Source organism: Aidingimonas lacisalsi (assembly GCF_008079445.1).
Classification (GTDB): domain Bacteria; phylum Pseudomonadota; class Gammaproteobacteria; order Pseudomonadales; family Halomonadaceae; genus Aidingimonas; species Aidingimonas lacisalsi.
Window position 1 is genome coordinate 575,221 of record NZ_VRYH01000001.1, and the last position, 55,612, is coordinate 630,832.

Below are 55,612 nucleotides of genomic sequence, written 5' to 3' on the forward strand. Positions count from 1 at the left end.
CAGTTGGTCGGGCGCCCCAACATGACGCTGGTAGCGGATGCCATCGAGCGCGGGCTCGAGTATTACTGCGTGGTGGATGACGTCGATAACGTGCGCGATCTAGGGGGGTACTTCGCCGAACGCGGCCTGACGCTCAATGTGCTGATCGAGCTGGGCATCGACGGCGGTCGTTGCGGGTGTCGCAATGTCGAGCAGGTCGAGATGCTGGTCGCGGCGATCAGAGAAGAGCCCGCCCTGGCGCTGGCGGGCATCGAAGGGTACGAGGGCATGATCGCCGGCAGCAATGAAGTGGCTGCTGTGCGTGCCTACGGCGAACGGCTGGTTGAGACCGTGCGCACTTTGCATGCCAGTGGTGTGCTCAAGCGGGAGACGCCGATCGTCACCGCGTCAGGCTCCAAATGGTTCGATCTGATCGCCGAGGCATTCGACAAGGCGGAATTGCGTGAACACTACACCCCGGTGTTGCGGCCGGGCTGCTACGTGGTCCACGATCACAAGCTCTATGCCGGGGCGATGAGCGATGTGAAGGCGCGCCACCCTCGACTCGAGGGTGAATTGCAGCCGGCGCTCGAGGTCTTCGCGCATGTGCAGTCACTACCCGAGCCAGGTTTGGCCATCGTCGCACTGGGTAAGCGCGATATCGGTCATGAGCCGGATCTCCCGCTCCCGCTGCGCCGTTATCCGCGGAGTGCGGAAAGATCGGTGTCGGTCGACGTCAGTGGCTGGCGGACGACGCATATCATGGACCAGCATACGTTCCTAGCGATCCCTCATAACGCTGATATCGCCGTGGGAGATGTGTTGGCCTTTGGGACGTCTCACCCCTGCCTGACCTTCGACAAGTGGCGCCGCATGTTGTGCGTCGATGAGACGCTGGAAGTGACGGAGGTGATGACGACGCACTTTTGAGTGGCGCAAGGCATGCGGCACGCAAAACGACGCGATGTCTTGAGGTCGCGACCCCTCGTATGAGGGGCCGTGCTATATCAGGGGGTCATTGCGCCGTGGTGTTACGCATTGAAGTTGCTTTCCGAGTAAAGCACGCGCAGCCGCAGGGTGTGATTGACCTGCTTGAGGGCTTCCAGTGCCTTGGGACCATAGGCCTTGTCGACATCGACAACCACGTAACCGACCTTCTCGTTGGTTTGCAGATATTGGCCGGAGATGTTGATGCCATTTTCCGAGAGAACGCGGTTGATTTCGGAAAGTACGCCGGGCACGTTGTCGTGGATATGCAGCAGGCGGTGCTTGTCCGGATGGGCCGGCAGTGCGACCTCGGGGAAGTTGACCGAGGTAATGGTGGTGCCGTTGTCCGAATAGGTGATGAGTTTTTCGGACACTTCGACACCGATGTTTTCCTGAGCTTCCAGAGTCGAGCCGCCGACATGGGGCGTCAGAATGACATTCTCGAGTCCACGCAGAGGGCTGACGAACTCCTCGCCATTGCTCTTGGGCTCGACAGGGAAGACATCGATGGCTGCACCAAGCAGTTTGCCTTCCCTGAGGGCCCCGGCCAGTGCCTCGATATCGACGACGGTGCCTCGCGAGGCGTTGATCAGGATACCGCCCTGCTTCATCAAGGCGATCTGCTCCTCGCCGATCATCCACTGAGTGGACGGTAGTTCAGGTACATGCAGACTGACGACATCGGCGCGTGCCAGCAACTCCTCCATACTACCGACCTGACGGGCATTGCCCATGCCGAGTTTGGTGACGACATCGTAATACAGGACATCGAAGCCCATGGACTCGGCCAGGACCGATAACTGTGCCCCGATATTGCCGTAGCCGATGATGCCTAGTGTCTTGCCGCGCGCCTCGTGAGAATTCTTGGCGGATTTCAGCCATCCCCCCTGATGGGACTGCGCGCTTTTCTCCGGGATGCCTCTTAGCAGCATCACGGCTTCAGCCAGTACGAGTTCGGCAACCGAGCGAGTATTGGAGTAGGGGGCGTTGAAGACCGGAATGCCGCGAGTCAGCGCGGCAGTGAGGTCGACCTGGTTGGTGCCGATGCAGAAACAGCCCACGGCGGTCAGCTTCTCGGCGGCTTGAAAGACGCGCTCGGTGAGCTGAGTGCGCGAACGGACTCCCACGAAGTGAACGTCACGAATTTTCTCGATCAGCGTTTCTTCATCCAGGGACGTGGAAAGATGCTCGATATTGGTGTAACCGGCATTCAGGAAATTATCCACTGCGCTCTGGTGGATGCCCTCGAGTAACAGGATCTTGATCTTGCTCTTGTCCAGGGACGTTTTGGCCATCGTTGCGTCAACCCTCTCGCGGCCCACCGCCGCGTTGATCTAAATCGGTATATGTTGTCCATACCCGTGCCACCTTCGTAGACACCGCTATGGGCATCCCTGAGGCACGGGAGGCTCAGCCGGGACATATCCTAGCACATGTGGTTGACTTCCCGGGGTGCCCGTGGATGAAAAAGCCGCGGAACCACTATGAAAAGGGTGCATGATTCTGAGCGGGGGAAGACGTCCCCTGGGGGATTGCGTGTATACTGACGCTGCGTATGTCGACGATACATGCGTTTGACGACAGAACGGATGAGATGCGCTATGGCTGATCAGGATGCTGCACCGGATGATTCCACCGCCCCGCCGGACTTTGCGTCGACACTCGAACGACTCGAGAGCATCGTCGATCGGCTTGAATCTGGCGAACTGTCATTGGAGGAATCGTTGTCCGCTTTCGAACAGGGCGTCCGGTTGACGCGGGATGCTCAGCAGCGGCTCGATGAAGCCGAACTCAAGGTGAGAACCTTGGTCGAACAACCGGATGGAAACCTTGGTGAAGCGGCCGATCAAGATCTTGAGGGTGGTAACTGACGTGGCATTGTTGCAAGATCGCCTGGCTGCTGATCGTATACGTATCGAACAGGTTCTGGAGGGCCTGTTCGGCGGCCGGACGCCGGTTGCCCCGCGTTTGGAATCGGCGATGCAGCATGGGCTGCTGGGGGGAGGCAAGCGGTTGCGCCCCATCCTGGTCTATGCAGCGGGCAGGGCATTGGGGGCCGAAACCGATGCTCTCGATTCGCCTGCCGCCGCCGTCGAGTTGATACATGCTTATTCATTGGTGCATGACGACCTGCCTTCCATGGATGACGATGACCTGCGTCGTGGTCGCCCAACGGTCCACAAGGCATTCGATGAAGCCACGGCGATTCTGGCTGGCGATGCATTGCAGACGCTGGCGTTCGATATGCTGGCAAGGCACGAACATCCCCGTACGGGGGCGATGATCCGTGTCCTGGCTGAGGCGTCTGGCCGCGACGGAATGGCAGCGGGACAGGCCCTGGACCTGGGGGCGGTGGGTGGCCAGCCGAATGTCGAGTCCTTGGTCGATATGCATCGACACAAGACCGGGGCTCTGATTCGTGCGGCTGTTCGGTTGGGTGCCCTGATGGCCGTGCCCGAGACGGATGCGCGCATGGCCGCTCTCGATCGTTATGCTGCCGCCATCGGCCTGGCGTTTCAGATTCATGACGATGTTCTCGATGTCACTGGGGATACCGCAACGCTGGGGAAAACGTCCGGTGCGGATGCAGCACGCGAAAAACCCACGTATCCTGCCCTGCTGGGTCTTGAGGCATCGCGCGACAAAGCGTCGGGACTCTTGAACGAGGCGCTGGATGCACTTGCTCCGTTGGGCGAGAATGGCCCACCCTTGGCCGAGTTGGCCCGGTACATGATCGAACGCGACCATTAAGGAAGCACTGAATCAATGACTGCACGACGGATTCTCTGCGTTACGCGGTGTATGAATGCCTCGTCCATACCGATAGATTTCGGTGTCAGTGCTAAGCACTCGTTGTGCTGCACGCTATTCGGCCATTGATTCAGTGCTTCACCTGACGAATAGATGAACTCATGAAGCTGTTCGACGAAATTCCCGCCGAGCGTCCGGCAACGCCTTTGCTGGATACGCTCGATACACCGGCCGGGTTGCGTTCCATGACCCAGGCCCAGTTATCGCAAGTCACCGACGAGTTGCGTGCCTACCTGCTCTATAGCGTGGGCTGTAGTGGCGGCCATTTTGGTGCCGGGCTGGGTGTGGTCGAATTGACCGTGGCACTGCACCATGCGCTCGACACGCCATATGACCGTCTGGTGTGGGATGTAGGGCATCAGGCCTATCCGCACAAGATCCTCACCGGTCGCCGCGAGGCGATGTTGAACATCCGGCAGTATGGTGGCCTGGCGGCTTTCCCCCGCCGGGCCGAATCCGAATACGACACCTTTGGCGTCGGCCACTCCAGTACGTCCGTATCGGCCGCTTTGGGCATGGCATTGGCAGCGCGGACGCGTAACGAAAAACGTCGCGTCTGTGCCGTGATCGGTGATGGCGCCATGTCGGCCGGCATGGCGTTCGAGGCTCTGGCGCATGCCGGCCATGTCGATGCCAACTTGCTGGTCGTGCTCAACGACAATGAGATGTCGATTTCGGAAAACGTGGGCGGCATGGCGAGCTATCTAGCCCGCATCCTGACCAGCAAGCCATATACCTTGATGCGTGAGAACAGTAAACGAGTACTGTCGCATCTGCCGGGCGCCCTGGAGTTTGCCAAGCGCACCGAAGAGCACATGAAAGGGATGGTGAGTCCGGCAACGCTGTTCGAAGAGATGGGGTTCAATTATATCGGCCCTATCGATGGTCATGATTTGCCTGCACTACTGCAGACATTGCGTAATATGCGTGATCTGGAGGGGCCGCAATTCCTGCATATCAAGACCTGTAAAGGGCGTGGATTTCAGCCTGCGGAGTCGGACCCGATCGGTTATCACGCCATTACCAAGCTAGAGAAGCCCGCGCCGGCGCCCCCGCCCAAGGTCGAGCCCAAGGCACCTGATGAGGCACGGCCCGAGCCGGCTGTCAAACCCAGGAAGTACTGCAATGTGTTCGGCGACTGGCTCTGCGACATGGCCGCCGAGGACGATCGCCTGATCGGAATCACGCCGGCGATGCGTGAAGGGTCGGATCTGGTGCGCTTTTCCAAGGAGTATCCCGAGCGCTACTACGATGTTGCCATTGCCGAACAACATGCCGTGACCTTGGCGGCTGGATTGGCCTGTGAAGCGATGAAACCGGTCGTTGCCATCTATTCGACCTTCTTGCAGCGGGGATACGACCAGTTGATCCACGACGTGGCGGTTCAGGGGCTTGATGTCACCTTTGCGCTCGACCGTGCCGGACTGGTGGGAGAGGACGGTCCCACTCACCATGGGGCACTGGATCTATCATTCGTCCGTTGCATCCCGGGCCTGATCGTGATGGCACCGTCCGATGAGGCCGAGTGCCGAGCCATGCTCAGTGCCGCCTATCACCATCCGGGACCGGCGGCAGTTCGTTATCCTCGAGGTACCGGGCCGGGGGTCGCCATCCCAAGTCATCTCGATGCCATTGATATCGGCAAGGCGCAAACGCGTCGCCAAGGGCGCCGGATCGCACTGCTTGCTTTCGGCAGCCTGAATACGGCCGCTGCGGACGTTGCCGATCGTCTCGACGCTACCCACATCAACATGCGCACGATCAAGCCGTTGGACCGTGAGGCCGTCGTGGCCGCTGCACATGAGCATGATCTGTTGGTCACGCTAGAGGAAAACGTGGTTGCCGGCGGTGCGGGCAGTGGCGTCAATGAATTGCTGGCGGCCGACAATCTGGCGTGTGCCATCCTCAATCTGGGATTGCCTGATGCGTTCGTCGAGCATGGCAAACCGGCTGAACTCATTCACGAATGTGGGCTCGATGCCGCAGGCATCGAGACATCGATTCGCCAGCGTCTCGACGCTCTGCAAGCATAGGTATCCGTCATGTTGATCGCGATTCTGATCGGAGCAGTCTTGGGTTATATGATCGGCCGTCTACCGGGGCTGTTGATTGGTGCCGCTCTTGGGTTCTGGGTCGCTCGGCGTTTCGTGCGGGGCATCGTAGTCAAGCGGTTGGCTCACATGCAGACGCAGTTTCTCGATTCGACCTTTGCGGTCATGGGGTGTCTCTGCAAGGCCGATGGCCAGGTCACCGACGATGAGTTGCAGGTTGCCGAGACGCTTTTCCAGCGTCTTAGATTGAGCGCAGAACAGCGGGATAGAGCCAGGGCAGCGTTCGAGCGAGGCAGAGCGGATGACTTCGACCTGGATGCGGAGTTGGCTTCTGTACGCCGAGTGGCGGGAAGCCAACGTGCCTTGTTGCAGGTCTTTCTGCAAGTGCAGCTGTCAGCCATCGCGGCAGATGGCGTCCTGCATCCTGCTGAGCATGACATGCTGATGCGTGTCGCTCGCGGTCTGGGGTGCTCGGAAGCGGAAATCGAACAGATTGAGGCCATGCTGCGCGGGAGCAGCGGTGGAGGCCGTGAAGCAGCTTCCGGTCAGTCGCTTCAGGATGCCTATCGCGTGTTGGGTGTTGAAGCGGATGCCAGTGATGCCGAGATCAAGCGTGCATATCGTCGGTTGATGAGTGAAAACCATCCCGACAAGTTAGCAGGCAAGGGATTACCTGAGAGTATGCGAGACATGGCGGAGGCACGGACCAGCGAGATAAGTCATGCCTATGACGTGATCAAGGAGGCGAGGGCCAGCAGCGCCTGAGTCCGCGCCACTGTTGGGCTGGTCGTCGGCACGTCTCATCGCTTGCGCTCGATATCCACGTCACTGGCCTGGGTGAAATCATCCAACGCCATCATGTGGCCGAGTTTGCCTGCTTTGGTGGTCAGGTACTGTTCGTTATGGGCATTGAGGCCGGTCGTGATGGGCAAACGTTGAGTAATGGCGACACCGTCGCGGGCGAGTGCTTCGACTTTGCGCGGATTGTTGGTCATCAACTTCAGAGAGGCAACACCCAAGTGTTCGAGCATAGGCACGCATAGATCATAACGCCGCATATCGGCATCGAAGCCTAGCCGCTCGTTGGCTTCGACCGTATCCGCGCCTTCATCCTGAAGATGGTAGGCGCGGATCTTGTTGAGTAGGCCGATACCCCGTCCTTCCTGACGCAGATAGAGCAGCACTCCCCGTCCTTCATCGGCAATTCGCTTGAGGGCTTCCTGGAGTTGGTAGCCGCAATCGCAACGCATCGAAAACAGTGCATCACCGGTCAAGCACTCCGAGTGCACACGGCCGAGCACGGGCTCGCCGTCGGCGATGTCCCCCAATGTCAGGGCGATGTGATCCTTGCCGGTGGCTTCGTCTTCGAAGCCGTGCATGGTGAAGGTGGCCCAGGGAGTGGGCAGCCGGGAAGCAGCGATGAATCGAATCGTCACGTATTGACCTCAGCATTGCATGACCGGAGTGTAGCGCCGGTGGATCGGGATCAACCATTCTAGCAGGATCACGAAGTCGGCTCACGACCCGCGCCGACGTCGATACGATTGGGTACAATGCGGACACATTCGTCAATCGAGAGCGCGCAATGGAACTCCGAAACGACAGATTATTGAGAGCGCTAGCTCGTCAGCCGGTGGATAGAACGCCTGTATGGATGATGCGTCAGGCGGGACGCTACTTGCCAGAATATCGCACCACGCGTGAGCGAGCCGGTAGTTTCATGGACTTGTGTCGCAATGCCGAGCTGGCATGCGAGGTCACCTTGCAGCCTCTGGAACGCTACCCGCTTGATGGAGCCATTCTGTTCTCGGACATTCTCACCATTCCGGATGCCATGGGCCTGGGGCTGTATTTCGAAACTGGCGAGGGGCCGAAATTCCGTAAGCCGGTACGCACGGCCGACGCGGTTGCGGCGTTGTCACTACCGGATGCCGAACGCGATCTGGACTATGTGATGAACGCCTTGCGCACGATCCGTGGCGAATTGAACGGGCGTGTGCCCTTGATCGGATTCTCAGGTAGCCCCTGGACACTGGCCACGTACATGGTGGAGGGGGAATCGAGCAAGGATTTCAGACACGTGAAATCGATGCTGTATGGCAATCCGGACACCATGCATCAATTGCTCGATTTGCTGGCCCAGGCGGTTACGGACTATCTCAATGCTCAAATCCGGTCCGGGGCGCAGGTCGTGCAGATCTTCGACACCTGGGGAGGTTCGTTATCGACGCCGGCCTATCTGGAGTTTTCGCTTCGCTATATGGAACAGATCGTCGCCGGTTTGATCCGGGAGCATGAGGGGCGGCGAGTGCCGGTCATCCTGTTCACCAAGAACGGTGGCCAGTGGCTGGAGCACATTGCCGATAGTGGTGCCGATGCAGTGGGATTGGATTGGACGACAGAAATGTCCGATGCTCGCCGACGTGTTGGCCATCGGGTTGCTCTGCAGGGCAATCTCGATCCGAACGTACTTTTCGCATCACCAGCAGCGATTCGCGCCGAAGTGGCACGGATTCTCGATAGTTTCGGAGAAGGTGAGGGACATGTCTTCAACTTAGGGCATGGTATCAGCCAGTTCACCGAGCCTGAACAAGTGACTGCCTTCATGGACGCCCTCCATGACATCAGTCCGTCCTATCATCGATGAAGCGCTGGTTGGCACACTGGCATGCGCAGCGGCGACTGTGGACCGCGCTGGCGGTCGCCGCCGCTATCGTGATTGCCTGGGGTAGTCTGACGCCGGGGGCCGAGATGCCCGAGCGGTTACCCTGGGACAAGCTCAATCACTTTGTTGGTTATGGCGGCCTGGCCGGTTTGCTGGGTCTGGCGGGCTGGCGGTTATCGCGCGCCTTTGTTGTCGCCAGCCTCTACGGCATTGCCATCGAATGCGCACAGTTACCGGTACCCGGTCGTCTGGGTGGCGATGTCCTCGATATTGTCGCCAATGTGTTGGGAGCGGCAAGTGCGACCTGCTTGCTGTGTGGCTTGCGCTGGCTTGCTCGTCATGACTAGGCGATGTTTTGCACCCGCTCGGCAATAGATGTCGGCTCCTTCTTCGTGACGGTCCAGGCAACGCCACTCGCTCGATATCTCGCCTTCCAGGCTCGGCGTATCCCGTCGATGGCATAAGCGGGATATCACAGGTGTGGCTCATTCCGTGTCGACGGCGGGATGTCCTGCCCGGCTGCGAAATCCAGCGTAGGCTCACCTCGATGCTTGCGCGAGGATGTGGCCGCGGGTCTGGCGCTACCGATGACCGCATCGTCGTTGTCCATCGGTCGCGCAGCACTGGTCCATGCCTTGTCTTCATCGTGAATGGCCGGCCGGCGCTCGAAAGAGCGCGTGACGATGGCATTGGGAGAAAAGCCGGCGCGTAGCGCAGCCAGATGATGGGGAAGCAGCCAGAGCTCGGCTAGCAATCTGACGCCGAGCATGGCCAGGAGCAGTAGGCCGCCGCCTTGTGCCAGGGTCGGCCAGGCCGCAGTCCAGCCAGTGCCGTTCATCCAGGGAGTGTGAGGAAGAAGCCAGATGGTGCCGGCAGTCACCAGGCCAAGCTGGATGACCAGGTGACAACCCAACAAGGTGCGCCGAGCCAGTGGACGACGTGGGAAAAGAAACTGACGCATGGTGTAACCTCCCGGTAGAGCGATATCGACGGCGATGGTCGGTTGCTCCGGCATCCGTGCCGGTCAACGCATGCTACCCCAGAATGGCGCTCGCTGCAGGTGTCGATATCTGCCGACAGTCAACCTCGGCTGGACATGCTGTGTTTGACCAGCGTGATTGTGCTTGCCAATCTCCAGATGAGGAACATGTTTTGATGCCTCATGGCATCAGTACACGTCATGGAGAACTCGCAAATGACGACCTACATTGTGGTAGCAGATGCCGCTCGGGCACGTATCTTCACGCGTGACGGGATACGATTGACGGAACAGGAGAGTCTGGTGCATGCCGAGGGGCGCCTGCATGAAGGCGATCTGATTACCGATGGTCGTGGTGACATTCACGAATCGACGGCCACCTCAACTCGTTCTTCCGGGGGAGAAGACGTGGCTCTTCACCATCATGCTGAACTCTTTGCCAAGCAAGTGGCGGAACGTCTGTACCGCGCCCGCATCGAAAACCGCATGGCCAAGCTGATACTGGTGGCACCTCCGCAATTCCTTGGCCTGATGCGGGATAAGCTCGACGATGTCACGGGCAAACTGATTCTGCATTCATTGTCGAAAGATCTCTCCAAGGCAGCGCTGGAGACCATTCAGAACGCTGTCAGAGAACTACGCTGACTCGTTTCATTTGACCCTCAAGCCTGGGCTACCTCGGCCGATAGAAAGGGCACATCCGTTTGGTATCTACGCGGAAAACCCCCTTTCCTGTCAACGAGTGTGGCCCAATGTTGTCTTCTCTGAAGAACCGAATCCTGACTACCTGTGTGGTGATCATCGCGCTGGCATTGGCGATAAGCGGTCTGGCCAGCTATCTCACCGTCAAATCGCATAACGATGAGCAAGTGGCGGGCAATCTGAACGCCATCGCTCAAGGCAATGCTCAGGCGCTAAATCAGTGGTTTACCTCCAATGCCACCATGCTGACATCAGTCGAAGAGGCTGTGCAGGATGACGACCCGATGGCGTCGTTGAAGCAACTAGCTCGGGCTGGCGACTTCATGTTGGCGTATGTCGGCTATCCGGAAGACGGTAGCACCGTGTTTTCGGATGAGTGGGAACCGCCGGAGGATTATGATCCGCGCGAACGCCCCTGGTATCAGCAGGCTGTCGATGCCGGAGAAGCGATTGTCACGAAACCCTACACGGATGCGAATACCGGACAACTCGTGGTGTCGTTCGCCCATCCTGTGTATGACGGTGATGAATTGGCTGCCGTGGTGGGGGCGGATGTCGTCATCGATGACATTGTCGCTGACATAGCCGAAATCGAACCGACGCCTTCGAGCTTTGCATTTCTTGTTGCTGATGACGGTACGCTGGTCGCTCATCCTGATGTGGATCTGAACCTGGAAAGCGCCACGGAACTGTCCGAGTCATTGGACGCGCCGTATCTGGCGGCCATGAGGCAGGCCGAGTCTCCGCGCAAGCTGTCTCTGCAAGGTACGGACAAGCTACTACGCAGTGCGCCAGTTCATGGTACTGACTGGCAGTTGGTGGTGGCGCTGGATGAAAAAGAGGCGACGGCCGGACTCCGAGCCATGCTGGGGACCTCGACTATCACGTTTGTCCTGGTGGCCTTAGGGGCGGCGCTGGTACTGGGCATCGTGCTCAAGATGGCGTTTCGTCGTCTGCAGAATGTACGCGATGCCATGATCGACATTTCCAGTGGCGACGGGGATCTCACCCAGCGTCTGCCTGAAGATGGCAAGGACGAGGTGTCTCAGATCGCTGCCGCTTTCAACCGTTTCGTCGCCAAGATGGAAGAGGTGTTGATGGGTATCCGTGACAGCAGCGAATCGGTCCGTGTGGCGGCGACCGAGATTGCCAGTGGCGGCCAGGATCTGTCACGGCGCACCGACGATGCGGCATCGAGCCTGCAGGAGACCTCGGCGTCCATGGAAGAGATCACCAGCACGGTGGAGAACACCGCAAGCTCGTCGCGTGAAGCCAATGACCTATCGCAGTCGGCTTCGGATGTCGCAGCGCGTGGTGGCGAAGTAGTCTCCCGGGCGGTAGAGACCATGGATGAGGTTACGGCCTCGTCGCGGCAGATCGCCGACATCATCCAGACCATGGACAACATCGCCTTCCAGACCAATCTGCTGGCACTGAATGCCTCGGTGGAGGCGGCGCGTGCCGGTGAGCAGGGGCGCGGCTTCGCCGTGGTCGCCGGTGAGGTGCGTCAGCTGGCCAACCGCAGTGCCGAGGCGGCCAGCGAGATTCGCGGCTTGATCGACACCTCGGTGTCACGTACCGAAGAAGGGGCGAAACTGGTGCGTTCGGCCGGTGAGACGATGAAGGAGATCGTCGAGAGCATCAGTCGGGTGACCGGTGTGCTGGGCGAGATTTCCTCGGCGGCGGGTGAACAGAGCGACGGTATCGGCCAGGTCAACGTGGCGGTGGCGGAGCTGGATCGGATGACCCAGCAGAATGCGGCGCTGGTCGAGGAATCGACCACGGCGGGCGAGCAACTCAAGGCGCAAGCGGATCGTCTGGCTGAGGCAGTGGGTGCCTTTACCTTGTCGGCGTCATCTTCAGGAACACCTCGTCGCACCAACACGCTGCCTTCAACCCAGCAAACCACCCATCAAGAGTCGAGTGAACATGCAATTTAAATCCCTGCGCGGGTTTGTCGTGGTCATGGCGGGTGCTTGCCTGCTATTAGTGGCAACGACCTTGGTGGTGTATGCCGTGTTCGTCACCGATCGTACCCAGCATACGGTGGCGTCACACACCGAGGAGCTCCTTGAAGGAGTCATCGATGAGCGTTTGACAGCATTGGTCTCGAATCAGGCCGGGCGTATTCAGCGTGAGTTGGAACAGGCACTGTTCTGGCTGAACAATTGGCCGATACCAATGCCCTGATGGGGGATAGGGACCGGGATGGCGAGTCTCAGTTCTCGTTGAGTCGTGGCGAGCTCTCCTACTTGGTGCGCAACACCGTGGAACAGAACCCCTCTTTGCTGGATGCCTTCATTGGTTGGGAACCGAACGCGTTCGGTGACGATGAGGCCTTCGAAGGGAGAGAGGCGCAGGGCTATGATGACTCTGGCCGCTTCATGCCCTGGTGGTACCGTGACGAGAACGGCGATATCGACGTGCTGCCATTGGGCGAGACCATGGAGAGTGAAGAGGTCCAACCCGGTGGCATGCGAGAAGGTGAATACTATCTCTGCCCACGGGAAACCAAGGCTCCCTGTGTCATTGACCCGGCTCCATACGACTACGGCGGTGAGACGTTGTTGGTGACTTCCTTCAATGTCCCGGTCATGGTCAATGATGAGTTCAAGGGTGTCGCTGGCGTCGATCTGTCACTCGACTTCATTCAGGAGCGGCTGGCGGCGGCGAACCAGGAGTTGTACGACGGTGCCGGCGAAATGGCCCTGGTCGCCTCGGAGGGCGGCCTTGTTGCCCACACAGGGAATGACAAGGCTCTGGGTGCGTCTGCTGATGAGGTGCTGGATGCATCGTCGTTGAGCCGTCTCCAAGAGGCTCGACAGAGTGATGAGCCGGTCAGTATCAACGAAGCGGGTGTGCTCGAACGTTACCACGCTTTCTCGATAGGCGATACTCAGCAGCGTTGGGTGCTGATGGTAACGCTACCGGAGCAGGCCGCACTGGCGGAGCTGGCCACGTTGCGGACACGACTCGATGAACAGCGCCGCACGGATATTCTCGGCATGATTGGTGTCGGCTTGCTGGTGACGATAGTGGGATTGATCGCCATCTGGGGGGGTGGTTCGCATATCGCCAAGCCTTTGCGCCTACTGGCGGGTCGCATGAGGGGCATCGCCAGTGGCGATGGTGACTTGACGCAGCGCCTGCCTGTCAGAGGACGTGATGAAACGGCCGAGCTGGCGACTCAGTTCAATGCCTTCGCCGACAAGATCAATGACGTGCTGCTGGATGTCCGTGACAGCAGCGGATCGGTACGTGCGGCGGCGACCGAAATCGCCAGTGGCGGCCAGGATCTGTCTCGGCGTACTGATGAGGCGGCTTCCAGCCTGCAGGAGACATCGGCGTCGATGGAAGAGATCACCAGCACGGTCGAAAACACGGCCAGCTCGTCGCGTGAGGCCAATGAGCTGTCGCAGTCAGCATCCCGTGTGGCAGCACGCGGCGGTGAGGTGGTTTCCCAGGCAGTGAAGACAATGGAGGACGTGACGGCGTCGTCGCAGCAGATCGCCGACATCATCAAGACCATGGACAGCATCGCTTTCCAGACCAATTTGTTGGCGCTCAATGCGTCGGTCGAAGCGGCTCGTGCCGGTGAGCAGGGGCGTGGTTTTGCGGTGGTCGCCGGCGAAGTTCGCCAGTTGGCGAGCCGTAGCGCCGAAGCGGCGGGCGAGATACGTCAGCTGATCGATACTTCGGTAGCGCGGACCGAAGAAGGTGCCAGACTGGTGCGCACGGCCGGGGAGACGATGGATGACATTGTCGATAGCGTCAGCCGGGTGACCGAGGTTCTGGGCGAGATCTCGTCGGCAGCCGGTGAGCAGAGCGAGGGTATCGGTCAGGTCAATGTAGCGGTGGCCGAACTGGATCGCATGACGCAACAGAATGCGGCGCTGGTCGAGGAGTCGACGACGGCGGCGGAACAACTCAAGGAGCAGTCGGATCGTCTGGCGACCATCATCAGCGGTTTCACTCTGGCTGATCGACAGGCAAGTAACGAGCGAGGGTCGATGGCATTGCCAGCGTCGCGACAGCACGACACAAGTGTGATCGGAAGCTAGTCGCTCAAGCGAGACAGATTGAGGGAATCAGGGCAAATAGGGCAGATCAATCTGGTCGCTGCGCTCGATTCCCTCGGTCATCTGACGACATAAGCGCAGGAACTCACGCATGCCTGTAGTCAGGTATTTGTGGCGGTGCCAGATGAAGCTGAACTGACGCCGTAGATCGAGCTCTGGTGTGTCGATCGGGACCAGGCTGCCGCGCCGGAAGGCATCACGCAACGCCAGACGCGATACGCACCCTATGCCGATACCGGACTCCACGGCACGCTTGATTCCTTCGGTATGCTCCAGTTCCAGCAAGATGTTGAAGCGGCCTCGGCGATGGCGCATGGCATGTTCCAATGTCAGGCGTGTCCCCGACCCCTGCTCCCGCATGATCCAGTTTTCCCGCAGCAGGCGGTCCATTTCCAGTTTTCCCGCTTTGGCGACGGGATGATCGGGCGAGCAGAAGACCACCAGCTCATCTTCGACCCAAGGTTGCAATACCACATCGTCGTCCTGGCAATCGCCCTCGATCAAACCGACATCCAGCTCATGCTGTATGACACGTTCGATGACCACTCGGGTATTGCGTACCTGGAGTTGCACGCGGCTTTCCGGATAGCGTTGCAGAAAATCGCTGATCAGCAAGGTGGCCAGGTAGTTGCCGATGGTCAGTGTCGCTCCGACATCCAGTGAGCCGATACCTCGCTGACCGCGCAACAACTCCTCGATCTCTTCGCCGCGGTCGAGAAGCGCAACGGCCTTGGGAAGGATCTGAAATCCCAGTGCATTGAGTTTCAGACGCTTGCCGATGCGGTCGAGCAACTGACAGTCGAACTGCCGCTCCAGCTCGGCCAACGCCGTACTGGCAGCCGATTGTGACAAGGCCAGGGCGCGGGCTGCACGGGAGACACTTTCGTACTGGGCGACAGCGACGAAGACCTCGAGTTGGCGAAGTGTATAGCGCATCCATAAACTCCTGAAGAAAGGTATATCTATAGCATAGATAAGTGTTATCCATATAATCCATTTAACAGATATTCTGGCGGCACTTAGAATGACTAACAAGATGAAGCTGCAGATTTTATTCGCTTCTGGAATATGAGGAGTCCCTTGTGAGCAAGTTCGCCTTGGAAGACGTACTGAGTGTCCATCATTGGAATGACACTCTGTTCAGCTTTCGGACAACCCGTGAACGTAGCCTGCGCTTCAAGAATGGGCAGTTCGTCATGATTGGCCTCGAGGTCGAGGGCAAGCCCTTGATGCGCGCTTACTCCATCGCAAGTCCCAACTACGAGGATCACCTCGAGTTCTTCAGCATCAAGGTTCCCGATGGCCCGCTGACATCGCGATTGCAGCACTTGCAGGTCGGTGACCAGATCATGGTGAGTCGCAAGCCCACCGGTACCTTGGTGACCGACGACCTGTTGCCCGGACGTAATCTGTTTCTGCTGTCTACCGGGACGGGGCTGGCACCTTTCATGAGTTTGATTCAGGATCCCGAGGTGTATGAGCGTTTCGAAAAAATCGTGCTGATTCACGGGGTTCGGACCGTCAGCGAACTGGCGTATGCCGACTTCATCCAAGGCGATCTGCCCGCTCACGAGTATCTGGGAGAGGAAATCAGCGAAAAGTTGATCTATTACCCCACCGTGACCCGGGAAGATTTTCATACCCAGGGGCGTCTGACGGATCATATCCGTTCCGGCAAATTGTTCGAGGACACCGGAGTGCCGGCGCTGGATCCCAAGCAGGATCGTGCAATGATCTGTGGCAGTCCGGCCATGCTCGATGAATCCAGTGCCTTGCTCGACGATATTGGCTTCAATATTTCACCACGCATGGGTGAGCCAGGCGACTATGTGATCGAGCGCGCCTTCGTCGAGAAGTAACTGCCTTCCTGACGGTTTCACTTGATGTCATGACGCCCTCGCCGGAACCCAGCGGCGAGGGCGTTTTTTGAGGCATCGGTCGCTACCGAAACATGCATTAGACATTGGTCTACTAGACTATAGTCTAGGTGTTGTCAATATGATTTTCATTGACGCCAGACTCTGCCAAACCTAACCTTTCCATGGCTGTTACCGGTAACATTGGTAGCACTCCAAAAGAGATCCAGCAACGTATAAGCAACCCAAACAGTTGCCATCGACAATGAACAACGATCACGGGAGATAATCGCCATGTCAGCAATCTGGCGGACTTCACTCACACTCGCTGGTGCCGCTACGCTTACCGTAGGTATGGCTCAGGCGCAGGAACCCGACCTTTCCGATCCCCCCGAGATCGACGGTGAAGTCATCACCGAAGACTTGGGCAGCCATACACTGCGGCTCGGTATCGGCTTGGCCGAGAGCTCACCACAGTACCTTTCCAGCCAATACTTTGCCGATATCCTGGATGAGCGGACCGAAGGACGCATTTCCGTCGAAGTCTTCCCCAACAGTCAGTTGGGTGACGATGTCCAAATGATGGAAATGCTGCAGACCGGCTCGCTGGATATGTCGTATCCATCCACATCGCCCGCCACGACATACGTGCCGGAACTGGCGGTATTCGACCTGCCATTCCTGTTGCCTACGCGTGAAGCGGCAACCGAGGTCATGAAGAGCGATGTTGCACAAGAGATGCTGGATTCCTTTGAAGGAACAGGCATCAAGGCGTTGGCCTTCTCGGAAAATGGTTATCGTCAATTGACGAATAGCGTGCGTCCGGTGGATTCGCCGGAGGATGTCGCTGGTATCGATGTCGGTGGTTTGACCATCCGCACGATGGAGAACGACGTACAGCTGTCGATCTGGGAAGCGTTGGGCGCTAACCCGACACCGATGGCCTTCGGCGAGGTTTTCTCGGCGATGGAACAGGGGGTCATCGATGGTCAGGAAAACCCCTGGAGTACCATCCTGACGTCCAACTTTCATGAAGTGCAGGACTATGGCTCTGAGACTCGCCACGTCTATACACCGTTCATCCTGATGATGTCCGAGCGGACCTGGGACAATCTCGATCCGCAGTATCAGGACCTGGTACAGGAAGCGGCGCGCAAGTCCGCAGACTACGAGATCCAGTTGGCTGCCGAGTATGACGACTGGTCACGCGAACAGCTCGAAGAGCGTGGCATGGAAATCACGCGTCTGGACGACGAGCAAGTCGCTGAATTTCAGGAAGCCGTAGAAGGTGTCTACGACGAATGGGCGCCGGAAATTGGCGAGGACGTGGTTGAAGACGTTCAAAGTATCGTGGAAGACGTACAGAGCGAGTAAGCGCTCGAGTCAAGCCACGTTGTAACCACCTTGTCCGGGCAAGGGGACTGCTCCCTTGCCCGTGATTGAATGGAGCGTCTATGGACTCACGCGATAAGCCGATCGCTGATGCGGCATCGATCGACGACCCCAATCGTCGCCCTCTGGAACTGGATATCGAGGCCAAGAAAGGTCCGGCGCCATTCCGTTATCTGACAGTGATCATGGAGCACGTGATCGCTGTCCTGTTGGTCGCACTGATCGTGTCCGTTTCCAGTAATGTCATCGCGCGGTCGCTGCTGAACAATTCATTGCCGTGGGCCGATGAGTTGGCTCGAATGCTCTTCATTTGGTTGATTTTCCTAGGTGCCGCCGCCGCATTCGCTCGTTACGAACACGTGGCTGTCGATTACGTCGTGCAAAAGCTCCCGACTCGCTTTGCGTACGCCATGTACTTCATTCAACACCTGATCATCACCGTTTTGATGGGCATCGTTCTGTATGGAGGTAGCCTGATTCTGGGGCGCTCTACCGGGCGGACGGCTATTCTCGGTGTGCCTTGGAACTTGATCAATATCTCGATGCTCGTGTGTGCCCTGTTCATCGCCGCTTTGGCAATCTGGCGTGCTTGGCAGAGCCTGACCTTGATGCGCAGGAGGACCTAGCGACATGTTGTGGATTTTTCTTGGTATTCTTCTGGCGTCCATCATCCTGGGTTTGCCAATCGCATTCGGTCTTGGTGTGGCCGCGGTGGTCATGGCAGTCCTTTCGGACATTCCGCTATCCATTCTAGTCGAGCAATCGATTCGCGGGGTCAATAGTTTCCCGTTGTTGGCGATTCCCTTCTTTATCCTGGTCGGCGAGGTCATGAGTGCAGGCGGTATCGCACGTCGCTTGATGGACCTTGCCGGTGCCTTGGTGGGCTTTATTCGCGGTGGCCTGGGTCAAGTGGCGATCACGGGCTCGATGTTCTTCGGTGGTATCAGCGGCTCAGCGGTTGCCGATACAGCCGCGACGGGGTCCATGATGATCCCGTCGATGAAACAGCAGGGCTACTCGGCGCCACATGCGACGGCGATAAATACGGTATCCTCCGTGATCGGCATTATCATTCCGCCGTCGATCCCGTTGATTCTTTACGGCATCGTGACCGAAACGTCGATCAGTCGCCTGTTTATTGCAGGTATCGTCCCCGGCCTGATGATCGGTTTCGCGTTGATGGTAACGACCTTCATCATGTCCAGCCTTGAACATAGCGGCAAGACCCGTCGCTTCCGCTGGGATCTGCTATGGCAGACATTCCGTTCCGCGTCATTGGCACTGATACTGCCGATCATCGTCATTGGCGGCATTATCACCGGTATGTTTACTGCAACGGAAGCGGCCGTTGCTGCGCTGTTATACTCCTTGTTCATCTCCGTGGTGATCTATCGCGAGATTCATCCGCGTGAGTTGTGGGGCATGTGCATTCGCACGGCTCGTCTCACCGGTATGGTGCTGCTGTTATTGGCATTCGCCACGGTGATCGCTTGGTTCCTGACGATCAACATGGTACCTCAGACACTGGTGACTCAGGTGCAGGCCCTGACTCAGGATCCGTTCACCTTGTTGTTGATCGTCTCGGCATTGTTACTGGTGGTTGGGCTGGTGATGGACCTGACACCGGCGATGGTGATCATGGCACCGATGCTGACGCCGATCGTTGAAGCCGTTGGTATTGACCCGGTGTATTTCGGGGTGCTGATGGCCTTCATTCTGGGTGTTGGTTTGCTGACGCCACCGGTTGGCACCTGCTTATATGTAGGTTGTGGCGTCGGTCGCGTCACGATGGAAGCCTTGGTGCGAGCCATGTTGCCCTATTATGTTGCATTGCTGGTGGTATTGTTCTTGCTCATCATGTTTCCGGGCGTCGTGACCTGGTTGCCCAACCTGACACAGGTCAGTGGCAGCTGACATGGGAGGGCATTTGCACACGGTCACGCATCGTATTCTGGTCATGGGGGTTTCCGGCTGTGGCAAGACCCATATCGGGCAACACCTTGCCGCTCAGTTGGAGGCTGACTTCATCGACGGTGACGATTACCACTCGCCATCGAGCATTGCCAAGATGGCGAACGGCCAGCCACTCAATGATGATGATCGTCATGAGTGGTTGCAGACATTGGCCGGCCTTTTCGAGAGCTATCGCCAGCGTGATGCGTCGGTGGTAATCGGATGTTCGGCGCTGAAACGGCGCTATCGGGAAACGTTGCGATGTGGTGACCCCGGCCTGGCCATTCTTTATCTGAAGGGCAGCCGCGAATTATTGCTGGATCGTCTGGCGCAGCGTTCCGATCACTTCTTCAAAGGGAGTGGCATGCTGGATAGCCAGCTCAATGACCTGGAACCGCCGGATGAGGTCAAGGCGCTTGGCCTGGATATCGCCTTGCCACCTCAACGGATCGTCTCCGACTTCCTCCAGTGGCTGACTATTCAACGGCCGATAGACTAGCGTGACCCGGCGAAACGCCCTGATACTATGATTTTCCGCTCATATTGCACCGTGATTTCATCGTCGTGAAAAAGAAACGTCCGACATTACAGGATATTGCCGATCGGGTTGGCGCGACGAAAATGACGGTCAGCCGTTGTCTGCGTGACCCGACAACGGTATCGGAAGGACTGCGAGAACGGATATTCGCAGCGGCAGAACAAGTCGGCTATATCCCCAATCGTGCGCCCGATCTCCTATCCAAGGCAACGAGCCGCTCGATAGGGGTGTTGGTTCCTTCACTCACGAATCAAGTGTTTGCGGATGTCATTGTCGGTATCGAAATGGTGACCGAGCCTGGCGGCTACCATCTCATGCTGTCCCATTATGGATATAGTGAACAGTTGGAGGAACGCAGTCTGGCGTCACTGCTCTCCTATAACGTCGACGGAGTCATCCTTTCCGACAGCCGGCATACGCAGAGAACTCGTCGTATGCTCGAAACGGCAGGTATACCTGCCATCGAGATCATGGACACATGCCTTCCTCCCCTATATCAGGCCGTCGGATTCGACAATGTGCAGGCCTCTCACGATATGGTCTCTGAAATGATCCGGCGAGGACGTCGGCATATCCTGTATCTGGCAGTTCGGCTGGATGAGCGAACCCGACAGCGTGAAAAAGGCTATCGGTCAGCCATGGAGGCACATGGCCTTACCCCCATCACGCTACAGAGTACGCGCCGCTCATCCTATAGTGTCGGAGCGGAACTGATGGCTCAGATATTGACGGACTATCCTGATGCCGATGGGATCTTTTGTACCAATGACGACGTGGCCGTCGGGGCCTATTTCGAATGCTTGCGTCGTCATGTACCGGTACCTCGGCAGATGGCGATTGCCGGGTTCCACGGTCATGATGTCGGGCAGGTGATGGCACCACGACTGGCGAGCGTCGTGACGCCACGAGAAGCGGTCGGCTCTCGGGCCGCGAATGAGTTACTGTCGCGGATTCGAGGTGAGCCCGTCAAGGAGACGACGATCGACTTGGCCTATCGCATCGAAGTGGGGGGGACGCTTTAACCACGTCCCCGATGATGGACAGGGCTACGTAAAAGGAATGGTCTGAGAGGGCAGGCCGTCTGCGCTAGACGGCGTCCTTGTCGGTTTCGCCGGTGCGAATCCGGATAACCTGCTCCAGCGGTGAGATGAATATTTTTCCGTCGCCGATCTTGCCGGTGTTGGCAACTTGGGTGATGGCATCGATGACCTGGTTGGTCATGTCGTCATCCACGGCCACTTCCAGCTTTACCTTGGGTAGGAAGTCGACCACGTACTCGGCACCACGGTACAGCTCGGTGTGTCCCTTCTGACGCCCGAAGCCCTTCACTTCTGTCACGGTGATCCCCTGAACGCCGATCTCGGAAAGCGATTCCCGGACATCGTCGAGCTTGAACGGCTTGATGATGGCAGTCACCAGTTTCATGGTTGTCTCCTCGTGGTCGATGAGCGGGGCGGGTTCGCCACCGCATGCTGTCTAGTGTCACGCCCGACATTATGTAACATCCAGCATGATGATGGGATAGCGGTTTACCAGCATACACCGGTTGGGAGAGGGAATAAAAAAGGCCCCCAAACGGGGGCCAGGGGAGCACGCCAGCTCACTCGGTATATCGCCGTTATTTCTTGGTGGCGATGTTGAATTCGGGATAGGCTTCCAAGCCGCATTCGGCCAGATCGACCCCTTCGTACTCTTCTTCTTCGGTAACTCGGACACCCATGATGGCCTTGATGATCAACCAGACGACCAGGCTGGCCAGGAAAACCCAGGCGAAGATACCGATGATACCGATGATTTGTGCACCGAAGGAGGCGCCACCATTCGACATGGGGACGACCAGCACTCCCCATATGCCGACGACACCGTGAACCGAAATGGCACCGACCGGGTCATCGAGCTTCAGCTTATCCAACGCCACGATCGAGGCGACGACGATCAGACCGCCTATGACACCGATGATGGCTGAGCCCAGTGCGGAAGGTGCCAGCGGCTCGGCGGTGATGGCCACGAGGCCGGCAAGGGCACCGTTCAAAGCCATGGTCAGGTCGGCTTTGCGGAACCACAATTTCGCGAGGATCAGGGCGGCGATCACGCCTCCAGCGGCAGCGGCATTGGTGTTCACGAACACTTGTGCCACGTTGTTGGCCGATGCGCCGTCAGAGAGTTTGAGCTCCGAACCGCCGTTGAAACCGAACCAGCCCATCCACAGGATGAAGGTGCCCAGCGTAGCCAATGGCATGTTGGAACCAGGAATGGCATAGATGCTGCCATCCTTGCCGTATTTCCCCTTGCGAGGACCAAGTACCAGCACACCGGCGAGTGCGGCGGCTGCACCAGCCATGTGGACGATACCGGAACCGGCATAATCTGAATAGCCGATCTCGGCCAACCAGCCTCCGCCCCAGGTCCAGTAACCCGAAGTGGGGTAGATGATGCCGGTCATGACGACGGCGAAAGCGAGGAATGCCCACAGCTTCATGCGTTCTGCCACGGCACCGGATACGATCGACATGGCGGTAGCCACGAAGACGACCTGGAAGAAGAAGTCGGAGCGCAGTGAATAATACGGAGCATCATCATTGCCACTCGTGATCGCATCGACAGTATTTTCGGCACCGATCAGGAAGCCCAGGTTGGGAATGAAGCCCCCACCACTGCTGGAATACATCAGGTAGTAACCGAGCAGCAGATACATGGTGCAGGCAATGGCGAACAAGGCAATGTTCTTGGTCAGTATCTCGGCGGTGTTCTTGGCGCGGACCATGCCTGCTTCGAGCATGGCGAAACCGGCAGCCATCCACATGACGAGAACGCCACAAAGTAAGAAGTAGAATGTATCGAGCGCGTATGTCAGCTCTGTCAGTTCGGACATTGAATTTTCTCCTGAGCCAGCGTCAATTCTCGGTATCCGCTTTGGCGATGGTTTTGCAATCAGTCGTTGCAAACAGTTCCTGCGTCACTTGGGCACGGCAGAATCGCGCGCTCATACGGCGTCAGCACCGCGCTCTCCCGTCCGAATGCGGATGACGTCTTCCAGTGGCGTGACAAACAGCTTGCCGTCGCCGATCTTGCCGCTGTTGGCGGCGGTGCGAATGGCATCCAGCACGGTTTCCACACGATCGTCGTCGACAGCAACTTCGACTTTGACCTTGGGCAGGAAATCGACGACATATTCGGCGCCGCGATATAGCTCGGTATGGCCCTTCTGTCGGCCGAAGCCCTTGACCTCGGTGACGGTGATACCTTGAACGCCGTTGTCGGCGAGAGCTTCGCGGACATCGTCGAGCTTGAATGGCTTGATGATGGCGGTGATGAGTTTCATCCCGGACCCTCTCTGCAATTGAATGAATCATGGCGTGCGTAAACGGCTTGCGCCTATGAAGCGCATTGCGCAAAGCATGCCAGAAGCAATTTTTCCCTTTTTTATCAGTAGATTATGACTGTAAGTTGGGTGCAATGCATCATGATGGATGGGTTGTCCGTTGGTATATGCACCAATAGTGTGCTTCTCTTGAGTGCTAATGAATCATTTTGGGGCGGGTGAAGAGGTATGCGCTCGATGAGGATATTGCGTATTCTGTGCGACAGGACGAAACGTCAATGAGATAACTCGAGTGGAGACCATCATGGCCAATAGCGATCCTATCAGCCGTCTGGCGCAACAGATCGGTGAACGGTTGCAGGGGGCCTCTCATGCTCCCGAGGAGATACAGCGCAGTGTGCAGAGTGTATTGCGCGGTGCCGTCGACCGTCTTGAACTGGTATCGCGCGAGGATTTCGATATCCTGATGGATGTCCTGCAGCGTACAAGAACGCGTGTCGAAACGCTGGAGAGGCAAGTCGCGGCACTGGAAGCTCGAATGGGTGGCGAAGCGCTTCCTGAAGCAGACCCCATCCCCGACCAGGAAGCGGCATCCGACAAGCCGCCCGCAGAGGATGCAGGTGCCGGTGAAGTCTCGGAGAGCGGTGACGACAAGTCGCCTTGATTTTGCCGGGTGAGCACTGTGGTTGACGCTATCGTCACCAAGCCACCGTACAACACAACATAGCCACGCAAGCGAGGGAACGCAGATGACGCTGGCAATCGTCAATACTCGGGCCGGCCTGGGGTTGGATGCCCCCGAGGTGCTGGTCGAGGTTCATCTGGCCAACGGTCTGCCGGGCCTGACACTGGTCGGATTGCCTGAAACCGCCGTCAAGGAGAGTCGCGAACGGGTACGCAGTGCCTTGGTCAATGCCGGCTTCGACTTTCCCAATACTCGCCGTATCACTCTCAATCTGGCACCTGCTGACTTGCCCAAAGAGGGGGGACGGTTCGACCTGCCGATTGCACTGGGTATCCTGGTGGCTTCCGGTCAGGTGCCGGCTGAGACAATAGAGCGGCTGGAATGTATCGGCGAGTTGGCCCTGGATGGCAAGTTGCGTCCCGTTCCTGGAGTGCTGCCTGTTGCCTTGGCTGCCAAACATGCACAGCGGCGGTTGATCGTGCCCAGGGCGAACGCCGATGAAGCTGCGCTGGCGGGGGAACTCGAGGTGCTGCCGGCGGACCATCTACTGGAAGTCGTGGCGCATCTATTGGGCCAGGAGCGCATTGCACCGCATCGGCGAGCGGATCTGGCCGTCGTTCCGGATAACGATAATGACCTGCAGGAGGTGCGTGGTCAGCACCAGGCGCGCCGCGCCCTGGAGGTAGCTGCCGCTGGTGGCCATAATCTGCTGTTTGCGGGCCCACCGGGAACGGGCAAGACCATGCTGGCGAGCCGGCTTCCGAGTATTTTGCCGCCCTTGATAGAAGACGAAGCCTTGGAAGTGGCGGCCATTCGTTCGGTGTGCGGTCTTCCCATCGATGAGCATTGGGGTCAACGCCCGTTTCGCACGCCACATCACACGGCAAGCGCTGTGGCGCTGGTCGGCGGTGGCTCAAAACCTCGTCCCGGGGAAATCTCATTGGCGCACCAGGGTGTGCTTTTCCTGGATGAGCTGCCCGAGTTCAGCCGCAGCGTACTCGAAGTGATGCGAGAACCCATGGAATCAGGGTGCATTTCGATTTCCCGAGCCAGTCATCAGCGTCGTTATCCTGCACGCTTCCAGCTAGTGGCGGCGATGAATCCGTGCCCTTGCGGTCATCTTGGTGATCCACGGCATCGTTGCCAGTGTACGGCGGCACAGATCCAGCGTTATCAAGCGCGATTATCGGGGCCGTTGCTGGATCGTATCGACCTGCAAGTGGAAGTGCCCGCACTACCGACGGACCAACTGACGGCACAGCAAACCGGGGAAAGCTCCGATGTGGTGCGTCAGCGCGTGGTCGAAGCTCGCCAACGCCAGGCCCGGCGTAGCACCTTGAATGCCTACCTCCCGGGTCGAGAGCTTGAGGAGGCTTGTCGCCTGGGCGCCGATGAACGGACCTGGCTGGCCGAGGTGCTCGATCGCCTGAACCTGTCGGCCCGAGCCTACCATCGCGTGCTCCGCGTTGCTCTCACGTTGGCCGATCTGGCGGATGAAGAACGACCCACCAAACCCCATCTGATGGAAGCAATCGGGTTTCGACAACTGGACCGTCTGCTCAAGTCGGGGTGATGCAAGCCCTGGTCATAATGCCGTGGCATCGAAGGCCCCACTGAAGTCCCGTGACCAACGCGGCTCGTTGTCACCGGGACGTCGAAGTTCGAGCGTCAGTCGATATGGCAATAGCTCGCGGTCGGAAAGCCGTAATATCGGGCCATCGGCCACTAACCGACTTTCCATCAGCCACTGATTGTCAGGCAGGTCGGCATCCGCCATGCGGGGCTGCCAGTTGAGTACCTGAGGTCCATCGGAGACGGCGAGAAGTGCGCGCGTCAGTGTCTCACTGAAGCGTTCGGTATCCACGTTCAGGGTACCGTCGATCTCGGGCGCTGCCAGGAGCAACACCACATCCTCCGTGGGACGCGTCCAGACCGAGGTGGCTAGTACTTCTTCAGCCGCACGTTCACTCAGGCCGAAGAGAGCCTGTCGTAGGTCGGAAGGCTGATCAGACGTTGTGGCACAAGCACTCATCAATCCACCGGTCAGTAGCCAGACAAGCGTCCAGTGTCGATGACGACGAGACATCAGTTCATGATCCTGATGGCATGAGGATTGGGGGAGGTAGCTGTCTCGAGTTCGGCCAGATAGCACTCAAGCTCGGCAAATAGCTCGCGACGAATGGTATCGGCCTCGTTGACCAAATGATGCCGCGCTTCCGGGTGGCAGTGGAAACGGGCATTGGGGAACTTGCGTTGCAGCACGTCGAGATTCCATCGCCAGTCGACGGTGTTGTCTTGTTTCCCTTGCAGGACCAGAACCGGTAAAGGATGAGCGGGCAGTGCCAGCAGGCGTGGCATCCAACGACGCATGGCGCTAATCCAGGCGACATCCAAGTGACTAGGCTGGAGCGGATCACTCGTACGCAGAAATTCGGCAAAATCGGCATCGGTGGAGTTGGCGCGAAACTTGCGCGGCAGAGTCCGTATGAATGGGCTAGCCACCCAGTGCAACCAACTCGACTGCGACCACCCCCAAGGGCGCACCAGCGGTGCCAGCAAAGCCAGTCCGGACCAACGGCTCGCATCGCCCTGGCTCAAGGTATCGGTCGCGAGGATGGCGGCTCCGGTGCTCTGGCCGATACCCACCCAAGGGTGCGGAGCTAGCCCCTGCATTTCGAGATGGGACTGCAATGCAGCCAGACAGTCGCCGTAAACGGCGAAATCCTTGATGGAGGCACGTGGTCCATTGGACAGTCCATGGCCGGGCAGATCCCATAGTACGACCTGCCAGCCCCGTGACAGCAGCAATTCCAGCAAATGGCGGTACAACCCCAGATGATCGAAGTAGCCATGTACCACGAACGCCGTGCCACATGGCGAGGCCGGTTGCCAGACTTGGGTCCAGAGGCGAAAACTCCCGGCATCCACGAAACCGACATGCAGTCCGATTTCCTCTGAAAGCAGTGGTGCCAACCGATAGTGCTCAAGGTAACGGTCGAGCGACTGACCGAGGTGGCCAGCGCCGACTTCGGTCTGTTCGAAGGTGGCTGGTGTAATGGCACCGAGCGCTTTCAAAGCGGCGAAATCGGTCATTCATGTCTCCTTATGCTTCCATGCTAGCTCTCGGTAACTTGTCAGACCAGATTCTGCCTTCTGGAATTCAACTTTTGGTCGAGTCTTGAAGACCTGAGTGACAATTTCGGGTAGCATGTGGAAGCGTTTTCCACAAATAGTGTTACCGATAGAAACACCACAAAGATTCATTGGCCGGTCGTTCGACGGCCGGTGACAGCGCATCAGGAGACTTCCATGACCGACCGTGTCAAACGCCACCGTCTCCAGGTGGCCTCCGAACTGGACCGCTTCATCAGTGACCAAGCATTGTCGGGAACCGGCATCGACGCCGACGCGTTCTGGGCCGGAGTCGATACCCTTTTCCATGATTTGACGCCGAAAAACCGCGAATTGCTCACCGAGCGCGAACGTCTCCAGGATGCATTGGATGCCTGGCATCGCGACAATCCCGGTCCGGTCAGCGACATGGCAGCGTATCGCGCCTTCCTGGAACGTATCGGCTATCTGGTCGAGGCACCGTCACAGGTCAACGCCACAACGACCCATGTCGATCGGGAAATTGCCGTTCAGGCCGGTCCGCAGCTGGTCGTACCGGTCAACAACGCGCGCTATGCCTTGAATGCCGCCAATGCCCGCTGGGGGAGTCTCTACGACGCCCTTTACGGTACCGATGTCATCAGCGAAGAAGACGGCGCCGAAAAGGGTACCAGTTATAACCCCAAGCGTGGTGAAAAAGTCATTGCCTATGCCCGTGGCGTGCTCGATCAGGCAGCGCCGCTTGCGAACGGGTCGCATCACGACAGCGTCGGTTATGCGCTACGAGACGGCCAGCTCGTTGTCACGCTGGCGGGTGGTCAGGAGACCGGCCTCAAGACGACTGAGCAACTGGTAGGTTACCAGGGGAATACTGATAAGCCGACGGCTGTCCTATTGGCCAACCATGGGTTGCATCTGGAAATTCAATTCGATGACGATCACCCGATCGGCAAGACGGATCCAGCCGGAGTGAAAGATCTCGTTGTCGAAGCGGCCGTGACTACCATCATGGATTGCGAGGATTCCGTGGCCGCAGTGGATGCCGAAGACAAGGTCGGTGTCTATCGTAACTGGCTCGGTTTGATGCGTGGTGATCTGGAAGAGCAGGTCGACAAGGGCGGCAAGACCATCACGCGCTGCTTGCATGGCGATCGACAGTATTCCGCTCCGGATGGAGGACGGGTCACCTTGCCCGGACGTTCGTTGATGTTCGTACGCAACGTGGGTCACCTCATGACGACGCCAGCCGTGCTCGACGCCGATGGCAATGAGCTGCCGGAAGGGATTCTGGATGCTGTCGTCACATCGCTGATCGCCCTTCATGATCTCGGCAAAGGGGATGGTGAAGCGCGCAATTCACGTACCGGTTCCATGTACATCGTCAAGCCGAAGATGCACGGGCCCAGGGAAGTCGCGTTCTCCAATGAACTGTTCTCGCGGGTTGAGGATCTACTGGGCATGACCCGCGACACGCTCAAGATGGGCATCATGGATGAAGAGCGTCGTACTACCGTCAACCTCAAGGCGTGCATCAACGAAGCTGCCTCTCGTGTGGTCTTCATCAATACCGGTTTCCTCGATCGTACCGGCGATGAAATGCACAGTGCCATGGAAGCCGGACCGATGATTCGCAAGGGCGACATGAAGAGCGCCAAGTGGATCGGCGCCTATGAGCGCAACAATGTGCAAATCGGCTTGGCGTGTGGACTGCGTGGTCGTGCCCAGATCGGCAAGGGCATGTGGGCGATGCCGGATCTGATGGCCAGCATGATCGAGCAGAAGATCGGCCATCCCAAGGCCGGAGCCAATACGGCCTGGGTGCCTTCCCCCACTGCGGCGGCACTCCACGCACTGCATTACCATCAAGTGGATGTGGACACCGTCCAGCATGATCTGGAGAGTCAAGGTGAACCGGATCTGCTGAATGATCTGCTGACCGTACCGGTGGCCGAGACGCCCAATTGGAGCGATGACGAGATCCAGCAGGAACTCGATAACAACTGCCAGGGGATTCTCGGCTATGTGGTACGCTGGGTCGAGCATGGCGTGGGTTGCTCCAAAGTGCCTGACATCCATGATGTCGCCTTGATGGAAGATCGAGCAACGCTGCGAATTGCCAGTCAGTTGCTGGCCAACTGGCTTTACCACGGTATCGTGACTCCCGAGCGAGTCCGGGAGACGCTGGAACGCATGGCGAAGGTGGTCGATGCCCAGAATTCCCATGATCCCGATTACACGCCGATGAGCGAGGATTACGAGGCATCAACGGCCTTCAAGGCAGCCAGTGATCTGATCTTCAAAGGCCGGGTGCAGCCGGCTGGTTATACTGAGCCGTTACTGCACCATTGGCGTGCAGTGCACAAGGCGAAGTAAGCTCGAAGACGGGCTACGCCCCTGCCGGGAGTTCGGTGGGGGCGTGTTTCTTTGAGGTGCTGTCGATGATGCCTGGCTTGCGCTATCTTGAGTCGCAATACCCTTGCCGGAGTCAAGCCAGGAGTCACGAATGACCGTAATGACCGCTGCTGCCATCGAGGAATTCCTCGATGAGGTCTTCCCTCATCGACAAGGCACCATCGAAGGGGTCGACGATATGCGAGCGACCATGAGTCTGGCGATTGAGGACGAGCATCTGCGCCCCGGTGCTTGTGTCTCCGGCCCGACCTTGGTGGGATTGGCGGACGTATGCCTGTATGTCGCCATACTGGCTCAGATCGGCCCAGAGCCCATGGCGGTGACGACCGATCTCACTTGCCACTTCCTGCATCGTGCTCGCGGCGATCGCGATCTGATCGCCAACGCGCGCGTGGTCAAGCTTGGCCAGCATCTGGTCGTGGGTGACGTGGAGTTGTTCTCGGCGGGTGAGGAGGCGCCAGTCGCCCTCGTGACCGCTACCTATACGCTGCCCGATGCTGACTGATAACGCCAGCCGCTCCATCCCAATGTCAGCCAGCCTGCCATCAGTAACACCCCTCCTAGCGGTGTCATGGACCCCAGCATGGATAGTCCGGTCAGGGTCAGGCCATACAGTGATCCCGAAAATAGCACCATACCCGACGCCCATAGCCATAGCGTCAGGCTCTGGCCCTTGACGGCCAGGCTCTGTCGCCAGGCCATGACGCCCAAACAGGCCAGGGTATGCCAGGCTTGGTAGCGTACTGCGGTGTTGAATGCGTCGAGCATATGCGGCGATAGTTGATCTCCCAACCCGTGGGCGCCGAATGCGCCAGCCGCGACGGTGATGAAGCCGCTCAGGGCAACAGCGATCCAGGCAATACGAAAGGGCATGAATGAGGTCTCCTGACTGTCTATGCTGGGTATAGGTGTCGATCGCAAGGATGCATACGCGTCTCATTGCCGTTACTATGCCCGGCCATCAACGCGCCGGCTCCAGGCTGTCTTGTTCGCGTATCAAATCAATTCAGGGAGAAAAAAGCCATGGAGACTCTCGTCAGCGACGCGACGGTGTCTACGAACCGATATTCCACCCTTCTATCCTCAAGCACCCTGAACTGGTCGACACCGATGTCTGGCCACCTAAGGATGCCTGATACCCGGTTTTGGCGTTAAAATGAAGCCCCGCGTGTTGTTCGTGTCAGGCGCGCGGACTGAACTCGGAGGCAGCCATGCAGATTCAGCTCAATGGTGAGATGACCTCGCTTGAGGGCGATACCACGATTCATGATCTCGTCACGTCTCTGGGGCTGACCCAACGCCGTATTGCCGTTGAGGTCAACGAAGAGATCGTGCCCCGGAGTCAGCACGATGCCATCTCATTGACCGACGGCGATCGCGTGGAAATCGTCCACGCCATTGGCGGCGGTTGATTGTTCAAGGAGCCACCATGTCCTTTCAAGATATCGACCATCCTTTGTCGATCGCCGGTCGTACCTTTACCTCGCGCTTGTTGGTGGGGACGGGGAAATACCGGGATTACGATGAGGCGGCAGCAGCGATCACGGCCAGCGGCGCGGAAATCGTGACGTTCGCCGTACGTCGCACCAACCTGGAGCAGAGCGCCGATGAGCCCGGCCTGCTCGATGTGATTCCCCCCGACCGATACACGCTGCTTCCCAACACCGCCGGTTGTTATACCGCGAAGGAGGCGGTTCGTACCTGCAATCTGGCACGTGAACTCCTTGATGGCCATAATCTCGTGAAGCTCGAGGTGCTTGGTGATGCCGAAACGCTGTACCCCAATGTGGTGGAGACGTTGAAGGCGGCTGATGAACTGATCCATCTCGGCTTCGATGTCATGGTCTACACCAATGACGACCCTATCGTTGCCAAGGAGCTCGAGCAGCGAGGCTGTGCAGCGGTCATGCCCTTGGGCTCGTTGATCGGGTCCGGACACGGCCTGCAGAATACGCACAACCTGCGCTTGATCGCCGAACGTGCCGCGGTGCCGGTGCTCGTGGATGCGGGGATCGGGACCGCCTCGGATGCGGCCATGGCAATGGAACTTGGTTACGATGCGGTGCTTGTCAATTCGGCGATTGCGCATGCTCGTCAACCCGCGTTGATGGGACAGGCGATGAAGCAAGCCGTACAAGCGGGGCGTGCGGCATTCCTGGCTGGACGAATGCCGCGTCGCCAGTCTGCTGAGCCGTCTTCCCCGTTTGCCGGTCGTATCAATGACTGATGCGGCGCGTTCGACCAACCCGAGAAGCCAACCACATGAACGACGTTGACCAGGATAGTTCCGCTTCCCCGACCGCGACACGGCCCCAACGAGGCATCAAGAGCTATGTCTTGCGCGCCGGTCGCATGACCTCGGCTCAGACGCGTGGGCTGGAAGACATCTGGCCACGCTGGGGACTGTCGCTCGCGGATGGCCGTCAGGATCTGGAGGCGGTGTTCGGTCGTCGTTCCAGACGACGCGTCGTCGAAATCGGCTTCGGTATGGGAGGATCGCTGATCGAACAGGCCGAATCCCACCCAGAGATCGACTTCCTCGGGATCGAGGTGCATGCCCCGGGGGTCGGCAAGTTGCTCGATGAAGCCGACAAACGGGGATTGACCAACTTGCGGGTGTATCGTGAAGACGCTGTCCGAGTCTTGAACGAATGTCTCGGACCGGGAACGATCGATACACTGCAGCTGTTTTTTCCCGACCCTTGGCCCAAGAAGAAGCACCACAAACGACGGATCGTTCAGCCGGCGTTCATCGACCTGATACGCACGCGCCTCAAGCTCGGCGGGACACTGCACATGGCGACCGACTGGGAACAGTACGCCGAACATATGGTGGAGGTCATGCAGAGGGTGTCGGGGTATCGCAATGTGGCTGGCGAGGCTGCGTCGCCCTTCGTGGTGCGTCCCGAATTTCGCCCGTTGACCAAGTTTGAGGCGCGTGGCGAGCGTCTTGGGCACGGGGTTTGGGATCTGATGTACGAGCGTGACGAATAGCCAGGCCCACACCGGCGATCGCGATGCCCATCCCGATAATGCCCAGTGTGCCGGGTGACTCTCCGAACAGACTGGCGGCCCATAACAGAGTCACTGGTGGTGTCAGATAAACCAGCGTCGATGTCAGTGTGACTCCCAGGCGTCGCAGGCTGGTGACGAAAAAGCCGTATCCGCCAAGGCTCGAAAGCACGATCAGCCAAGCGATGGCAGATAGCGTCACTATGTCCAGCGAGGGCATGGGCAGGTGACCGCTTCCCGCGATGAGGGCCGCCAGGCCGAAAATGAGCGATGTGGCGCCCAACTGGCTGACCAACGTCATGTCGAGGGGGAGCCGTGCAGGTCGCCGGGCCGACAGTAGACTGCCCAGCGTGACCGAGACCACCGAGGCAAGTGGCAGAGCATAAGCCCATAATGGTGTGTGAGTGCCATTACCGATGTCATCGGTCACGCAGAGTAGGACTCCGACCGTTGCGACCGTCATGCCCAACCAGCCACGCCGGGAGAGCCGTTCTCCCAGCCAGGGGCCCGCCAAGGCAGCGGCCAATAGTGGCTGTAGCGCTGCAATCAAGGCCGTAATGCCGGCACTGACACCGAACTCGATCGCCAGGGTGACACCCAGCAGATAGCCCCCCATGGTCAAGCTGCCGATGCCGGCTTCAGCGATGATATCGCTGGCTGATACAGGGTGGTGACGACGGCGCAGATAGCACCATGCGCCCACCAGCAGGAATGCCAGCAAAAAGCGCCAGGCAAACAGGCTTAACACGGGCATTGGCGACTCCGTTGCCAGACGAGCGCCGACGAACCCGCTGCTCCAGCACACCACGAAGCCTGTGGCGATCAGATATTGACTTGCCGACAAGCGACCTGACAGATGATCGATCATGGCCTCGCTCCCTTATTGATGATGGCGAGGCGATTGTGAATCGATTATCGTGTTCAATGAATCGATATTTATTGTAGTGAGCATTCAAAATGGTTGAAGTCTCGTCCGCATCGCTGGATATCGAGTTGCTCCGCAGTTTCCAGGCGGTGGCGCAGCAGGGGTCTCTGGCAGGCGCGGCTACACAACGGCATCGCACCGTGAGTGCGATCAGTATGCAGATCAAGCGACTGGAAAGCGTACTGGATACACGGTTACTGAGTCGTGGGGCTCGCGGCATGACACTGACCCCGACCGGGGAGTCGTTATTGCGGGAGGTGCGTGAGTTATTGCGCCAACACGATGCACTCATGGCCCGTTTCACTGGGCGAGGACTGAGTGGCAAGGTGCTTTTCGGCATGCCGGAAGACTATGCCAGTGCCATGGTCGGTGATGTACTGCCGGAGTTCCTGGCCCAGCATCCCGATGTGTTGTTGGAAACCGTTACGGCACCGAGTGGGGCACTGGCACATCTGGTCGAGACGGGGGAACTGGCGATGGCAGTCATGCTGGATCGGCCGCATCGGTTGCAGGGGGGCGAGCCGCTATGGACAACCTCGCCTGTCTGGGTGACGGGTCGAGAAGCTCGCACGAACGAGGCCCTCGACCAGGCATTACCGCTCGCTTTGCATACGGAACAATGTCCCTACCGCGCACTGGCCTTGGAGGCATTGGAGCGGTGCCACCGTCCCTGGTATCCGGTATTCACCAGTTCCAGTATTCATGCCGTGGAAACGGCCGTCGCCGCAGGACTGGCTATCAGCGTGCTTGACCGTGAACGTGTGACATCGGCCATGCGGGTATTGGGAGAAGAGGACGGACTACCGGCTCTGTCGGCATGCGAAGCTAGATTGTATTTTGCAGAGCGTATCCATCGGGATTCCCGCCAGGCGGTCGAGGCGTTGGCAACTATGCTACGAGAACGACTGTTCCAGCGGGGACCATGGCGTGGTGATCGATAAAAAAACGGCGACTCATGAGAGTCGCCGTCAAGACCGTGACTAGCTTGATGAGGAGAAACCATAGCAGGGAACCTGACATTCTCTGTATGGCCTGTGGCACTTGGCGAGCGCCACGGTTATCAAGATAATCATTCTCATTTGATACGTCAATCGTAACAAGAATTTTTTTTATCTGATGATGCTTCTCGTTTCCTTGGCCGCTATCCGCTATCCGCTATCCGCTATCCGCTATCCGGTCAGCAGCAGCCAAGCGGGTAATGTCACCATGGCCAGCAAGGTCTGTCCGGTAATCAGGGCCGCCATCAAGTCGGCGTCTCCCCCCAACTGTCGTGCAAGGATGTAGGCTGACGTTGCCGTAGGAAGTGCAGCGAACAGCAAGACGACGTCACGACTGATGGGATCCAGTTGCAGGAGGAAGGACAAGCACAGCACCATCGCCGGTGTCAGGATCAGTTTGATCAGATTGGCCGCCCATACCCCCCGGTCCAAACGCACTAGCGCGTGAGGTCGCAAGGCGACGCCCACGGCAACCAGCCCCAGAGGCAGAGCGGCCGCACCCAGTAGATGAATGGTCCGGTTGCTCCAGCCGGGCAGTCCGACATCCGATAGATTGAGCGCGATACCCAAGAGGCAGGCGAGAATCAGTGGATTACGAATCAGGGCCAGTAGGCTGCGTCCCAGATTGGCGCTTCCCAGCGTTCCCGCTGCAATGAAACTGGCGACACACAGGATATTGACGACAGGCACCATGAGCGCGACGGCAACGGCAGCGACGGTGGCGCCGCTGCCCCCATGAATGGCAGCGGCGCCTGCCACCCCGACGTAGGTGTTGAAACGTAGTGAGCCCTGGAAAACGGACGTGAACGTGGCGCCATCTAGCCCCAGCCACTCTCGTCCCCGCCACAGGAGTATGGCGAAACCGACCATGACGCCGAGTAGAGCGATGGCAACGCGTATGACGGGAACCTCCTCGACATTGGCGGTCGCCAGGGTCGAGACCAGCATGGCAGGAAAGAGGAGATAATAGATGACGCGTTCCAACTGCGGCCAGAAGTCGTTTCCCGGCCAGCGTCGCCAGCCGAGTACCGCACCCAGCAAAATCAGTAGAAACAGGGGGCCTAGCGCGCTGTCGACGCCGGTCATGAAACCTCCTTGGTCTGACAGGACGACCGTGATGGTAGATCACAGCCGTTGGCGGCAATAGCTGATAAGCTTATCGCTAAATGCTGTTGTATAGGAGGGGGCGTCACCGCCATGCCACATTCTTTGCGTCCCACCGATGATGAGGCGCCACGGTCGCCCTTGCTCAACCTGTTGATCGTGGTGACATTGGTGACCGTCGTCGTAGCGGCCTGGTATCTTGTCGATTACTATCTGCGTGGTAGTAGTGAGCACATGACTTGGTATCCGCCGGAAACGCCATGCGATTTGCATCAGGGCCAATGCCGAGCGGCGTTGGGATTGCATGCCGACATGACACTGCGTATCGATGGGCCAATCGATACTTCGAGGTCCCTGCCACTGACAGTGCATCTTGACGGTGTGGACGCAAACGCCGTTACGGTGGAATTCGTGGGGCGTAGTATGTCGATGGGAGCCAACCGTGTCGAACTGGAAGCGACAGACGATGGCGAATTCCGTGGCGAGGGAGAACTGGGGGTTTGTAGCGAGACTGTCATGCCCTGGCGTGCCCAGGTAATTGTGGAAACCGATGAGGGGCGCAAAGGGAGTTGGTTCGATTTCGACATAACGAAGGAGGCGGGATGACACGGCGATGGGGCATATGGTTGGGAACGGGGATACTGCTGGTTGCCGTAGCGATTGGCGCCTGGAGTTATCAGCAGTATTTTCGTGGCAGTGACGAGCCGCAAGGAGGCGACATCACGCTGCCGTCGACCCAGGGGGAATTCTCATTATCCGAGATTGATGATGACGAGATCGGCGTGCTGTTCTTCGGCTTCACCTATTGCCCCGATGTCTGTCCGATGACGTTGTCGGTCATTCGACAGGCCTTGCAACGCCTGGAGGATGATAAGGCTGAGCGTATCGTTCCAGTGTTGATCAGTGTGGATCCCGAACGCGATACGTTGGAACGGCTGGACGAGTACGTCGGCTCGTTCGGTGACGCTTTCATAGGGGTACGGCCGAGTGAAGCGGAGCTGAACGACATTGCCGAGCGCTATGATGTCTCCTGGCGTAAGGTGGAGGTTCAGGACTCCGAACTGGAGTACACGGTCGACCATACCGCTTCGCTCTTTCTGGTCGACCATGAAGGTAATATCCTGGAGCGAGTCTTGTACTCTCCCGTTCCCAATAGCCTGATAGCGGCTCTGGAAGCGCAATTCGAGTCGCAGGATCCATGACGTCCATGCCCCACTATTCGATGCCCAGGAGCTCGACCTTGAAAGTCAGGGTTTCGTTCGGTCCGATAGGCCCTTGCCCCTGAGCGCCATAGCCAAGTTCGGCGGGGACATAGATCATCCAGGTATCGCCGACGCTCATTAGCTGCAAGGCTTCCTGCCACCCTTCGATGACCTGATCGACCCGGAAGCTGACTGGTTCACCACGGTCGTAAGAGCTGTCGAAGACCTGACCATCGAGTAGTGTGCCTTCGTAATGAACCTCGACACTGGAATTGGCAGTCGGACTCGGGCCGTTGCCTGATTCCAGAATCTTGTATTGCAGGCCGGAGTCCGTCACGTTCACGTCTTCGTTTTCGGCGTTTTCCGCCAGGAAGCGTCTCCCTTCTTCCTGATTGGACGTGGCTTGCTGGTTGGCTTGCGCTTGACGCTCCGCCATGGCTTGTTCCTGGAAACGGCTGAGTGTGTCGGCTATCTCCTCTTCACTCATGGCCAACTCATCGTCGGCGTAAACATCCTCGATAGCCTGAGTGAAAGTATCGAGGTCGAGGTTGTCGATATCCTGTACCAGGCTTTGCCCCAAGGTGACGCCCAGACTGTAACTGAGCTTCTCTTCGTCGTTTTGCGGTTCGGCCAGCACGGACAAGGGAACGATACCCAAGAGAGCTGTCAGCATCGCGGCGATCGTTGGTGTTTTCATTCAAGCCCCTTTTCGAAAACGTGATAGACGAGATATTGGACTCTATCAGGGCATGAACGTTTGTGCACCGGCGACGTTACACCACTAACGTCGGACATTTGGCCATCGTCGCCACGCGTTGCGAAACGCTGCCCAACAATGATGCCGCTTTGTCGCCATTGGTGCCTTGAGAGCCGATCACGATCAGATCGACTCCTCGCTTGTTGGCGAAACGAACTATCGTGCTCGAAGGACGTCCTCCTTTGACGAACGATCGGACCCGTGGAGCGCCCATGTCGATGGCTCTTGATTTAGCTTGTAGTGCGATCTCGGTGGCGTAATCCTTGAGCGCGTCGTCGGGGATGTCGAGTTGCTGGGGACGCACCATCGACAGTGACGCTTCGAGCAAGCTGTGGTGCTTGAATACGCACAGGACGTAAAGCTCGGCATCGCAGAGCTTCTGTAACTCGACCGCTTTTTCCAGCGCGGCGAGTGCCCCTGTCGAACCGTCCACCGGCACCAGAATCTTGTCGAACATATCTCAATCTCCTTGTGCTGGTGTCAGTCGGCAAAGGCCAGGTCCCTCAGAAACAAGGCGATCTGGGGGAACATGATCAATAACGCGGCGGCCAGGATTAGCATGAATACGAAGGGAGGGGTGCCCTTGATGACGTCGAAATAGGGACGCTTGAAAATGGCGATTGCGGTGAAAATGTCGCAACCGAAGGGAGGGGTTGCCGAACCGATCGCTACTTGCAAGGTGATCAGGATACCTACCAGCACCGGATCGAGTCCGGCGGCCTCGACAGCGGGTGCAAAAATCGGTGTCAGTACCAGGATGACCACGATCGGGTCGACGAACATACAGGCAATGAAAAAGGCGACGCAGATAGCGATCAGCACTCCGGTCGGACCGGCTTCCTGTATGCCGATGGCACCGAGTATCTGCTGGGGAATCTGGGCGAACGAGATGATCCACGAAAAGCCATTGCCAACGGCCACCAGGATGAAGACGACGGCGGTGATCAAGCCGGTGGATTTGGCAATGGCATAGATATCGTTCGTCTTCAGCGAGCGGAATACCACGAACTCCAGCAGTACCGCGTAGAGAACGCATACGGCAGCCGCTTCCGTGGGACTGAATATGCCGCCATAAATGCCGCCGACGATAATGACCGGGAAGCCCAGTGGCCATAATGCCTGCTGAACGGCGGATAATCGTTCCCGCCACGACGAACGTGTTTCGGTAGGCACGTCCTTGACGATGGCATAAATGATGCAATACGTGGCGAACATGCACAGAATCAGCAAGCCGGGCCCAATACCGGCGATGAAGAGTTCACCGATCGACGTACCGGAAATGACCCCGTAGATGATCATGCCGATGCTGGGAGGAATCAGGAACGCGATATCACTGGAGTTGATGATCAAGGCGAGCGTGAAGGAATCGGAGTAGCCGGCCTTGAGCATCTTGGGGCGCAGCGGCGAACCGACGGCAACGACCGTTGCCTGCGTCGAACCGGATACAGCGCCGAACAGCGTGCAGGACGCCGCGGTACTGACGGCCAAGCCCCCTTTGATATGACCGATGAACGCCATGACCATGGCAATCAAGCGGTTGGCCGATTGACCTCGCGTCATGATGTCGGCGGCCAGGATGAACATGGGAACGGCGATCAGCGAGGCGGGACGAATGCCGGCCATCAATTGCTGGATCAGGGTTTCCATCTGTCCCAGACCATTGAACATCATGTAGAAGCCGATGACCGCTGCCGTGATCAGCGGAATCATCATCGGGAAGCCCAGCAGTAGCAGGGCTATCATGGTGGTGACCATTATCGTTGTCATTGCAGTTTCCTCCAGGGGCTGCCCCGCATCAGACTTCCGTTTCCGTATCCTTGTAGCCGTCGATCACCGAGGTCGACAAGTAGACGTCACGGGTTCTCATGTTCTTGATGGCCGTCAGTAAGTATTGGATGCCGGTGATCAGAAAGCCGATCGGGACCCAGAGATAGATCAAGAAAATGGGGATGCGAAGGGCAGGCAATACGCGCCCTTTCGAGTACAGATCGATGATATAGACGATCGAGTAATAAAGTAGAAAGAACATGACCAGAGACGTGAAGAGCGCGATGGTGATCATCAGGATCTTGCGGCCGGTCACGGGCAGGGCATCGTAAATGGCAGACATGCGTATGTGGCGACCGTGCCGGGCAGCGTAGCCGATACCGGCAAAGGTGATCATGATGATCAGGATACGGTTGATTTCCCCAGAGAAGAAAATGCTCTGACCGAACACGAAGCGGCCGATGACGTTGGCTACGGTATTGCATGCCATCAACAGGACGCCAAGTGCCAGGATGACCGATTCGATGCGGCTGATGATGGTGTCGATCGTTCCTAGGAACCCCGGTAGATCGGAGCGATAGTTTGCTTCTGAGTCGCTATCGGACATGGAGCGATTCCCCCTTCGCAATATCCAGGCCAGTGACGCGTGCGCTATATATAGAGGCTAATGGAAACCGTCAGACGCTGTCAGATGATCGTCAACGCTTGTTGTACGCTCACGCCCTGCGGTTTGCCGATATGAAGAGGGGGCAGTCCATACGACTGCCCCCTCTTCTTCATCGCCTATCGATGCCGTGATCAGTCTTCCGATACGGCCTCAAGGTCCGCTTTGAATTGCTCGAGCAGCTCTTCACCCTTCTCGCCGGTCATCTCGAGGAATTCCTCTTCGACTTGTGGAGCCCGCTCACGGAAGGCTTGAATCTGCTCTTCATCCAGGCGCGTGACGGTTACCTCGTCGGAGTCTTCCTTGATCTTCTCGAGCGACTCCTCGGCAAGCCCCTGGATATGCTCGATGGTGTGATCGTAGGCAGCATCGGCGGCTTCCTGAACCAGTGCCTGATCTTCCTCCGGCAGGCCTTCATAGAAGTCCTGGTTGGCCATCATGGCAGTGGTGAACCAGCCATGACCTGTGAAGGTCAGGTGCGGCGACACTTCGTACAGGCCACCGGACTCGATCCAGAAGATCGGGTTTTCCTGGCCGTCGATGATGCCGGTTTGCAACCCGCCATAGACCTCACCCCAAGGCAAGGGGGTCGGCGTAGCCCCAAAGGCGTTGTAGGTTTCCGACAACAGCGGGTTGGTCATGGTCCGGATCTTCTTGTTCTCGAAGTCTTCGGGGCTGGTAATGGGCTCGTCGGCGGTGACGACCATTTCCCCTTCCGGATACATCTTCAACAGTTCGAGGCCCTGCTCCGCATAGAGCTCGGGGAACATTTCGTTGATGGCCTTGCTCTCGTCGAAGAACTCCAGCACCGTTTCTTCGTCGGTGGGGAGCAGGTAGGGAATGAAGAAAATCTGTGCTTCGGGGATCAGCGAGCCTGTAAAGCCGGGCGACTGATTGACGAACTGGAGAATGCCGTTCTGTGTCTGCTCCATGATATCGTCTGATTCACCGAGTTCACCGAAACGGTATACGGTGACGGTATGATCGGAGTTCTCCTCGATATGCTCCTTGAAGGCATAGGCGAAGACGTCCTGGACATCGCCTTCATATTCTTCGTGGGCGTATTTCCAGTCGGCGGCACTGGCCGCAGCGGACAGCCCGCACATCAACGCGCCCACACTAGCGAAGGTAAGCAGTTTCTGGACTTTCATTGTTGTCTTCCCCTTAACATTGTTGCGAAACATTCAGCCGCATCCCGCGGCTGAAATACAGGAAAATCAGTACCCTTTACTCAACTGAGGCTAGCGCGGGATGGGGGTAGGGTCAAGGCGGTGCTGGCCGCCGCCAGTGTCGTCAATGCGTTCATGAACGGTTCGGACAGTGGTGATTCAACATTAGGGAGAAGGCATTGCAGGCGCGCGGACAGGGGGAGGTCTCGATGATGCAAAGGACGTATGCCGCATCCGTTTTCGGCAAGGGTCTGAAGGCGAGACAGGGCTTCTTGCTCGGCGAGTCGTTCAGCGTGTTTGAGAGCTTGCCGCAACGAGTCGAGTGATGGAGACGACGGTACCGCTGCCTTGAGCGTCCGGCGACGGTATCGCAGTGGGCGTGTCATGTCCGTTTGCCATTGTCGAACCGTCTCCAGTATGGCATCGACATCGTCCGTCACGGTCGCGCCGTGTCGGTCCAGCCAGCACAGCCACAGCAGCTCGCAGACGTCCGCACCTGCGGCGTCCTGCAGAGTCAGGCAGCATGGCTCGATATCGTCGGTGGCATAGAGCGCCAGCGCAAAGTCCCACAGAGGATGGGTCCGCAGTGACCGGGACAATGAGGTAGAATTCACGGGTTGCCTCCCCGTCGTCGGCTCGACGGCGGCATCACTTTTCGCTCGAAACGGAGCCTGCATGATCGCATTGCGCCAACTCTCACTGCAACGTGGCACCTTGACCCTGTTCGAGGATGCCGAACTGACGCTCCATGACGGTCACAAAGCGGGGATCGTCGGCCCCAACGGGGCCGGCAAGTCGAGCCTGTTCCAGTTGTTGCTCGGTGAATTGACACCCGACAAGGGCGAGGTCGAAATGTCCGGGGGGCAGCGGATCGCCCACATGGATCAGGAAGTGGCCACACTGGATCGCGCGATCGTTGAGTATGTTCTCGATGGTGATCATGAACTGCGTGAGACGGAACGCGCGCTGGCACGGGCCCAGACTGACGGCAATGCCCATCGTGAGGCGGAATTGCATGGACGCATCGAATCCCTGAACGGTTACAGTGCGCGTGCCAGGGCTTCACAGATGCTGGTTGGTCTGGGCTTCCTGCAGACCGATCTAGAGCGACCTTTGGCGGATTTTTCCGGTGGCTGGCGGATGCGTGTCAACTTGGCGCGAACGTTGTTCATGCCGTCGGATCTGCTGCTGCTCGACGAACCGACCAACCACCTCGATCTGGATGCGCTGCTATGGCTAGAGCAGTGGTTGATCCGTTACCCGGGCACGTTGCTGCTGATATCGCACGATCGTGACTTCCTGGATGCGGTATGCGATCACATCGTGCATTTCGACCATGGGCGGTTGGTGACCTATCGAGGCAATTATACCCTGTTCGAGCGTACCCGCGCCGAAAAGCTGGCCCAGCAGCAAGCCGAGGCTGCCAAACAGCAAGCTCGGCGTGAGGAGATCGAACGTTTCGTGGCGCGTTTCCGCTACAAGGCGACCAAGGCGCGTCAGGCCCAGAGCCGTTTGAAGATGCTCGAACGCATGGAAACCATTGCCGTCGCCCATGTCGATTCCCCGTTTCATTTCACCTTGCCGGCAGCCGACAAGACCTCGAATCCGTTGCTGGTGCTGGATGAGGCTCAACTGGGGTATGCCACCGAGAGCGAAACGCACGTGCAACTCGAGGAGGTCCGACTGGCCTTGATGCCGGGCCAACGGATCGGCCTGCTGGGGCCCAACGGGGCCGGCAAGACGACGCTCATCAAGTCGTTGACGGGCGAGTTAGCGTTGCTGGCCGGCAAGCGGGTGCCGGGTGAGAATCTGGCAATCGGGTATTTTGCCCAGCACCAGATAGAAGGTCTCGACCTCGCCGCCACGCCATTTCTCCATGTGCAGCGCTTGTCACCCGCAGAGAGCGATCAGTCGATTCGCAATTTCCTGGGTGGCTTCGGCTTCCATGGGGATGATGCGTTCGGCGAGGTCGGCAAGTTTTCGGGCGGTGAGAAGGCACGCTTGGCGTTGGCATTGGTGGCGTGGCAAAAACCCAACCTCTTGTTGTTGGATGAGCCGACCAACCATCTGGATCTGGAAATGCGCGAGGCGCTGACTGAAGCCCTGGCCAGTTTCGAGGGCACTGTCATCATCGTGTCTCACGATAGGCATCTATTGCGTGCCACAGTCGACGAGTTCTGGCGCGTCGCTGATCATCGCGTCACGCCATTCGATGGCGATCTGGAAGATTACCGGGCCTGGCTCAAGGCCCGTCTCGAAGACGTGCGGCGTGAATCACGCACCGAAAAGCGTGAAACGTCGTCCCCTCGCATCGATCGCAAGGCGGAACGTCGCGCTGCAGCCGAGCGCCGTGACAGAATGCGGCCCCTCAAGCGTGAACGCGACAGGATCGAGCGCCGGATGACGGAGACGGAAGCGTTGCTCGAGGAGGTCGAAGAGCAATTGGCCGATGCTGAACTTTACACCGATGAGGCACGCAAGGATGAGCTGACCGATACATTGGCGCGTCAGGGCGATCTCAAATCCCGGTTGGCCGCGTTGGAGCAGGAATGGCTGGCTGCCGAAGAGGAGCTGGAACAACTGGAGCAGGCTCTCCAGTCATAGGTATCGGACACGACATGTACGGGCCCGTGCAGGCAGGCAACGAGCCCGAGGCGTTCGTCTGGCGTTCATGTTTCCAGCAGGAAAGTCACTGGCCCATCATTGATCAATGATACTTGCATGTCGGCGCCATACTCTCCGCTGGCTACATGTGTCCAGGCCTCTGTCGCACGCTCTAGCAGGTAAGTGAACATTTGTTTTCCCTGCACGGGGGGAGCTGCCCTGGAAAAACCGGGGCGCAGTCCCTTACGGGTATCGGCCGCCAGCGTGAATTGTGAGACCAGCATGAGACCACCTTCCACCTGCTGGAGGTTCAGGTTCATCTTGCCGTCGTCATCACTGAACACGCGATAATGCAACAGCTTATGGAGCAGTTTGTCGGCATGTGCTTCGGTATCGTCCTGCTCGATACCGATCAGAGCCAGAAGGCCGTGATCGATGGTGCCAACGGTTTCACCTCGTACTTCGACACAGGCTCGCCCAACACGTTGAATCAATGCTTTCACGGATCGCCCCTTTTACCACGTCGGAAAAGAGACAGGTTAGCATGCCGTCCCCGTGCCGATGTTCTGCTTGTGATCGCCAAGCCGGTATGGCAGCGCCGTCACATGGCCGTTACCGTCTTACCAGGCACGGCATACCATGATGTCGCAGTGGGGTTCGGAGAGCAGTTGCTCGGTCAATGGGCTCTGCCTGCCCATCTGGCCCCGACAGCCCAATGCCAGCAGGTCGGGTGGCTGTTGGCGCAGACGCCCCATCAATACCTCGGGTGGGTCGCCCTGTTCCAGCTTGAGTTCCACGTCGGGTACAGCATCCAGTTCGCTCATCAAGCGTTCGACCTCGCTTTCCAGCTGTATACGCAGGTGTTCTACCTGTTGGTCGCGCCAGCGGGCATAGTCGCCATCGGAGCCGAGTTCGCGCTCACCGGGGAGCTCCCAGGCGTGTAGCAATGTCAGATGGGCATCGGGAAAGCGCTTTAGCGTCTCGCGCAAGGTGTGGCGGCAGGTGAGAGAGAAATCGATGGGAACCAGTATCTCGTTCCAGTCCTGAGTGGCCAGGTGACTGACCGAAAGTATCGGGCAAGGGGCACCCCGCAAGACTCTAGCCAGTGTCGTACCGGCAACCAGGTCGGGCTGACCGCGCTTACGGTGAGCGCCGAGGACGATCATGTCGGCATTGCGTTCGTGTGCCTCACGGATGATCTCGGCATAGGGCGTACCGGCGACGGTCTGGATCAAGCACGGTGGGGCAGCGAGTGCATAGTCCTCGCGAATGTCGGTCATCATGGCGGTCATCTCGGTCACTACGGCCTGCTCCAGGTCCCGCAATGCTATCCGAGGCAGGTGTGGGTCCAGGACATGAATGACATCGAGACGCAGGCCATTCTCGTCTGCCAGTCGTATGGCACGGGCATAGGCAGCACGGTTTTCCGGCGACAAGTCGCAGGCGAATAGCAGGGTGCGGGTCATGACAGTTCCCTCCCTTCGCAATGGAGTCGATGACACCATCAGGCACTCTTCAGCATGGTGCCAGACTGCGGGACCTGCAAGAACGAACCTGACTTTCCGGCTACCACCAGGCGTGAAAGTGGTGGACCGGTCCATGCCCCTTGCCGACATGCAGGCATTCACTCGCTGTCAGCGCATCACTTAGCCAGCGCTTGGCATCGGCGACGGCATCCGGAAGGAGATGGCCGCGAGCCAGATAAGCCGTGATGGCTGAGGAAAGCGTGCATCCGGTTCCATGTAGATTGTCGGTCGGGATCCGCGGCAGATCCAGCCATTGCATGGGTGTATCGCCACCCAGTAGGTCGGGGCAACGATCACCTTGCAGATGGCCGCCCTTGAGCAACACGTTGGTGGCGCCAAGGTGTGTCAATCGGGGCAGCAACTCTTCCATCGCTGCGCGATCTTGAGGTGTGTCGCTGTTCAGGAGCACGGCGGCTTCGGGCAAGTTGGGTGTGATCAGGTCGGCTAGAGGAACCAATATCTCGCGAACCGCATGAATACCGGCATCATCGACCAGCACGTCACCGCTCTTGGCAACCATGACCGGGTCGAGCACGATCCAGCGTGGCCGATGCCGCTCCAGGCATTCACGGATCGTCATGGCGACGTCACGACTGGCAACCATGCCGATTTTGACACCGTCGAGGTGTACGTCATCCATTAACGTATCGAGTTGAGCGGCGATGAAATCGGTGGGCACGGCGTGCACACCGGTGACACCCGCCGTGCTTTGGGCGGTGAGTGCCGTGATGACGCTGGTGCCGTAGGTACCCAGCGCGGAAAAGGTCTTGAGGTCGGCCTGGATACCGGCGCCGCCACATGGGTCGGAGCCGGCGATGGTCAGGACATTGGCGATAGGGTTCGGGGTATTCATCTTGGGTCTCGCTCAGAGTGTTGCGTCATGCCTGCCTTAGGCTATAGCACCGCCGGTAACCAGGTGGCCAGTTGCGGGAAACCAGCCAAGGCGACGAGCATGGCAAGTTGTAGCAGAATGAAAGGAACAACGCCGCGGTAAATGGCGGATGTCGGGATGTGATCCGGGGTGACGCCGCGGAGATAGAACAGCGCGAAGCCGAAAGGCGGTGTCAGAAAGGATGTCTGCAGGTTGATGGCGATCATGATGCCCAGCCAGACCGGATCCAGGCCCATGGCGAGTAGCGCTGGTCCGATGATGGGGACGACAACGAAGGTGATCTCGATAAAGTCGAGTATGAAACCAAGCAGAAAGATCACCAACATGGTAATGAGAGTGGCACCGACCACGCCTCCCGGCATGGCGTCGAACAGTTCGGCGACGAGTTCTTCGCCGCCATAGGCGCGGAATACCAGTGAGAACAGCGTGGCACCGATCAGGATGAGGAAAACCATACTGGTGACCCGGGCCGTGCTGTGCAACGCTGAGCTAAGGGTCGGCAAGTCGAGTCGCCGCTTGGCCAACGCCAGAAGCAGCGCGCCAAACGCCCCGACCGACGACGCTTCGGTGGGGGTTGCGAGTCCGCCGAGTATTGAGCCCAGTACGGCAATGATCAGTGCCACAGGCGGAAGTAGACCCTTGAGCAGCAATACCCACAAGCTGCCGGTATGTCCCAGGTCGTCCATCAGCGTCTGGCGATCGCTCAGTGGGGCGAGTTCCGGTCGTCGCCATGCCACTATCAGGATATATCCCGCATAGAGAGCCACCAGGAGCAAACCAGGGATAAGAGCACCCATGAACAGGTCACCGACAGAAACGGTCTTGGGGCTGAAGATGCCCATGGTCAACTGGGCTTCCTGATAGGCATTGGACAAGACATCACCCAGCAATATCAGTGCGATCGAAGGTGGAATGATCTGGCCCAGCGTGCCTGTCGCGCAGATGGTGCCCGTCGCCAATGCCGAGGAGTAGCCACGCTTCATCATGGTCGGCAGCGATAGCAACCCCATGGTCACTACCGTGGCTCCGACGATACCCGTGGAGGCTGCCATCAGCATGCCCACCAGGGTGACAGCAATGCCTAGCCCACCTCGCAGGTTGCCGAGCAGCAGCGTCATGGCATCGAGCAGCGTTTCGGCAACACGCGATTTTTCCAGCAGCACACCCATCAGGATGAACAGGGGAACGGCGAGCAGTGTCTGGTTGGTCATGATGCCGTATAAACGGTTGGGCATGGCGGCCATCAGGCTCGGGTCGAAGGGGACCGCGACGTTCAAGCTGTCGAGCCCCAGGCCCAGGCCCGCGAATGCCAAGGCCGTGCCGGCTAATGACAGTGCGACGGGATAGCCGCACATCAATACCGCACAGACGGCAACAAACAGGAATAGAGGCATGAAATCGAGCACTAGCGGGTGTCTCCTGTTCCTGTCTGGGAACCGCGCAGAATCAGTATCTGGCGAATGACCTGGGCGAGACCTTGCAAGAGCAGCAATGACACCATGACCAGGATCAGACTCTTGAGCAGGAAGACACTGGGGAGCCCACTATCAGCGGATCGCTCAACGATGGCCCAACTCTTGGTGACATAACCCAGGCTGCTTGCCGCAATGAAAATCAAGACCGGAAACAGCAGTAGCAGGGTGCCGAGCAGGTCGATCCAGGCCCGCCCACGTCGGGATAGCCGGCGGTAGAAAATATCTACACGCACATGGCCATCGTGCTTCAGGGTATACCCTGCGGCCAACATGAAGACGATGGCATGCAGGAACATGACGGATTCCTGGGCGGCGATGCTATTGATGCTGAAGGCATAGCGCAGGATGACGATTGCGAACTGGACCAGCATCATGATCAGCAGTAGCCATGACACGGTGCGCCCTAGTCTCTCAGTCAGAGCGTCGAGTCGGGCCAGCAAGGCGGGAGCATGCATTTCGCGTTCCTTGACGTGACTCTTTGATGACAACAGGAGGCGCATCATCGCTGATCACACGGCTTACGTCATCCCCTGCTGGTTACCTGCGATGCCGCTAATCAGGGTTTATGCGCCCTTGGGAGCCAGGTCTGACAGGCTTCAGGCAGCCGGATGTTGATGGCAATCGGCAGATGGTCGGAAAACAGCTGATCCAGGACCTGGATGTCATCGGCCACTAGTGACTCGGACAGCAGGATATGATCCAGTGCTCGGCGAGGCTGCCAGGACGGATAACTCAGCGCTGGGCGTACCGGATGCAGCGGTAGGGAGGCGCAAAAGCGTGGATGGGAATGCAACTGCTCCGGCGTGCAATTCAGATCCCCCATGACCACGACATGCTGTAGCGGCTGGATCAATTCACTGAGATAATCGAGTTGGCGTACACGACCGCGATGACTGAGCGCCAAGTGGGCCACGAAGAGATGCAAGGCTGCCTCACCATCGCCAAAACGTGCATGAATCGCCCCACGTCCTGGCAGCGTGCCGGGTAAGCTATGCTCTTCGATATGTGTTGGTCGGAGTCGGGAGAGCAGCCCGTTGCTATGTTGCGCGACTCGTCCCAAGTTGCGATTGAGTTGCTGGTAATGGTGCGGGAAACCGGCATGTCTTGCCAGGTATTCCACCTGGTTGACATTGCCTGAGCGGAAGCTGCCGCCATCGACTTCCTGAAGTCCAACGATATCGAATGGGGTGAGGACTTCGCTGACCAGATCGAGACGGCCGAGTCGCCTCGGGTGTGGCAACAGGTGTTGCCAGCTGCGCGTGACATAGTGGTGATAGGCCGAGGTCTGGATGCCGACTTGCAGGTTGAAGGTCAACAGTCGCAGATGATCGCACTGTCGTGTCGACACGGCAGCCTCGGCCCTGGACATGCTTATTCGCCCCGCTCCTCACGTACCTTTTCGACTAACGCGCCGGCAATGTCGGGCATGGCGTCCAGTCCGCCGGCACTGGAAGGGGTGATGACATAACGACCGTCAACGACCAGCGCAGGCACCCCCGTCAACTGATAAGCGCGCATGCGTGCGTGAGCGCGATTGACTTGGCTCTTGACCTCGAACGAGCTTAACGCATTGCGTGCTTCCTCTTCGCTTACCCCGTAATCGCTGAAGAAATCCGCGATATCGTCCGCTTCCGTCAGCGAACGATCGTTTTCATGAATGGCGGTGAAAAAGTCATCGTGCAGATCGTCCAGGATCCCCAGCTCTTGTGCAGCATAGAAAGCGGCGGCATGCTTGTTCCAGTCACCTCCCATGGTGGCAGGCGTACGCGTGAACACGACGTCGTCCGGCTGCTCGGCAACCCACTCATTGAGAGGATCTTCCAGGTTGTAGCAGTGCGGGCAGCCATACCAGAAGGCTTCGGTCACTTCGATTTGGCGATCATCGACCGATGTTTCGACCGCTTCGTCGAGCTCGGTGTAATCCTCCCCTTTGACCAGGTCGGCGGAGGCCATGGACGAGAGGGTGAACCCCATGAGGGCGACCATCAACGGTTTGAACATGCAGAAACTCTCCTTGAAGACACGAAACGAGTATCTGCCCAAGATATCACTCGCAACCCAGGCAAGCGAAGGCGGGCAGACCTAACGGTCATTGGAGCCGCTAAACCGTCAGGGGTTCCGCTCATCATTCGCAGACCCCGATATCAATGTAGCCCGAACACGTAGTTGGCGATGGCTTCCCTGTCTTCATCGCTCATCTTGGAGGCGATGTCTCGCATGACACCGTTGTCGTCGTTACTACGCTCACCCGAAGCGAAGGCTTCGAGAGTGGCAATCGTATACGCCGGTTGCTGACCGGATAGGGCCGGATAACCGGCGCTTTCGATGCCGGCGCCGGTTGGACCGTGGCATGCGGTGCAGGCAGGCAGTCCTTTGGAGGCATCGCCGGCACGATACAGTTCTCTGCCACGCGCCAGCAGCTCGGCTTCATCCTTGGCCTCTCCGACATTGGGCTCCATGTCGGCATAATAGGCAGCGACATCCCAGGCATCCTGTTCGGAATAATCGTCGACTTGTCCAGCCATCTGAGGCACCTCACGCTCTCCATCGCGGATGTCGAGAATCTGCTTGGCAAGATAAGAGGCCTTCTGGCCAGCCAGGCTTGGGAAATCACCGGAAGAACTGATGCCGTTCTCGCCATGACAGGCTACACAGCCTTGAGCGAGTTCCTCGCCTGCGGAAGGGTCACCTTCTTGGGCATGGGCGATGCCCAGAGTGCTCAGGGTAATTGCCAGGCTTGCCAGTAACTGTCTCATTGCTAGTCCATTGTGCCGTTAGGTTATTAGAGGTTGTGTGAACTGGTCTCATACAAGACTCAGTTTACCTGCTCGGCTGGTCGCCGCCTTTCTTATCGCGGGATTCGTGCCATCGACGACGCGGTGGTACACTGGCGTCCCGCCGATCACTTGTGCACCAACAAGTGGCTTAAGCGGATTCAAATGTTCTGCATTATAACGAATCCAGCCGGGAACGCGAAGTCGAGGCCTTGGCTGTACTCGTTCCCTTCCTGTTGGCTTTTCAGGATCTTGAGTTTTCCCATGTCATCGCTCAATTATCAAACCGCCGATTTTCTCATCAGTGCTCCCACACTGGCGCAATGCCCATCCGATACGGGTGTCGAGGTGGCATTTGCCGGCCGTTCGAATGCGGGCAAATCCAGTGCCATCAATGCGTTGACAGGCCAGAAGGCGTTGGCTCGTACCTCGAAGACGCCTGGGCGCACTCAGTTGATCAATTTCTTTACTCTGCAAGGGAACCATGACAGTCGGTTGGTGGATTTACCCGGATACGGTTATGCCAAAGTCCCCGAAGCGGTCAAGCTGGAGTGGCAGCGCCACCTGGCCGACTATCTGCACCGTCGCGTATCGCTGCAGGGACTCATGCTCATCATGGACGTTCGCCACCCATTAAGTGAATTCGACCAAATGATGTTGGGGTGGGCCGATGAAAGAGACATGCCAGTACACATCTTGTTGACCAAAGCGGATAAACTCAAGAGTGGTGCCGCCAAGCAAGGGTTGCAGCAGGTGCGTCATCGCCTTCAAGAATGGGATGACTTGGTGAGTGTGCAACTGTTCTCGGCACTCAAGCGGGACGGTATCGATCAGGCGCGCAAGCGTCTCGACCAATGGCTATCGACACGTGTGCCCTCCTCGGATGAGCTGGGCCAGTAGCTCAGGCAATTGAGTGACATGAGTCAAGCGCGTCACGCCCACGGGCAAGGGGCGATTGTCGGTTCCGGAGTTGTCGATCCAGGCGACGTGCATGCCCAGCCGGTGTGCCGGCAGGACATCGTCTTCCCAGGAGTCACCGATGTGCATGGCCGTGGCCGGTGCGCTGCCAAGCCGTTCCAGGGCGACGAGGAATGGCTCGGTCGCCGGTTTGGGAATGCGCATTTCCCCGGCGGAGATGATGGCCCCGAAATGATGGTCGAGTGACAGGCGTCTCAGATCGGCATTGCCATTCGTGATCGCCCCTAGTCGGTAGTGCCGGTTAAGCGAGGCCAGCAGAGACTCCACGCCATCGAAGAGGGTCAGTTGATGACGCAGTACCAGCAGTCGTTCGATGGCGCCGTCGCTCCAGTGCCGTGCATCATGGCCTGAGAGACCATAAGTGGTGAGACTGTCGAGCAGCGCGTGTCGCCGAATCCAGGTGAAATCGCTACGGCGTGCTGGGTAATGTCGTGCAATAACCTGACGACGTGCTTGATAACGCGCCAGGGGAAAATGGTCTGCGTAACGGCCGCGTGCCGACAGCAGGTCGGGAAATCGTTCCGCGAGAGACTCGTCCAGCCATGTATAGTGCCCGGCTTCCGCATGCTCCATGACCGGACGGTTATCCCAGAGGGTATCGTCAAGGTCGAAGGTCAGTGTATCGATGCCCATCACGTCGCCTCACGAAAACGAATCCTCATCTTGGCGTTGACGCCGGCGTGCTCGAGGGTGAGCCGCATCGTAGCTGGTTGCCAGGTGTTGCCAGTCGAGGCGGGTGTACACTTGCGTCGTCGACAGGTTGGCATGACCTAACAGCTCCTGGACAGCGCGCAGGTCCTGGCTTGATTCCAGCAAATGGCTGGCAAAAGAGTGTCGTAGGCGATGCGGGTGCAGGTGTTCAGCCAGTCCGCGTTCCTTGGCTAGCTTTGCCAGCCGCTGCTGGATGGCACGGTGGCTCAGGCGTTGTCCCCGAGCGCTGACGAATAGTGCCGTTTCGCCCTCATCGGCGAGTTGCTTGCGCCCCTTCAACCAGGCGTTTAGTGCTTCGTGGGCACGACGGCCGACCGGTACCTGACGGGGTTTGCCTCCCTTGCCAATGACCCGCACTCGTTGGGATTGCAGGTGGGCCAGGTCCAGAGCGGCCAGTTCGGCCAGTCGCAGCCCGCTGGAATACAACAGCTCCATCATGGCCTGGTCGCGCCGCGCCAGCGGTGAATCATCGTGCGGCATGTCCAGGAAGCGTTGCAGCCGGTCGATGTCGACAGGATGGGGCAAGTGCCGGGGCTGTCGAGGAGCCTGGGTCAGGGTGACCGGGTTGTGACGGAGATGACCCCGCTCTATGAGATGGTCGGCTAGGCGAGCGATGGCAGACCGGCGTCTCGCCAGACTGCGAGGCGATAGACCTCGGCTGCGTTCATGGCCGAGGAAACGGCGCAGCAAGTCAGCATCGAGTCGCGTCCAGTCCGTTACTTCTTGATCGACGAGGAAGTCGACCAGTGCGCCTGTATCCTGACGATAGGCACTGACCGTTGCCGGGCTGGCTTGCCGGGCCAGGGCAGTGAGAAATGCCTCGATGTCATGAATTAGCGGGTGCTCATCCATCATGTGTCTGTCTACCCAAGCGAACCATCAGCCGGCCCAGGACCTCGCCAAGATACTCGGTGAACAGCGTATCCATACTGGCCCGGAAATGCTCAGGATCGGTATTGGCCAGTATCAAGTATCCCGATGATTCACTGAGCGCTAGCCTCGTGATGACACAGGAGCCGCCTTGCTCGGGGACTGTGGTATGTGGCAACAGACGTTTCCAGTCACTGACCGAAATCCGCGTGCAGCGGCTGGTACGGCCATCGAGCAATGCTGCCAGGCGGGGAAGTACCGCGTTATCCAGCACATGGCGTGGTGGCTGGGGAGGATGAGGTTCGTGATCGGTTAGCGTGTCAGGGCACCAGAGGGCCAGCGAGGGGGTCTGGAAGCGTTCAGCCAGTTGTGTGGACAATGCCTGAGCGAGCGCATCGTTGTCTTCAGCCTCGAGCAGTGCCAGGACCAGCTCTCGTGTGCGACGGTACTGGGCCTCATTGTGTCGTGCCGAATCGAGCAGGTGCTCCAGTCGCTCTTCGGCAGTCTCGGCGCGTTGACGAAGATCATGGACCAGTCGTTCGAGCAACGACGTGACTCCCTGTGCTTCCGGATGCGGTACCTTGAGTTGCTGCAACAAACCCTCTCGACCGACGAAAAAGTCGGGATGACGAGCCAGCCATTGAGCTACCCGGTCAGGATCTAGTGTCTGGCGCGGTTCAGGAGCCTGGGCACGAGGCATGAAAAGAGTCCTCCTGTTAGTCAGCCGGTTGGTATCATGTCAAGTACACACGACCATCGAAAACACGCTCGGCTGGACCTGTCATGAAAAGTCGGGTACCGGGGCCGTCCCACGTGATGGTCAAATCGCCCCCCAGCAGATGCACGGTGACGGGACTGACCAGCAATTCTCGACGGATGCCATGTGCCACTGCCGCACAGGCACCGGTACCGCATGCCATCGTTTCACCCGTACCGCGCTCGAAGACACGGAGGCGGGCCTCATGGGGCGAAAGGCGCTGCAGGAACCCCACATTGACGCGCGCAGGGAATCGTGGGTGTGATTCGATCGCTGGCCCCAGACTGGCGACCGGTGCCGTTTCGGTATTCTCGACCTGCAGGACGGCATGGGGATTACCGATCGATAGCGCCCCGATCTGCCATCGCTCATCTTTTACATCCAGTACATGCAAGATATGGTCGCCGTCGGCTTCGAAAGGGATCGCTGCAGGCGTGAAATCCGGTATCCCCATATCGACGGTGATACGATCGTCGTTCTCGACGGTCAGCGTTAGCGGGCCACCGCAGGTTTCGACATGAATTTCATTCTTGTGGGTAAGACGCTGATCCCGTACGAAGCGAGCGAAGCAGCGTGCGCCATTGCCACAGTTTTCGACTTCCCCGCCATCAGCGTTGAAGATGCGGTAACGAAAGTCCATGTCGGGGTTCTGGGGTGGCTCGACAATCAGCAGTTGATCGAATCCGATGCCGAAATGACGATCGGCGAACCGGCGTACCTGGTCATTGTTCAAGCGTGCGCGCTGCGTGACCAGGTCGACCACCATGAAGTCGTTACCCAAGCCGTGCATCTTCGTGAAGTGCAGCAACATCAGCGTGCCCCCGATGCATCTGGCGGTAACAGCGATTCGCCAGCCCAGAGCGATTCGAGGCTTTCCCGTTGCCTGACCAGATGAACCTGCCTACCGTCGACCATGACTTCGGGGGGGCGAGGGCGGCTGTTGTAATTCGATGCCATCACGAATCCATAGGCCCCCGCCGAGCGAACGAGCAGGAGATCGCCATCGGCAATGGCCAGGTGGCGATCCTTGCCGAGGAAGTCGCCGGTTTCGCAAACCGGCCCAACGATGTCGTAGGTAGCGGCCTGACGAGCCAAGGTGGTATCCACCGGTAGAATGGCCTGCCATGCCTGATAGAGGGATGGACGAATCAAGTCGTTCATGGCGGCGTCGACGATCGCGAAGTTACGCGTCTCGCCCGGCTTGAGAAATTCGACCCGCGTCAGCAGTATCCCAGCATTGGCGGCAATCGAGCGGCCGGGCTCGAACAGCAGCGTCATGCTCTGGCGCCCATGTTCGGCGAGCCGTGTCAGCAGTGCGGTAGCATAGTCAAACGGCGCCGGTGGCCGCTCATCGTGATAAGGCACGCCAAGCCCGCCACCGAGATCAAGATGATCGATGGTGATGCCCACCGTTTCCAAGCGTTCCAGCAACACCAGCAGCCGGTCCAATGCATCGAGGAAGGGAGCCAGCTCGGTGAGTTGCGATCCAATATGACAATCCAGACCCACTATCTTCAGGTTCGGTAGGGCCTGAGCTCGTTGATAGGCGGCAAACGCGTCATCGACAGCGATACCGAATTTGTTGTCCTTGAGCCCCGTCGAGATGTAAGGATGCGTACCGGCATCGACATCCGGGTTGACACGCAACGACACCGGGGCCGTCTGGCCGCGGCGCTCGGCAACGGCATTCAGGCGTTCGAGTTCGGCCCGGGACTCGACATTGAAGCACTTGATGCCGACATCGAGGGCGCGCGCCATTTCCGCGTCTCGCTTGGCGACGCCTGAAAACACCACGTTCGCAGGGTCGCCACCGGCTGCCAGGACACGCTCGAGCTCACCTAGGGATACGATGTCGAAGCCCGCGCCGAGCCTGGCCAGCAGCGCCAGCACCGCCAGGTTGGAGTT

The 55,612-nt window shown here is 58.4% G+C and carries 59 protein-coding genes and 1 pseudogene (2 of these 60 running past the window's edge); 29 read left to right on the plus strand and 31 right to left on the minus strand.

Translation table 11 applies throughout. The features are described 5' to 3' along the window. Positions 1-909, plus strand: partial view of an amino acid deaminase gene (locus tag FVV99_RS02595; protein ID WP_148252456.1) — the 3' portion only. 306 nt of this gene lie to the left of the window's left edge; 909 of the gene's 1,215 nt are visible here — the last part of the coding sequence; its start codon lies beyond the left edge, outside the window; its stop codon occupies positions 907-909. 101 nt (positions 910-1,010) lie between these two features. Here the strand turns inward: FVV99_RS02595 and serA are convergent, their stop codons facing one another. After that, complete coding sequence (gene serA / locus FVV99_RS02600) at positions 1,011-2,261, minus strand: phosphoglycerate dehydrogenase (RefSeq protein WP_148252457.1); 1,251 nt, start codon at positions 2,259-2,261, stop codon at positions 1,011-1,013. 306 nt (positions 2,262-2,567) lie between these two features. Between serA and FVV99_RS02605 the strand changes: the two genes are divergently transcribed. From FVV99_RS02605 to djlA, 4 genes are all read left to right on the plus strand, one after another. Continuing rightward, positions 2,568-2,837 carry an exodeoxyribonuclease VII small subunit gene (locus FVV99_RS02605; protein WP_148252458.1) on the plus strand — a complete coding sequence of 90 codons (270 nt, stop codon included), beginning with the start codon at positions 2,568-2,570 and terminating at the stop codon, positions 2,835-2,837. Continuing rightward, positions 2,788-3,717 (plus strand): (2E,6E)-farnesyl diphosphate synthase, encoded by a 930-nt coding sequence (gene ispA, locus FVV99_RS02610; protein ID WP_148252459.1) that lies wholly within the window; start codon positions 2,788-2,790, stop codon positions 3,715-3,717. The genes FVV99_RS02605 and ispA overlap by 50 nt, the downstream gene beginning before the upstream one ends. Positions 3,718-3,878: 161 nt before the next feature. Then, on the plus strand, positions 3,879-5,810 hold the full coding sequence (gene dxs, locus FVV99_RS02615) for a 1-deoxy-D-xylulose-5-phosphate synthase (protein WP_148252460.1): 1,932 nt from the start codon (positions 3,879-3,881) through the stop codon (positions 5,808-5,810). 9 nt (positions 5,811-5,819) lie between these two features. After that, a complete protein-coding gene (gene djlA, locus FVV99_RS02620) occupies positions 5,820-6,593 on the plus strand; it encodes a co-chaperone DjlA (protein WP_148252461.1) in 774 nt (257 codons plus the stop codon). A gap of 35 nt (positions 6,594-6,628) precedes the next feature. On the opposite strand, the gene ribA is transcribed toward djlA, so the two are convergent. Then, positions 6,629-7,264 carry a GTP cyclohydrolase II gene (gene ribA, locus FVV99_RS02625; RefSeq protein ID WP_148252462.1) on the minus strand — a complete coding sequence of 212 codons (636 nt, stop codon included), beginning with the start codon at positions 7,262-7,264 and terminating at the stop codon, positions 6,629-6,631. 149 nt (positions 7,265-7,413) lie between these two features. Between ribA and hemE the strand changes: the two genes are divergently transcribed. Both hemE and FVV99_RS02635 read left to right on the plus strand, forming a co-directional pair. After that, entirely contained in the window at positions 7,414-8,475 is a 1,062-nt protein-coding gene (hemE, locus tag FVV99_RS02630; protein ID WP_148252463.1) for a uroporphyrinogen decarboxylase, read from the plus strand. A gap of 8 nt (positions 8,476-8,483) precedes the next feature. Beyond that, positions 8,484-8,840, plus strand: a complete 357-nt coding sequence (locus tag FVV99_RS02635) for a VanZ family protein (protein WP_236645270.1) — start codon at positions 8,484-8,486, stop codon at positions 8,838-8,840. A 125-nt stretch (positions 8,841-8,965) separates the two neighbouring features. Here FVV99_RS02635 and FVV99_RS02640 read toward each other — a convergent pair whose 3' ends face one another. Beyond that, a complete protein-coding gene (locus FVV99_RS02640; protein WP_148252465.1) occupies positions 8,966-9,454 on the minus strand; it encodes a hypothetical protein in 489 nt (162 codons plus the stop codon). A 234-nt stretch (positions 9,455-9,688) separates the two neighbouring features. On the opposite strand from FVV99_RS02640, the gene FVV99_RS02645 reads away from it, so the two are divergent. From FVV99_RS02645 to FVV99_RS02655, 4 genes are all read left to right on the plus strand, one after another. Continuing rightward, positions 9,689-10,117: a host attachment protein gene (locus tag FVV99_RS02645; RefSeq protein ID WP_148252466.1), complete on the plus strand. Its 429-nt coding sequence runs from the start codon at positions 9,689-9,691 to the stop codon at positions 10,115-10,117. Between the two features lie 107 nt (positions 10,118-10,224). Further along, the gene (locus tag FVV99_RS02650; RefSeq protein ID WP_148252467.1) at positions 10,225-12,114 is read left to right on the plus strand and encodes a methyl-accepting chemotaxis protein; all 1,890 of its coding nucleotides are present in this window, start codon (positions 10,225-10,227) and stop codon (positions 12,112-12,114) included. Beyond that, positions 12,104-12,364: a hypothetical protein gene (locus FVV99_RS18975; protein ID WP_330859365.1), complete on the plus strand. Its 261-nt coding sequence runs from the start codon at positions 12,104-12,106 to the stop codon at positions 12,362-12,364. Before FVV99_RS02650 ends, FVV99_RS18975 begins: the two co-directional genes overlap by 11 nt. Next, positions 12,343-14,235 (plus strand): methyl-accepting chemotaxis protein, encoded by a 1,893-nt coding sequence (locus FVV99_RS02655; protein ID WP_330859367.1) that lies wholly within the window; start codon positions 12,343-12,345, stop codon positions 14,233-14,235. The genes FVV99_RS18975 and FVV99_RS02655 overlap by 22 nt, the downstream gene beginning before the upstream one ends. A 27-nt stretch (positions 14,236-14,262) precedes the next feature. Here FVV99_RS02655 and FVV99_RS02660 read toward each other — a convergent pair whose 3' ends face one another. Continuing rightward, a complete protein-coding gene (locus FVV99_RS02660) occupies positions 14,263-15,189 on the minus strand; it encodes a LysR family transcriptional regulator (RefSeq protein ID WP_148252468.1) in 927 nt (308 codons plus the stop codon). Positions 15,190-15,335: 146 nt separating this feature from the next. Between FVV99_RS02660 and FVV99_RS02665 the strand changes: the two genes are divergently transcribed. From FVV99_RS02665 to gntR, 6 genes are all read left to right on the plus strand, one after another. Further along, positions 15,336-16,112, plus strand: a complete 777-nt coding sequence (locus FVV99_RS02665) for a ferredoxin--NADP reductase (RefSeq protein WP_148252469.1) — start codon at positions 15,336-15,338, stop codon at positions 16,110-16,112. 291 nt (positions 16,113-16,403) lie between these two features. Next, positions 16,404-17,483, plus strand: a complete 1,080-nt coding sequence (locus tag FVV99_RS02670; RefSeq protein WP_148252470.1) for a TRAP transporter substrate-binding protein — start codon at positions 16,404-16,406, stop codon at positions 17,481-17,483. Between the two features lie 80 nt (positions 17,484-17,563). Then, positions 17,564-18,127, plus strand: a complete 564-nt coding sequence (locus FVV99_RS02675) for a TRAP transporter small permease (RefSeq protein ID WP_148252471.1) — start codon at positions 17,564-17,566, stop codon at positions 18,125-18,127. A 4-nt stretch (positions 18,128-18,131) separates the two neighbouring features. Then, positions 18,132-19,415 (plus strand): TRAP transporter large permease, encoded by a 1,284-nt coding sequence (locus tag FVV99_RS02680; RefSeq protein ID WP_148252472.1) that lies wholly within the window; start codon positions 18,132-18,134, stop codon positions 19,413-19,415. A gap of 13 nt (positions 19,416-19,428) precedes the next feature. After that, positions 19,429-19,953, plus strand: coding sequence for a gluconokinase (locus FVV99_RS02685; RefSeq protein WP_148252473.1), 525 nt, complete (start codon positions 19,429-19,431; stop codon positions 19,951-19,953). 65 nt (positions 19,954-20,018) lie between these two features. Beyond that, on the plus strand, positions 20,019-21,014 hold the full coding sequence (gntR, locus tag FVV99_RS02690; protein ID WP_148252474.1) for a gluconate operon transcriptional repressor GntR: 996 nt from the start codon (positions 20,019-20,021) through the stop codon (positions 21,012-21,014). A gap of 64 nt (positions 21,015-21,078) precedes the next feature. Here the strand turns inward: gntR and glnK are convergent, their stop codons facing one another. The 3 genes from glnK to FVV99_RS02705 all read right to left on the minus strand — a co-directional run bounded on the left by glnK (position 21,079) and on the right by FVV99_RS02705 (position 23,314). Further along, positions 21,079-21,417 (minus strand): P-II family nitrogen regulator, encoded by a 339-nt coding sequence (gene glnK, locus FVV99_RS02695; protein ID WP_148252475.1) that lies wholly within the window; start codon positions 21,415-21,417, stop codon positions 21,079-21,081. Between the two features lie 193 nt (positions 21,418-21,610). Further along, positions 21,611-22,864, minus strand: a complete 1,254-nt coding sequence (locus FVV99_RS02700; protein ID WP_148252476.1) for an ammonium transporter — start codon at positions 22,862-22,864, stop codon at positions 21,611-21,613. A 111-nt stretch (positions 22,865-22,975) separates the two neighbouring features. Then, positions 22,976-23,314: a P-II family nitrogen regulator gene (locus FVV99_RS02705; protein ID WP_092568910.1), complete on the minus strand. Its 339-nt coding sequence runs from the start codon at positions 23,312-23,314 to the stop codon at positions 22,976-22,978. A gap of 304 nt (positions 23,315-23,618) precedes the next feature. Between FVV99_RS02705 and FVV99_RS02710 the strand changes: the two genes are divergently transcribed. Continuing rightward, positions 23,619-23,978, plus strand: a complete 360-nt coding sequence (locus FVV99_RS02710; RefSeq protein ID WP_148252477.1) for an accessory factor UbiK family protein — start codon at positions 23,619-23,621, stop codon at positions 23,976-23,978. An 85-nt stretch (positions 23,979-24,063) separates the two neighbouring features. Further along, a complete protein-coding gene (locus FVV99_RS02715; RefSeq protein ID WP_148252478.1) occupies positions 24,064-25,572 on the plus strand; it encodes a YifB family Mg chelatase-like AAA ATPase in 1,509 nt (502 codons plus the stop codon). Between the two features lie 12 nt (positions 25,573-25,584). Here the strand turns inward: FVV99_RS02715 and FVV99_RS02720 are convergent, their stop codons facing one another. Continuing rightward, entirely contained in the window at positions 25,585-26,085 is a 501-nt protein-coding gene (locus FVV99_RS02720) for a hypothetical protein (protein ID WP_148252479.1), read from the minus strand. Further along, positions 26,085-27,092, minus strand: coding sequence for an alpha/beta hydrolase (locus FVV99_RS02725; protein WP_148252480.1), 1,008 nt, complete (start codon positions 27,090-27,092; stop codon positions 26,085-26,087). The genes FVV99_RS02720 and FVV99_RS02725 overlap by 1 nt, the downstream gene beginning before the upstream one ends. Before the next feature lie 216 nt (positions 27,093-27,308). Here FVV99_RS02725 and FVV99_RS02730 point away from each other — a divergent pair, with 216 nt between their 5' ends. Both FVV99_RS02730 and FVV99_RS02735 read left to right on the plus strand, forming a co-directional pair. Further along, entirely contained in the window at positions 27,309-29,483 is a 2,175-nt protein-coding gene (locus FVV99_RS02730) for a malate synthase G (RefSeq protein ID WP_148252481.1), read from the plus strand. A 130-nt stretch (positions 29,484-29,613) separates the two neighbouring features. Continuing rightward, complete coding sequence (locus FVV99_RS02735; RefSeq protein WP_148252482.1) at positions 29,614-30,027, plus strand: PaaI family thioesterase; 414 nt, start codon at positions 29,614-29,616, stop codon at positions 30,025-30,027. On the opposite strand, the gene FVV99_RS02740 is transcribed toward FVV99_RS02735, so the two are convergent. Continuing rightward, positions 30,003-30,395, minus strand: a complete 393-nt coding sequence (locus FVV99_RS02740) for a DUF423 domain-containing protein (protein WP_148252483.1) — start codon at positions 30,393-30,395, stop codon at positions 30,003-30,005. The two genes, FVV99_RS02735 and FVV99_RS02740, sit on opposite strands and share 25 nt — an antisense overlap. 338 nt (positions 30,396-30,733) lie before the next feature. Here FVV99_RS02740 and thiS point away from each other — a divergent pair, with 338 nt between their 5' ends. From thiS to trmB, 3 genes are read left to right on the plus strand one after another with little or no spacing between them, the layout of a single operon-like run. After that, positions 30,734-30,934 carry a sulfur carrier protein ThiS gene (gene thiS, locus FVV99_RS02750; protein ID WP_148252485.1) on the plus strand — a complete coding sequence of 67 codons (201 nt, stop codon included), beginning with the start codon at positions 30,734-30,736 and terminating at the stop codon, positions 30,932-30,934. A 17-nt stretch (positions 30,935-30,951) separates the two neighbouring features. Continuing rightward, positions 30,952-31,749, plus strand: a complete 798-nt coding sequence (locus FVV99_RS02755; protein ID WP_148252486.1) for a thiazole synthase — start codon at positions 30,952-30,954, stop codon at positions 31,747-31,749. Positions 31,750-31,784: 35 nt separating this feature from the next. Then, positions 31,785-32,516: a tRNA (guanosine(46)-N7)-methyltransferase TrmB gene (trmB, locus tag FVV99_RS18740; RefSeq protein WP_148252487.1), complete on the plus strand. Its 732-nt coding sequence runs from the start codon at positions 31,785-31,787 to the stop codon at positions 32,514-32,516. A 10-nt stretch (positions 32,517-32,526) separates the two neighbouring features. Here trmB and FVV99_RS02765 read toward each other — a convergent pair. Next, positions 32,527-33,402, minus strand: a pseudogene (locus FVV99_RS02765) (DMT family transporter); the annotation flags it as partial. 89 nt (positions 33,403-33,491) lie between these two features. On the opposite strand from FVV99_RS02765, the gene FVV99_RS02770 reads away from it, so the two are divergent. Beyond that, positions 33,492-34,400, plus strand: a complete 909-nt coding sequence (locus tag FVV99_RS02770; protein WP_148252489.1) for a LysR substrate-binding domain-containing protein — start codon at positions 33,492-33,494, stop codon at positions 34,398-34,400. A 228-nt stretch (positions 34,401-34,628) separates the two neighbouring features. Here FVV99_RS02770 and FVV99_RS02775 read toward each other — a convergent pair whose 3' ends face one another. Then, complete coding sequence (locus tag FVV99_RS02775; protein WP_148252490.1) at positions 34,629-35,543, minus strand: AEC family transporter; 915 nt, start codon at positions 35,541-35,543, stop codon at positions 34,629-34,631. A 111-nt stretch (positions 35,544-35,654) separates the two neighbouring features. Between FVV99_RS02775 and FVV99_RS02780 the strand changes: the two genes are divergently transcribed. Both FVV99_RS02780 and FVV99_RS02785 read left to right on the plus strand, forming a co-directional pair. Beyond that, positions 35,655-36,167: a hypothetical protein gene (locus FVV99_RS02780; RefSeq protein ID WP_236645271.1), complete on the plus strand. Its 513-nt coding sequence runs from the start codon at positions 35,655-35,657 to the stop codon at positions 36,165-36,167. Continuing rightward, entirely contained in the window at positions 36,164-36,763 is a 600-nt protein-coding gene (locus FVV99_RS02785) for an SCO family protein (protein ID WP_148252491.1), read from the plus strand. Before FVV99_RS02780 ends, FVV99_RS02785 begins: the two co-directional genes overlap by 4 nt. Positions 36,764-36,776: 13 nt before the next feature. On the opposite strand, the gene FVV99_RS02790 is transcribed toward FVV99_RS02785, so the two are convergent. From FVV99_RS02790 to FVV99_RS02815, 6 genes are all read right to left on the minus strand, one after another. Then, a complete protein-coding gene (locus FVV99_RS02790) occupies positions 36,777-37,460 on the minus strand; it encodes an FKBP-type peptidyl-prolyl cis-trans isomerase (protein ID WP_148252492.1) in 684 nt (227 codons plus the stop codon). A gap of 76 nt (positions 37,461-37,536) precedes the next feature. Further along, a complete protein-coding gene (locus FVV99_RS02795) occupies positions 37,537-37,977 on the minus strand; it encodes a universal stress protein (RefSeq protein ID WP_148252493.1) in 441 nt (146 codons plus the stop codon). Positions 37,978-38,000: 23 nt separating this feature from the next. Continuing rightward, positions 38,001-39,287, minus strand: coding sequence for a TRAP transporter large permease (locus FVV99_RS02800; protein WP_148252494.1), 1,287 nt, complete (start codon positions 39,285-39,287; stop codon positions 38,001-38,003). A 28-nt stretch (positions 39,288-39,315) separates the two neighbouring features. Beyond that, entirely contained in the window at positions 39,316-39,894 is a 579-nt protein-coding gene (locus tag FVV99_RS02805) for a TRAP transporter small permease (protein ID WP_148252495.1), read from the minus strand. A gap of 191 nt (positions 39,895-40,085) precedes the next feature. Beyond that, positions 40,086-41,102 (minus strand): TRAP transporter substrate-binding protein, encoded by a 1,017-nt coding sequence (locus tag FVV99_RS02810; protein ID WP_148252496.1) that lies wholly within the window; start codon positions 41,100-41,102, stop codon positions 40,086-40,088. Positions 41,103-41,182: 80 nt separating this feature from the next. Further along, positions 41,183-41,734, minus strand: coding sequence for a TIGR02444 family protein (locus FVV99_RS02815; RefSeq protein ID WP_161598950.1), 552 nt, complete (start codon positions 41,732-41,734; stop codon positions 41,183-41,185). Between the two features lie 61 nt (positions 41,735-41,795). Between FVV99_RS02815 and FVV99_RS02820 the strand changes: the two genes are divergently transcribed. Then, positions 41,796-43,724 carry an ABC-F family ATP-binding cassette domain-containing protein gene (locus tag FVV99_RS02820; RefSeq protein WP_148252498.1) on the plus strand — a complete coding sequence of 643 codons (1,929 nt, stop codon included), beginning with the start codon at positions 41,796-41,798 and terminating at the stop codon, positions 43,722-43,724. A gap of 65 nt (positions 43,725-43,789) precedes the next feature. Here FVV99_RS02820 and dtd read toward each other — a convergent pair whose 3' ends face one another. The 8 genes from dtd to FVV99_RS02860 form a co-directional block, all read right to left on the minus strand. Further along, positions 43,790-44,227: a D-aminoacyl-tRNA deacylase gene (gene dtd / locus FVV99_RS02825; RefSeq protein WP_148252499.1), complete on the minus strand. Its 438-nt coding sequence runs from the start codon at positions 44,225-44,227 to the stop codon at positions 43,790-43,792. A gap of 117 nt (positions 44,228-44,344) precedes the next feature. Next, positions 44,345-45,190 (minus strand): universal stress protein, encoded by an 846-nt coding sequence (locus tag FVV99_RS02830; RefSeq protein WP_148252500.1) that lies wholly within the window; start codon positions 45,188-45,190, stop codon positions 44,345-44,347. 100 nt (positions 45,191-45,290) lie between these two features. Then, entirely contained in the window at positions 45,291-46,103 is an 813-nt protein-coding gene (gene thiD, locus FVV99_RS02835) for a bifunctional hydroxymethylpyrimidine kinase/phosphomethylpyrimidine kinase (RefSeq protein ID WP_148252501.1), read from the minus strand. Between the two features lie 41 nt (positions 46,104-46,144). Further along, the gene (locus FVV99_RS02840) at positions 46,145-47,548 is read right to left on the minus strand and encodes a TRAP transporter large permease (protein WP_201745012.1); all 1,404 of its coding nucleotides are present in this window, start codon (positions 47,546-47,548) and stop codon (positions 46,145-46,147) included. Continuing rightward, the gene (locus FVV99_RS02845; RefSeq protein ID WP_148252502.1) at positions 47,548-48,072 is read right to left on the minus strand and encodes a TRAP transporter small permease subunit; all 525 of its coding nucleotides are present in this window, start codon (positions 48,070-48,072) and stop codon (positions 47,548-47,550) included. Before FVV99_RS02845 ends, FVV99_RS02840 begins: the two co-directional genes overlap by 1 nt. Before the next feature lie 101 nt (positions 48,073-48,173). Continuing rightward, positions 48,174-48,986, minus strand: coding sequence for an endonuclease/exonuclease/phosphatase family protein (locus tag FVV99_RS02850; protein WP_148252503.1), 813 nt, complete (start codon positions 48,984-48,986; stop codon positions 48,174-48,176). A 2-nt stretch (positions 48,987-48,988) separates the two neighbouring features. Then, on the minus strand, positions 48,989-49,618 hold the full coding sequence (locus tag FVV99_RS02855) for a thiol:disulfide interchange protein DsbA/DsbL (RefSeq protein ID WP_148252504.1): 630 nt from the start codon (positions 49,616-49,618) through the stop codon (positions 48,989-48,991). Positions 49,619-49,761: 143 nt separating this feature from the next. Further along, positions 49,762-50,373: a c-type cytochrome gene (locus FVV99_RS02860; RefSeq protein ID WP_148252505.1), complete on the minus strand. Its 612-nt coding sequence runs from the start codon at positions 50,371-50,373 to the stop codon at positions 49,762-49,764. A 282-nt stretch (positions 50,374-50,655) separates the two neighbouring features. On the opposite strand from FVV99_RS02860, the gene yihA reads away from it, so the two are divergent. Further along, on the plus strand, positions 50,656-51,291 hold the full coding sequence (gene yihA, locus FVV99_RS02865) for a ribosome biogenesis GTP-binding protein YihA/YsxC (protein WP_148252506.1): 636 nt from the start codon (positions 50,656-50,658) through the stop codon (positions 51,289-51,291). On the opposite strand, the gene FVV99_RS02870 is transcribed toward yihA, so the two are convergent. The 5 genes in view from FVV99_RS02870 to lysA are tightly spaced (at most 34 nt apart) and all read right to left on the minus strand, a layout consistent with a single transcriptional unit that may run on beyond the window. Further along, a complete protein-coding gene (locus FVV99_RS02870) occupies positions 51,250-52,002 on the minus strand; it encodes an HAD family hydrolase (protein WP_148252507.1) in 753 nt (250 codons plus the stop codon). The genes yihA and FVV99_RS02870 overlap by 42 nt on opposite strands. Before the next feature lie 9 nt (positions 52,003-52,011). Beyond that, positions 52,012-52,935 carry a tyrosine recombinase XerC gene (locus FVV99_RS02875; protein ID WP_236645272.1) on the minus strand — a complete coding sequence of 308 codons (924 nt, stop codon included), beginning with the start codon at positions 52,933-52,935 and terminating at the stop codon, positions 52,012-52,014. Beyond that, entirely contained in the window at positions 52,925-53,650 is a 726-nt protein-coding gene (locus tag FVV99_RS02880) for a DUF484 family protein (RefSeq protein ID WP_148252508.1), read from the minus strand. The genes FVV99_RS02875 and FVV99_RS02880 overlap by 11 nt, the downstream gene beginning before the upstream one ends. 34 nt (positions 53,651-53,684) lie before the next feature. Further along, a complete protein-coding gene (gene dapF / locus FVV99_RS02885; protein ID WP_148252509.1) occupies positions 53,685-54,518 on the minus strand; it encodes a diaminopimelate epimerase in 834 nt (277 codons plus the stop codon). Beyond that, positions 54,518-55,612: the 3' portion of a diaminopimelate decarboxylase gene (gene lysA, locus FVV99_RS02890; protein ID WP_148252510.1), read on the minus strand. 183 nt of this gene lie beyond the right edge of the window; the window shows 1,095 of its 1,278 coding nt (coding positions 184-1,278); its start codon lies off the right edge, out of view; the stop codon is at positions 54,518-54,520. The genes dapF and lysA overlap by 1 nt, the downstream gene beginning before the upstream one ends.

What these genes read in the sequence shown, in the direction of transcription:
- FVV99_RS02850 (WP_148252503.1), bottom strand. Translation starts at nt 48,986, where the DNA reads ATGTCCAGGGCCGAGGCTGCCGTGTCGACACGACAGTGCGATCATCTG.
- trmB (WP_148252487.1), top strand. Translation starts at nt 31,785, where the DNA reads ATGAACGACGTTGACCAGGATAGTTCCGCTTCCCCGACCGCGACACGG.
- thiS (WP_148252485.1), top strand. Translation starts at nt 30,734, where the DNA reads ATGCAGATTCAGCTCAATGGTGAGATGACCTCGCTTGAGGGCGATACC.
- glnK (WP_148252475.1), bottom strand. Translation starts at nt 21,417, where the DNA reads ATGAAACTGGTGACTGCCATCATCAAGCCGTTCAAGCTCGACGATGTC.
- FVV99_RS02775 (WP_148252490.1), bottom strand. Translation starts at nt 35,543, where the DNA reads ATGACCGGCGTCGACAGCGCGCTAGGCCCCCTGTTTCTACTGATTTTG.
- FVV99_RS02755 (WP_148252486.1), top strand. Translation starts at nt 30,952, where the DNA reads ATGTCCTTTCAAGATATCGACCATCCTTTGTCGATCGCCGGTCGTACC.
- serA (WP_148252457.1), bottom strand. Translation starts at nt 2,261, where the DNA reads ATGGCCAAAACGTCCCTGGACAAGAGCAAGATCAAGATCCTGTTACTC.
- yihA (WP_148252506.1), top strand. Translation starts at nt 50,656, where the DNA reads ATGTCATCGCTCAATTATCAAACCGCCGATTTTCTCATCAGTGCTCCC.
- FVV99_RS02830 (WP_148252500.1), bottom strand. Translation starts at nt 45,190, where the DNA reads ATGACCCGCACCCTGCTATTCGCCTGCGACTTGTCGCCGGAAAACCGT.
- FVV99_RS02700 (WP_148252476.1), bottom strand. Translation starts at nt 22,864, where the DNA reads ATGTCCGAACTGACAGAGCTGACATACGCGCTCGATACATTCTACTTC.
- FVV99_RS02650 (WP_148252467.1), top strand. Translation starts at nt 10,225, where the DNA reads ATGTTGTCTTCTCTGAAGAACCGAATCCTGACTACCTGTGTGGTGATC.
- FVV99_RS02855 (WP_148252504.1), bottom strand. Translation starts at nt 49,618, where the DNA reads ATGTTCAAACCGTTGATGGTCGCCCTCATGGGGTTCACCCTCTCGTCC.
- FVV99_RS02795 (WP_148252493.1), bottom strand. Translation starts at nt 37,977, where the DNA reads ATGTTCGACAAGATTCTGGTGCCGGTGGACGGTTCGACAGGGGCACTC.
- ispA (WP_148252459.1), top strand. Translation starts at nt 2,788, where the DNA reads ATGGAAACCTTGGTGAAGCGGCCGATCAAGATCTTGAGGGTGGTAACT.
- dapF (WP_148252509.1), bottom strand. Translation starts at nt 54,518, where the DNA reads ATGTTGCTGCACTTCACGAAGATGCACGGCTTGGGTAACGACTTCATG.
- FVV99_RS02880 (WP_148252508.1), bottom strand. Translation starts at nt 53,650, where the DNA reads ATGCCTCGTGCCCAGGCTCCTGAACCGCGCCAGACACTAGATCCTGAC.
- djlA (WP_148252461.1), top strand. Translation starts at nt 5,820, where the DNA reads ATGTTGATCGCGATTCTGATCGGAGCAGTCTTGGGTTATATGATCGGC.
- FVV99_RS02845 (WP_148252502.1), bottom strand. Translation starts at nt 48,072, where the DNA reads ATGCATGCTCCCGCCTTGCTGGCCCGACTCGACGCTCTGACTGAGAGA.
- dxs (WP_148252460.1), top strand. Translation starts at nt 3,879, where the DNA reads ATGAAGCTGTTCGACGAAATTCCCGCCGAGCGTCCGGCAACGCCTTTG.
- FVV99_RS02670 (WP_148252470.1), top strand. Translation starts at nt 16,404, where the DNA reads ATGTCAGCAATCTGGCGGACTTCACTCACACTCGCTGGTGCCGCTACG.
- FVV99_RS02870 (WP_148252507.1), bottom strand. Translation starts at nt 52,002, where the DNA reads ATGGGCATCGATACACTGACCTTCGACCTTGACGATACCCTCTGGGAT.
- FVV99_RS02780 (WP_236645271.1), top strand. Translation starts at nt 35,655, where the DNA reads ATGCCACATTCTTTGCGTCCCACCGATGATGAGGCGCCACGGTCGCCC.
- FVV99_RS02605 (WP_148252458.1), top strand. Translation starts at nt 2,568, where the DNA reads ATGGCTGATCAGGATGCTGCACCGGATGATTCCACCGCCCCGCCGGAC.
- FVV99_RS02875 (WP_236645272.1), bottom strand. Translation starts at nt 52,935, where the DNA reads ATGATGGATGAGCACCCGCTAATTCATGACATCGAGGCATTTCTCACT.
- FVV99_RS02785 (WP_148252491.1), top strand. Translation starts at nt 36,164, where the DNA reads ATGACACGGCGATGGGGCATATGGTTGGGAACGGGGATACTGCTGGTT.
- FVV99_RS02730 (WP_148252481.1), top strand. Translation starts at nt 27,309, where the DNA reads ATGACCGACCGTGTCAAACGCCACCGTCTCCAGGTGGCCTCCGAACTG.
- FVV99_RS02645 (WP_148252466.1), top strand. Translation starts at nt 9,689, where the DNA reads ATGACGACCTACATTGTGGTAGCAGATGCCGCTCGGGCACGTATCTTC.
- hemE (WP_148252463.1), top strand. Translation starts at nt 7,414, where the DNA reads ATGGAACTCCGAAACGACAGATTATTGAGAGCGCTAGCTCGTCAGCCG.
- FVV99_RS02715 (WP_148252478.1), top strand. Translation starts at nt 24,064, where the DNA reads ATGACGCTGGCAATCGTCAATACTCGGGCCGGCCTGGGGTTGGATGCC.
- FVV99_RS02725 (WP_148252480.1), bottom strand. Translation starts at nt 27,092, where the DNA reads ATGACCGATTTCGCCGCTTTGAAAGCGCTCGGTGCCATTACACCAGCC.
- FVV99_RS02705 (WP_092568910.1), bottom strand. Translation starts at nt 23,314, where the DNA reads ATGAAACTCATCACCGCCATCATCAAGCCATTCAAGCTCGACGATGTC.
- FVV99_RS02675 (WP_148252471.1), top strand. Translation starts at nt 17,564, where the DNA reads ATGGACTCACGCGATAAGCCGATCGCTGATGCGGCATCGATCGACGAC.
- FVV99_RS02735 (WP_148252482.1), top strand. Translation starts at nt 29,614, where the DNA reads ATGACCGTAATGACCGCTGCTGCCATCGAGGAATTCCTCGATGAGGTC.
- FVV99_RS02640 (WP_148252465.1), bottom strand. Translation starts at nt 9,454, where the DNA reads ATGCGTCAGTTTCTTTTCCCACGTCGTCCACTGGCTCGGCGCACCTTG.
- FVV99_RS02720 (WP_148252479.1), bottom strand. Translation starts at nt 26,085, where the DNA reads ATGTCTCGTCGTCATCGACACTGGACGCTTGTCTGGCTACTGACCGGT.
- FVV99_RS02740 (WP_148252483.1), bottom strand. Translation starts at nt 30,395, where the DNA reads ATGCCCTTTCGTATTGCCTGGATCGCTGTTGCCCTGAGCGGCTTCATC.
- FVV99_RS02710 (WP_148252477.1), top strand. Translation starts at nt 23,619, where the DNA reads ATGGCCAATAGCGATCCTATCAGCCGTCTGGCGCAACAGATCGGTGAA.
- FVV99_RS02770 (WP_148252489.1), top strand. Translation starts at nt 33,492, where the DNA reads ATGGTTGAAGTCTCGTCCGCATCGCTGGATATCGAGTTGCTCCGCAGT.
- FVV99_RS02860 (WP_148252505.1), bottom strand. Translation starts at nt 50,373, where the DNA reads ATGAGACAGTTACTGGCAAGCCTGGCAATTACCCTGAGCACTCTGGGC.
- FVV99_RS02790 (WP_148252492.1), bottom strand. Translation starts at nt 37,460, where the DNA reads ATGAAAACACCAACGATCGCCGCGATGCTGACAGCTCTCTTGGGTATC.
- FVV99_RS02800 (WP_148252494.1), bottom strand. Translation starts at nt 39,287, where the DNA reads ATGACAACGATAATGGTCACCACCATGATAGCCCTGCTACTGCTGGGC.
- FVV99_RS02660 (WP_148252468.1), bottom strand. Translation starts at nt 15,189, where the DNA reads ATGCGCTATACACTTCGCCAACTCGAGGTCTTCGTCGCTGTCGCCCAG.
- FVV99_RS02680 (WP_148252472.1), top strand. Translation starts at nt 18,132, where the DNA reads ATGTTGTGGATTTTTCTTGGTATTCTTCTGGCGTCCATCATCCTGGGT.
- thiD (WP_148252501.1), bottom strand. Translation starts at nt 46,103, where the DNA reads ATGAATACCCCGAACCCTATCGCCAATGTCCTGACCATCGCCGGCTCC.
- FVV99_RS18975 (WP_330859365.1), top strand. Translation starts at nt 12,104, where the DNA reads ATGCAATTTAAATCCCTGCGCGGGTTTGTCGTGGTCATGGCGGGTGCT.
- FVV99_RS02820 (WP_148252498.1), top strand. Translation starts at nt 41,796, where the DNA reads ATGATCGCATTGCGCCAACTCTCACTGCAACGTGGCACCTTGACCCTG.
- FVV99_RS02810 (WP_148252496.1), bottom strand. Translation starts at nt 41,102, where the DNA reads ATGAAAGTCCAGAAACTGCTTACCTTCGCTAGTGTGGGCGCGTTGATG.
- FVV99_RS02805 (WP_148252495.1), bottom strand. Translation starts at nt 39,894, where the DNA reads ATGTCCGATAGCGACTCAGAAGCAAACTATCGCTCCGATCTACCGGGG.